Source organism: Parasphingorhabdus sp., assembly GCF_048267785.1.
Lineage (GTDB): Bacteria > Pseudomonadota > Alphaproteobacteria > Sphingomonadales > Sphingomonadaceae > Parasphingorhabdus.
This window is the reverse complement of sequence record NZ_JBLWWU010000021.1, coordinates 1-55,038: the sequence shown is the minus strand read 5'-3', so window position 1 is coordinate 55,038 and position 55,038 is coordinate 1. Positions and strand designations below refer to the sequence as shown.

Below are 55,038 nucleotides of genomic sequence, written 5' to 3'. Positions count from 1 at the left end.
CCTTGGGTTCGCCAACCGGTCGGCTGACGAGCGTGAATTTGCGGTTCGTGGTCATAGTTTATCCTTCATTCGCGATTTTATGTGATTTCTTGATTTTCTTGGCCAGCGACCATTTGTGGACCTCGGTTGGCCCGTCGTAGACGCGGAATGCGCGCACTTCGCGGAACACCTGTTCGACGACAGTATCCTTGCTGAGGCCGGTGCCGCCCATGACCTGCACACAATTGTCGGCGATACGGAACAAGGCTTCGGAAACAGCGACCTTCGCCATCGAGCTTTCGGTGGTTCCCAAATCGCCTGTATCGAGTACCCGAGCGCACCAGTCGATCATCAGCTCGGCCTGTTTCAGGTCAATCTGGTTCTGCGCCAGCATGAATCCAACGCCCTCGTGGTCGATCAGCGGTTTGCCGAATGCCTGCCGTTTGCACGCATAGTCGGTCGCGATTTCCTGCGCCCGGTCACAACTGCCAAGCCAGCGCATGCAATGGGTCAGACGGGCTGGTGCCAGCCGCACCTGCGCATATTTGAATCCTTCCCCACTCTCGCCGAGCATCTGGTCGGCGGGAACCCGGAGATTATCGATTTGCACAACCGAATGGCTGCCCGGCATCGAGCTGTCGATCGTGTCCAGCACACGTTCGATCTTGATCGCCGGATCCGGCAGGTCGACCAGAAACATGGTCGCACCCTCGGCGGACTTGGCCATGATGATCCCGACCTTCGCACCCTTGGCACCGGTGATGAACGTCTTGCGACCATTGATCACCCAGTGATTACCATCCTGTTCTGCGGTCGTCTGCATCATCATCGGATCGGAACCCGCGCCATTTTCACTGGCCGGTTCAGTCATGAAAAAGGCTGAGCGTTCCCGTCCGGATACGAGCGGCTCCAGGAATCGCTCCTTCTGCTCTGGCGACGCGCATTTGCCGAGCAGATACATATTGCCTTCATCGGGTGCGAACGTGTTCACCGCGAGCGGCCCCAAAGGCGACAATCCGGACTTGCGCAAAACCAGCGCCGTTTCCAGATGCGTCAAATGGCTGCCATCCTCACGGATATGTGGTGTCAGAACGCCGGCCTCTTTGGCCAATGCCCGCATTTCCTGCACCAGACCGTCGGTCGGACCATGGTCCTCGCAACGCTCGTCTTTTTCAAAAGCAAAAATCTTGTCGCGAACGAATTTCTCAACCCGTTCAGCCATGTCATGCGCCTCGGCGCTAATATCTTTGGTCATCGAATCTCCTATCTTTGGAGAATCGTTACGGCAGATACGCCCGGCGCACCATAGACTTGTGTATAAGCTGTTTTCGGATCGCCTTGGACCTGCCGCGCGCCCGCCGTACCGCGCAGTTGCACGACATTCTCGTAGACCTGCCGCAAACCCGACGCACCGATCGGTTCGCCACAGGCAAGGCAACCACCATCGGTATTGATCGGCAATGCACCGGTGATGTCGCTACGCCCTTCGAGCAGCCATTGCTCCTGTTCGCCCGGTTTGCAGAAACCGTTTTCCGCCATATGCATGATTTCCGCACCGGACTCCGTATCCTGCAATTGCGCGATATCGATATCTTCGGGTCCCATTCCGGCTTGTTCAAAGGCAGCCTTGGACGCGATCTCGGTTGCCGTGCCACCCCGCTCGTTATCGATCGAAGCGGCAAACACTTCGAAAGATCCGGCGGGCCGCGTACGCATCACCGAAGTTTTCAGCCGGATGATGGGAACCCCCAGTTCCCTTGCTTTCTTCTCGCTAGCCAGAATGAGCGCCACAGCCCCTTCGGCCGGCGAACAGAACATATATTTCGTGAGCGGATCACAGATCATCGGCGCGTTCATGATCGTTTCCAGATCCACTTCACTCCGTCGCCAGGCGTGATCGGTTTTCACCCCGTTGCGGAACGCTTTTTCGGCGACCCGCCCCAGCGTTTCACGGCTGATATTATGTTCGTGCAGATAGCGCATGATCTTGGCGCCGAAAAACTGAACGGTCAGCATATAGCCGGCTTCGCCATACCAGTTTGGCAGTCCGTAAGCGGACGGATCGGCATTGAAAGCACCGCGCGGATGTTTGTCAAAACCGACCGCCATGCCCATTTCATATTCGCCCGACTTGATCGCACTCACCGCAGCGTTGAGAGCAGATCCGCCAGTCGCGCAGCCATTGGAGACATTGATGAACTGGATGCCGGTCAGGCCGAGCTGGGACACCATATTGTCCGCGCTGCCCGAAGCCGCAGAACCACCAAAAGCAAATTCGACATCTTTCCATTCGATCCCGCTGTCAGCCAGTGCCTGCCTAACGGCAAAAATACCCTGATCCATGCCGTCACGCCCTTCGGTCCGGCCAAAAGGGTGAATGCCTGCCCCTACGATGCAAACGTCTGACATGATTATTCTCCCTCAACAGGTTTGAAGGCATGGATGAGCAATTGCTCTTCCGGCGGTGCATCAGGATCCAGCGGGATCACTGTAAACTCTACTTCCATGCCAATTTTAACATCTTCCGGCTCAATACCGGTCAAGCGCGATTCCACCATCGTCTGGCCCGGCAGGCTGACATAGGCGACCACATAGGGTTTGAATTTTTCCGGATCGGTTGGCCCTATATAGGGGGGTTTGGGCGGAAAACGCTGGACCGTATAAGTCCAGACCGTACCACGCGTGGCCAGAGGAATTGATTCTATATCATCGTTCGGATTCAGGGGGAGCGGAAAGAATATATGTCCTGTCTCCTTGTTTCGCGCGCCCACTAGCGCGCCCATGTCCGCAGTGAACAGATTATCGGCAATCGGCTGAGCATTCACGAAACATTCTCCCTTTTCTGCGAATACTATAAGGGGGAAAGCGGGCCGCTCATAACTGCCAAAACGGCTAGGACAGACCCGTTCAGTAGCCCGGATGTACGGCAAGCATCCCGCCATCAACCAGCAGATCGCTACCCGTGACGAAGCTGCTGTCATCACCGGCAAGATATACGGCAGCGCCAGCCAGATCACTGCCCTGCCCGATCCGGTTCATCGGCGACATGGTGGCAGCCATTGCGACCATATCGGGCACCGCCTCGGCAGCCTTGTCGATGATAGCGGTATGGGTCGCGCCGGGAATCAGGTTATTGCATCGGATATTCAGATCATTTTGCGCGCAGTGGACGGCTACAGATTTGGACAGCATCCGCACTGCGCTTTTCGACGCGGTATAGGTTACGTCCCCCGGAAGCGCCGCATAAGCACTTGTCGATGCGATATTGATGATCGAACCGGCAGAACCGCCAGGGTTTTCTTTCATCGCGGCGATGGCCCTTTGACATCCGAGCATCACACCAGTGAGATTGATTTCGAGCAAATGATGCCATTCGTCCAGTTCGATTGCCTCGATATTTTTCCCGATGACAATCCCTGCGTTGTTGACCAAAATATCGAGACGCCCGAATTCACTCCGAACTCGATCTATCACCCGATCCCAATCTTCGGACCGGGACACGTCCTGACTCATGAATTGCGCCCCCGCCTCGGTGGCAGTAGACTGGCCAAGCGACTGCTGTACATCGGTGGAAAGAACCTTGGCACCTTCCTCTACAAAACGCTGCACAGTCGCAGCACCAATACCCGATGCACCACCCGTCACGATTGCAACCTTTCCCGTCAACTGACCCGACATATTCATCTCCCTATCAAATTCGGCAGAAGTCTACCCCGCCGTAGCAATCTAGTTCAGGTGCAAACAAAAGCGAAAGGACGCTTGATGCTCACCCCGGACCATATGAAAAAAATCGTTGACCAGTATCTGGCCGCAATCAACACTGGCGATATGCAATCGGCAACGAATATTTATGCCGATAATGCCGCGGTCGAAGACCCGGTCGGTACCGAACCGAAGCGGGGGGATGATATCCTGCAATTTTATACCGCTGCCTTTTCCAACGGCGCAAAGGTCGAACTGACCGGACCGGTCCGCATTTCTGCCAAAGCCGCGGCCTTCCCGTTTCGCGCCGAAATCAAGCAGCCGGCAAACAAACTTCTGATCGTCGATGTCATCGATATTTTCGAATTTGACGATGCGGGAAAAGTCGTCAAGATGACCGCGCATTTTGGACCATCCAATATTACGGTGCGCGACATTTAAGCCGCGCCACACGGAATCAATAGCCAGAATTTCTTGCCCAACGGTCGCAGTGGAATCCGGCATCGCCAAACATCTGCTGGGCAACGTGGACTCGCTTGAAATACAGCCCTACATCATATTCATCGGTTACCCCGATCCCGCCGTGCATCTGGATCGCTTCCTTTGTCGCAAGCTGCGCAACCTGACCCGTCTTGGCTTTCGCCAGGGAACAGGTCATGTCGGCATTGTCAAAATCCTCATCAAGATCCTTGAGTGATTTCAGCACCGCCGATTTCATCATTTCAATTTCGGTTGCCAGATGGGCCGCCCGGTGCTGCAATCCCTGAAAAGAACCAATTTTCTGCCCGAACTGTTCACGTTCCTTGAGATAGTCGGTGGTTATCCCGAACACCTGCTGGGCAGAACCGGACATTTCAGCGCTCAGAACGGCGCGGCCCGCGGACAAGACGCCTTCCAGCGCGGCGTAACCGCGATCAAGCTCACCCAATATATCATCGCCGGTCACTTCCAGACCCTCTACCGAAATATTGGCGGCGTTGCGACTGTCGACCATCGGCGTGTGCACACGCGTGATTTCCGGAGCATTGGCATCGACCAGAAACAGGGTGATGCCCGCCGTATCGCCTTCGTCGCCTGATGTCCGGGCCGCGATGATCAGCTTGTCGGCGACATGCCCATCGGCAACAAAAGTCTTTGTACCGGAAAGTATGAAACCGTTGCCGGCTGGCTGGGCTGAAAAAGCGATATGGTCCGGCTTGTGCCGTGGCCCTTCGTCGACCGCCAGCGCAAAAAGCATATCCCCCCCGCTGATCGCCGCAAGATTTTCGTCTTTCTGCTTTTCCGTTCCATATTGCTGAATCGCGGTAGCGCCAAGAACGGAGGTAGAAAAAAAAGGTGACGCAGTAAGGTTACGCCCCATTTCCTCGGCCAGCACTCCGGCACCCACATAGCCGAAACCACTACCACCATGCGCCTCATCCACGATAATTCCGGCCCATCCCATTTGCGCCATTTCCGTCCATAGCTCGCGGCAAAACCCATCGGCGGGCTTGTTGTCACGCACGTTGCGAAAAGCGGATACAGGGGCCTTTTCTGCAAGGAAGCCTTTTGCCGCATCCTGCAGCATTTCCTGTTCTTCGTTAAGTATCAGCGGCATGAAATATTCGTCCTATTGGCTAGGCAAGTCCAAGACGCGCTTGGAAATGATGTTGAACTGAACTTCAGTGGTACCGCCGAGGATCGAATAAGCCCTGTTATAAAGCCAGTTATTGGCGAGACTGCCATATTCGATCCCATCGGCTCCAATCGTTGCGGCAGAGGTTCCCTCGATGTCCATACGCAATTCGGTGCCACATTTGGTAAGTTCCGAGGCCACATATTTCAGCATCGATGATTTGGCTCCCAGCCCATTGCCGGCATTGGCCTCGTCGGTTAGTCGCGCGACCGTGAGATCATAGGCCCAATTGTCGAGCTCGGCCTGCGCGATCCGCTGACGAAGGGCAGGATCATCAAGGCGTCCGGTTACGTCCAGTCCAATTTTTTCCGCAGCATATTTGCCGAGACTTGCCGGACCGGTTGTTCCCCGCAGCGGTGACATGGTGCCGAGCATGCCGCGTTCGTGCACCAGCAGATTTTTAGCGACATCCCAACCATGATTGACCTTTCCGACCACGGAGGGATTGTCAGTCCCGTAATTCTTCGGAACTTTCACATTATCAAAAAACGTTTCGCAAAATGGCGAATGCCCGGAGATCAGGACAATTGGCTTCACGCTAATGCCTTCACTTGCCATATCGATCAGGATGAACGTGATCCCCCGATGTTTCGGTGCCTCGAAATCGGTCCGCACCAGACAGAAAATCCAGTCCGATATGTCGGCGTTGGACGTCCATATTTTCTGGCCATTGATCAACCAATGATCGCCCTTGTCCTCACATTTCGCCTTGAGCGAGGCAAGGTCCGATCCGGCCCCGGGCTCGGAATAGCCCTGACACCAGCGAATCTCGCCCCTGGCAATCGCGGTCAAATGCTGTGCTTTTTGCTCATGCGTACCATAAGCAAGCAAAGCAGGGCCAAGCATCGATATGCCAAAATTGCTCAGCGGTTTCCGTGCGTTGATGGCTTGCCGCTCTTCGTCGAGAATTTTGGCCTCTTCAACAGAAAGGCCCGCGCCGCCATATTCCGTGGGCCAGGTTGGTACGGTATAGCCTTTGGCCAGCGCACGCTCGAACCAGACTTTCTGTGCCTCGGACTGGAATTCCCATTGGCGACCACCCCAGCACTGATTTTCGGGGGTAATATCACCATCGCGCATTTCTTCTGGGCAATTTTCATCCAGCCAAGTCCGCACTTCTGCACGGAATTTTTCCAGCTCGCTCATGACCTAACCTCTCGTAACAACAGCGTCATATGCCAGCCTAAATGATGCGGGCACTGTGCATTTAACTAGCGATAGCATCTGCGGCATCAATCCAGGCGTAACAGCTGCTTGCCGAAATTCTGGCCAGCGAACAGGCGATTCAATGTTGCAGGAATATTATCAAAGCCGGTTTGGATATCTTCCTTGAAGGTAATCCTGCCCTCTTTGATCCACTGTCGCATCCGTTTCCGCGCTTCCGGGAATTCGCTCGCATAGTCGTTCACGATGAAGCCCGACATGCTGGCCCGCTTGAAAATAAGGTTGAAGTAATTTTCTGGCCCGGCTGGCATGTCGCCCTTCTCATAGCGCGAAATTCCCCCGCAAATCGTAACACGGGCGTGCATCGCCAGATGCGCGAGTGCATCATTGAGGATTTTGCCCCCGACATTGTCGTAAAAGACATTGATCGACTGGCTACAGTGTTCTTTCAACTTCGCACGCACGTCATCATTCTTATAATCGATGGCGACGTCATAGCCGACGTCCTCAGTCAGCCATGTGCATTTTTCATCACCGCCAGCGATGCCAATCGTCCGACAGCCAGCAATTTTCGCAATCTGCCCGACCATCGAACCGGTCGCGCCCGCCGCGCCGGACACGACAACTGTATCGCCTGGCTGGGGCCGGCCATGTTTCAAAAGACCAAAATAGGCGGTCAGGCCGGTGGTACCGAGCGCCCCAAGATTGGCAGCCAACAATTCGTCATCGGGAACGTTGGTCAACTCGCTGCCGCGAACATGGGCATAATCCTGCCAGCGCAACATGCCCATGACTTTATCTCCTGTCGCAAAGTCAGGATGCCGCGATTCGACTACGGTTCCGATTCCGGATGCACGCATAACTTCACCGATTTCGGTCGGTGCGACATAACCGCCGATATTCTCCATCCAACCTTTTTGTGCCGGATCGAAACCCAATATCTCGTTTTTCACCAACACGTGACCTTCAGCACATTCAGGCACTTCGGTGATAACTTTCTTAAAATCATCATCCACCAGCCCACGCCCTTTGGGGCGGCCATTGATCAGCCATTGCCTGTTATCGGTCATTTTTTCTCTCCGTTGGAAGACTTGGGAGCTTGTTAGACGGATTCTTTCGCCCGGACGAACTGCCACCTTTGATAGCTAAGGGATTGAAAATATCGATTGCAGCCAGCTTGCCCGCGGGTTTCTCGGCCATGCTCCGTGCTTTTCTATCACAGCCTGGCCAGCAAATATGATAGACAAGGCGTCGAATATTCGTGGCTCACTCCCTATAACAATAGTGGCGGGCCGGTCCTCTCCCGCTATGAAGTTTTCAGAGAAAGCGTCCCCACCCGAGGGCCGCAATTACAAAGGAGCAAAGCCTTGGCCAATACTGACATGGCAGACAAAGACGTCCTTATAGATATTTTCACCCGCGCCGACCTTATCATGCAGTCGGACATCAAGTTTCGCCAGATGATCGGAGCCGGTCAGCTGCAAATTGTCTATTATCCCGTACGCGGCCAGGAAGTGGTTTCTGCGGCCATGATGGCAGCAGTAAACAAAGAGGATTATCTGGTTACGATTTATCGCGGACTGCATGATCAACTTGCCAAGGGCATTCCCTCCAAAGACCTGTGGGCAGAATTTGCCGGTAAAATGGCCGGCACCTGCAAGGGTAAAGGCGGGCCGATGCATATCACCCATCCCGAAACCGGGGTGATGGTTACGACAGGCATCGTCGGTTCGGGCATTCCAATTGCCAATGGGCTAGCGCTGGCCAGCCAGCTCGACAAGGATGGCAAGGTCACGGTCTGCTGCTTCGGCGACGGAGCGACCAATATCGGAGCCTTCCACGAAGGGCTCAACATGGCCCAGATCTGGAAACTGCCGGTCATTTTCCTGTGCCAGAACAATCTATATTCCGAGCACACCCCGATGTCTTTTGCTACCAGTTCGGATTCCATCAAACAGCGCGGAGAAGGCCTCGGCCTGCGCTCGGTACAGGTCAACGGCAATGATGCCAGCGCAATGTATGCGGCGGCGAAAGAGGCGGTCGAATATGCACGAGCAGGCCATGGCCCCACCCTGATTGAAGCAATGACCTTCCGATTCCACGGCCATTTGCTGGGCGACACCAGCCATTATATTCCGAAAGAGGAAATGGAGCAGGCCAAAAAGGATGATCCGATGCCGATCCTGCGCCAGCAACTGCTCGATATGCAGGTTGGAGAAGCGGATATCGCTGCGATTGAAGCCAAAAATGCAGCAATCATAGAAGAGGCCGCACAGTTCGCGCTTGATGCCCCTTATCCTCCCGGTGAGGAATATCGCATCGATGTTCTGGACGTGGAGATAGCAGCATGACCGATACAGCGCAGAAACCAAAAGAAATCATGTTCGCCCAAGCCTGCAACATGGCGATGGCCAAAGCGATGGCCGACGATCCCAAAGTCATCCTTATGGGTGAAGATATTGCCGACGAGCAAGGCGGGGGCGTGTTCAAAGTAACCTTGGGCCTGTCCGAAAAATTCGGTACCGACCGCGTGCGTTCGACCCCGATTTCCGAGCAGGCGATTGTCGGCGCCGCGGTTGGTTCTGCAATGGTTGGCTACAAACCAGTTGCAGAAATCATGCTGATGAATTTCATCACCGTTGCCATGGACCAGATTGTCAATCACGCGGCCAAGCTGCGCTTCATGTCCGGCGGACAAACCTCCGTACCGTTGACCATTCGCACGACCACAGGTGCGGGCACCGGTCTCGGCGGCCAGCATAGTGATATGCTTGAGGCGTGGCTCGCCCACGTGCCCGGGCTAAAGGTCGTGGCTGCTTCCAATCCTGCCGATGCCTATGGATTGCTCTATTCCTCGATCATGGATCCGAACCCGGTAATCTTCATCGAGAATACGCCTGGTTATTTCGTCAAGGGCCCTGCCCCTGAGCCGGATCACGTGGTACCACTGGGCAAGGCATCCATTCCTCGCGAAGGCACGGATATTACGCTGATCGGCTACGGCAGCAGCATCAGCAGATGCCACGGCGCCGCAGACAATCTTGCCAAGGATGGTATCTCCTGCGAAATCGTCGATCTTCGGACGATCGCCCCGTTTGACGAAGAAACGGTACTAAAAAGCGTCGCCAAGACCAAAGCAGCGGTCGTGGTCCACGAAGCGGTTAAAAATTTCGGAGTGGGCGCAGAAATTTCTTCGCGTATCCACGAAGAACTGTTCTCAGAACTTAAGGCCCCGGTCGGCCGCGTCGGATCCGGCTATGCGCCGGTTCCTTTCTCACCCGCGATCGAGAACGCCTGGCTGTTCAATCAGGACGATGTCGAACGTGAAGTACACAAGATTTTAGGGTAAAACTACTATGGCAACAGAAATTCGCATACCCAAATTGGGATTCAGCATGGAATCGGGCATTCTGGCGGAATGGCTGGTCGAAGATGGCGCGGACGTTACCGCAGGTCAGGAAATCTACGCGCTCGAAAACGAAAAATCGACGCAGGAAGTCGAATCGCCGGCAAGTGGAAAGCTGAAGATCATCATCCAGGCCGATGGAGAGGAATATCCGGTAGGCGAATTGATCGGAATAATTGAATAAGCAAAACGATAGAACTCTACCCCCTCCCCTATCATTATTATCAGGAATGTTTGGTTGACTGCAAAACCAAACATCGCGACATATGGCGCACTAATTAGAATAAGCGTCGCAAGGAGTAGAGTGGGATGACCGCAAATTTTATCGCCGAGATTCCCGAAATTGGTCGGAAAAAATTTCGGGAAAATGTAGGCAGCGTCACCATTACCAATCCGGCTGAGATACGGCCTGCCGCCGAAGCTATGCACAAAATCGCGCAATCCTACGGATTTCGAATTGCGGTTTCGGCGGATATTTCTTCCAAGGCGCATCTCGTAGATGCCGAGGGAAATCTGATCAACAAGGATGTGTTCGGCTGGATAGCCGAAGGCGAACGCTGGTGGGAAGACACCCGTCTCGCACTCAGTTCTCCCCTGCCCAGAGCCTGCCGCTACGAGAGCGAGCCGATCTGGTGCAACGCCGATGGATTCCACGGACACTGGCCAAATGAATATCTCGACAAGATTGATCTGAAGGATTTTTACGCGCAGTCCATGACGTCTAAATCCCACATCCTGATTCCGGTACATCTGCCATTCGGGCAGATAGCGGCGGTCAGCTTCTCGACGCTTGAACATGGCATATCCGATCTAACCGAAGCCTATCGGCTCTATTCCGATTTTTTTGGGATTGTCACCAGTCGTTTCGTTACCGGCTATGTTCTCGCCATGCGCGAAAAGCACCGTATGCCGGCCAATTGCATCCTGTCCAAACGCGAAGCGGAATGCCTGCACTGGGCCGCAATCGGCAAGACCGACAAGGAGATCAGCATGATCCTGTCGCTCAGCCATGCAACAATCCGCTATCACGTCAATCGGGCAGGACAAAAGCTGAATAGCGTCAATCGCGGACAGACGATCTTCAAGGCCGGTCAATTGGGCTATCTGGGCGCGACGGACTAACGGCGATCCTGCAACGGCAAGTATATTATTTCCGCAAGATCGCAAAAACCGCGCTCATCGTCATCAAGATCTGATCACCGCAGATAATCCGCCCACTGCAATAAGCGGTTCGCTTACTGATCCTGTCGATATTCGCATAGGCTTCGACCCAGTCACCGAGCCGTGCGGCGGAAAGATAATTGGTATTCAGGTTCATTGTCGCGACCGGCAGGCGCGGTCGTTCGGATTCATGAACCTGGAGACTCAGCGCTACGTCAGCAAGTGTCCCGAGCACACCGCCATGCGCCACATCAATATGATTGATCTGGCCCTTATGAATCCGCGCCCCGACGACGATACCTTCTTCATCGGATCGGACATAATAAGGGCCAGCCATGTCGAGGAACGGGTTGGAAAATTTCGCCCGTTCAAAACCTGCCGGAATGTCTTCCAACGTCAGGCAACCGCCTTTTTGGGGCTTTTCGGTGCCTCTTCGGAATCCAGCCACAAGTTGAGCGTCTCATGAAAATGCCGGAGCTTTGATTCCTGATATTGCGCAAACAGCGCGACGCCATTTGGCTGGCTTTTTATCCCTTTTTGCATTGCCTTGTGATTGAGATAATCCTGGTTGAATATCTTGTTCAGATAACTGCCGAACTCCGTCGCCTGAGTATAATCGTCATCCAGATCAAGGAACGTACATTTTGCTGGCTCAGGCCGTTCCGCGCCTTCGGGCAACGCGACCATGAACATCACCTCATGCAGGGATTGCTCCGGATTATCACCATCAGGCCGGAACCGGTAGAAGATCGGATTAAAATCTGCCCAAGGGCTGATATTCGGGAAAACGCTGTAGAAAATGGCATCAACAAGATCAGCATCGCTGATTTGGTCGACCACATCCCCCCAAACAGGCCGCATTTCCTCGCGCCGAGCCTGCGCCGCCTCGTCCCGCAATGCATGTGCAGAAACATCGGTATAGACCATCGGCATATTTTCATCATCGGGGGCAATCTTACCACCAATCCAGTTGCACATATGGGGATCGGCCGACGTCACATCGCCTTCGATATATCTGGCTTCCATATCGAAAATTCCGCTCTTGCCATTTGGCAAGGTAACTTTGACGCGATTCTCCTCCAGCCGTTCAAATTTATGATGGCTGATCGGATGCACAAAGCTTTGGAACGCTTTCTGATCGGGAAAAGCCGTCGGATCGGGATTGGCAAGATCGGTATGCGGGCTTGGTTGGCCGTGTGCAGACATGGCGCGGGACAAGTTATGCCAGACATCATATTTGCTATTCGCATCGGCGAATGCCGGCATCAACTCCGGATGGGTGCCGACCACGTGATAGGATTCCATAAAGGCTTCCTGAGCAATTTTCCAATTGCAGGGCAACCGTTTGATCATATGCGCCGCCTTGAAACGCCGTTCGAATGGAACCTGGAAATGGCGGTCGATATCCCCGAGGAAATCCTCCAGAGGTTCGCAATCAGGGTCCGGGTTGATGAACACGAAACCGCCCCATTCGCCGACGCTGATTTCCTTCAAACTATGGGTTTCTTCGCTCACCGATGGGAAATCCCACTGGCACGGCACTTCTTTCAATTTCCCATCCAGTTCCCAGGACCAGCCATGGAACGGGCAGCGCAGTGCTTTCTGTCCTTTTTTATGATGGTCGCAAATGGCGCGCCCCCGGTGCATACAGCTGTTCGGGAACGCCTTGATCTCATCTTCGGAAACCCGGACGACCAGAAAGGAAAGCTCTGCAATATCGTAGACATAGGTGTCACCGACATTTTTTATATCATCCTTGTGGCAAGCCATTTGCCAGACGCGTTTCCAAAGTCGTTCGACTTCCCGGTCATGCTCTTCCTTGGTCCAGTAGCGGCTGACCTCAACCGTCGTGACGCCTGGCTCCATCGGTGATTCTTCAAGATAGACAGCAGGGGGCGCGACTTTGTCGCCTTCCAGTAATTCGGTGTAGGAAATACCGTTCGACCGATTATGTCCGGTTAACGTCTCGACCATCATCTTCTCCTGAAAACTAAATGCTTCTTCTCGAATCAAAATAGCGCAATGGAACGCCTTCACCACTAGTGATTCTGGCAGCATCGCCTGTTGTTTTTGAGAGGTTAGTCCTCGACGATTACCTGTGTATCTTTGCATAAGATAGAGACGGAAGCGAATCCGCCCCAAAGGAGATTTTTCAAGTGAAGCTTTATTCCAGCCTTGGTCCCAATCCTCGCTTTGTGCGCATGTTCATCCTCGAAAAGGGTCTGGATATAGAACGCATTCATATCGATATCTTGACGGCAGAGAACCGACAGCCGGAATTTTCCGACAAAAACATACTCGGAACCACTCCGGTGCTCGAACTGGACGATGGTTTCATGTTGAGCGAGATCATGGCGATCGCGGAATATCTGGAAGAAACCCATCCCGATCCGGCATTGATCGGATCAACCTCCCGGCAACGTGCGGAAGTCCGGATGTGGACCCGGCGGATTGATCTGGAAATCGCGGTTCCGATGACCCTTGGCTTTCGCGGCGGGGCCGGTCGGCCGATGTTCGAGCCTCGGATAGATGTCGTCGGTCCGGAAGGTGCGGCTGATTTGTCGCGCATGTCGGACAATCGCTGGAAATGGCTGGATGGCCAGCTCGCCGGCAAAGATTATATATGCCAGAACAAATTCACCATGGCCGATCTCATCGCCTATTGTTATATCCAGTTTGGCTATACGGTGGGCTGGTCACTGCCTGAAGACACGGACAATCTCGCAAAATTTGTCGACCGGATTGGACAGCGTCCCTCCTCCAAAGTCTGGCAGGACAGCGAATGAGCGAGAAACCAGCCTCTCTCGCCAAGCTCGGCACGATTATGCAGATCAGCTATGTGCCGGATGATTATGATGCGGCGCTCGATTACTGGACGCAGAAAATGGGCGCCGGCCCGTTTTTCCACACGGAGAAAGTCGAGGTGGAAAATGTCAAATATCGCGGCGAGCCGTCCGATATCCAGTTTTCGATGGCAATCGGCTATTGGGGCGATGTTCAGGTTGAACTGATCCGTCCGGATAATGATGCACCGTCGATGTTCAAGGACTGGCGGGAAAAAGGCCTGCAAGGCGTTCAACACCTGTGCGTGATCGTTGAGGATCTCGCTCATGCCCGCGCGCTGACCAACGAAGCCGGCGGCGAAGTGATTCAGGAAGTCAGCCTGCCCGGCGGTGTCGGTGGCGCCTTTTACGCCGATTATGGCGGCGGCCCCGGCACGATCATCGAATATCTGCAAATCCCACAGCCCGGCCGTGATGGCTTTGCTGCCATGCGCCAGATGCATCTCGACTGGGATGGAAAGACAAACCCCGTGATAGGAAAAGACTAGATGAGCGAAGCGCCCGAACGCCGCCCCGACCAGAAGCCGATCAAATGTGTGTTAGTTGCCGCCGGCAAATATCATGACATTGACTATGCCCGGCTCGAAGTGATGAAACTGCTCGCCGAGGATGACCGCATCCGGGTTCGGGTGTTCGAGGATTATGAAAATCTCGAAGCGATCAAGAACGCAGATTTTCTGGTCAGCTATACCTGCGACCTGCAGCCCAGCGAGGCAGCCCAAAAGAATATTCAGGATTTCGTCAATGGCGGTGGCCGCTATTTTGCCCTGCATGGCACGAACTCGGTCCTGCGTTTTCTGGAAAACGGCCTGGTTGATGCACCGGATGAAATGCCGGTCTTTGCCGACACGCTCGGCACGCGATTCCTGTCCCATCCGCCGATCATTCCGTTCACGGTCGACAATGCCCAGCCCGATCATCCGCTGGTCAAGGGTATCCCGAGCTTTGAAACCGTCGACGAGCAATATCTGGTCGAGACCCGCGCCGAACTCGATGTCCTTCTCGACACGGAATATAATGGTACGGATGATATCAGCGGTTTCGTCCATAGTGACATTCCGAAGAGCCGTCATCCGGTCTTCTATATCCGCCGGATGGGTAAAGGCGCGGTACTGTATCTGACCATGGGTCACTGCCGCGGCCATTATGATATGGAGCCGGTGCTCGACTGGTGGCCGGAAGTGGACCGGTCCGGCTGGCAGCAGCCGATCATCTATGACCTGCTGCGGCGCGGCATCGGCTGGAGCTGCGAACCGGCCATAGCAAAATTCTAACCCCGATTTCACGAAACACAAAGGAGACTACAATGGATTTAGGACTCAAGGGCAAAAAAGTCATTCTCACCGGCGGAAGCCGCGGACTCGGGCGCGCGGCGCTGGAACATTTTGCTGCAGAAGGCGCTGATGTCGCCTTCTTCTCGCGCAATGCCGATCAGGTCGCGACCGCGAAAAAGGAACTCGAAGCCCATGGCGGCAAGGTGATCGCCGATGCCCTCGATATGACCGATCTCGACGGCTATGCAAAATGGCTTGAAAAAGCCGCTGGCGATCTCGGTGGCTGCGACATTTTCATCCACAATGTCAGCTCTTCTGGTGCCGGTGCGACCGGTGACTGGGAAGTCACCTTCAACACCGACATCCTCGGCGCGGTCAAGGCAATGGAAGTTCTTGAACCCCATCTGGAAAAATCCGATGACGGCAGCGTGATCTTCATGTCATCGACGGCAGCGTTCGAAACCTTTGTTGCACCACAGGCATTCAACGCGATGAAAGCCGCGCTGATCACCTTCGGCAGCCAGCTCAGCCAGTCACTCGGCCCCAAGGGTATCCGCGTCAACATGGTCTCCCCCGGTCCGATCAAATTCCCGGGCGGCAACTGGTCCCAGATCGAAAAGGGCATGCCGGAATTTTACGAAGCCACCAAAGCCGGTTTTGCACTGGGTGATTTCGGCACCGCCGATGATGTCGCCCGCGGCGTCGTCTTTCTCGCCAGCCCGGCATCCAGCTACACCACCGGCGCGCATCTGGTCATCGATGGTGGCTTTACCAAACGCGTGCAATTCTAAACTGAAAAGCTTCCCCCTCCATCGGGAGGGGGAAGCTTGATCTGCCCTTTGGAAGGATTCTGATCACGACCGGGGGCATAAGCCCCATTTGCGGTCACTCCCGCTGACAGGGCTACCTAACATAAAGCCATCATTGTGATGGTTCACCCGATGATTTTATGATGCAAGCGATCCAAAGCGCATTATAGCTCGCCCCATGTCTTCCCCACCATCAAAGATCACCCGAACCCCGGCGCTTTGGGCAGCCATGCCTTATCTCGCCCTGTTTGGGGGGATGGTGTCCCTGTCGGTTGGGACCTCCTTTGCAAAACAGTTATTTCCGCTGATTGGCGCGGAGGGAACGTCGGCTCTGCGGGTCAGCCTGTCGGCCCTGATATTGGTCTGCGTCTGGCGACCCTGGCGCTTCAGGCTGAACCGGACCGATGCTGGCCGTGTGCTCTTATACGGGCTCGTACTGGGGCTTATGAATCTTACATTCTACCTGTCGCTGCGCACCATTCCGCTTGGACCGGCTATCGCGATTGAATTTGCCGGACCGTTGGCTCTGGCGTTAATTCATGCGCGGCGCTGGATCCATTTTCTCTGGGTTGGCTGTGCCGTGACAGGCCTGGGACTTTTGCTCCCGCTCCGCGGCGGCATACACGCGCTGGATCCCGTGGGTGTGGCTTTCGCGGCCGCAGCGGGTCTGTTCTGGGCATTGTATATTATTTTCGGCAAAGGCCTGTCGCACATGCATGCAGGGCAGTCAGTGGCGCTGGGCATGAGCACCGCCGCTATTGTCATCCTGCCCTTCGGCATCATCAGCGCCGGCACAGCCCTGCTGTTGCCATCCGTCCTGTTTTTGGCTCTGGGTGTGGCTCTGCTATCCAGCGCCTTGCCTTATTCACTGGAGATGATTGCCCTGCGTCACATCCCGGAGCGGACCTTTGGCGTCATGCTGTCTGCGGAACCGGCCATAGGGGCGATCGCAGGCATGTTCATTCTCCATGAGCAACTCGGCGGCCTCCAATGGCTTGCTATCGGCTGTATAGTCATAGCCTCTGTAGGCGCGCTCCTGACCACAGAATCAGACAATCCCATCTCCACGCCCGGTGCCCCCGCATAGATGGCTGATTAATTGGCGATCCACTGCAGCCAATATTGCGGTCGGCTCACATATAAGCGAGGGCAAAATCCAGAGCCGCGCAAACAGCAGTCACTTGCACATTGTTACACTCGCGGGGCGTCACGCGCGCGCTATCCGGATAGACTTCCGTCGTCGTCCTGAACCGGGCGTTTGTAATGGCACCACACATGGCATATTTGGCTTGCGGATATTCGATCACGCCGTGCGCGACTACGGGTGAGCCTATAATCATATTATTCTCATCCGGCGGAGCGATATGGGTTACCCGTTCGACCGCAGCAATGATCGACTGCTGGAAAGCAGGTTGCGGATTCTCGCTATCGTCAACCAGATAGAAGCCATCAGGGATCGCACCCGGCACATAGCTATTGCCGTCTCGCGCGGCCAGGGCAGGACGAAACTCGGTCTCGTCGCTATCGGTTGTTTCATGCAGATCGATATGCAGAAGGAACGGTCGGTTCTGCGCGGCAACCAATGCCATCAATGCGGCGCACTCAGCCACTTCGCTATCTGGTTTGAAATTGCGATTGGGATCCAGTGCGTTGTAATTCCATCGATTCACGCGTTCATAGGCCCAGGGGCTCACGCAAGGTGCTACCAGAAGATTAAATTTTCCAGCATAATTGGCTGCGTGCTTTTCCAGAAATTCAAGCGCGCCCATTATTCCGCTCGTTTCATATCCATGGACGCCGCCGGTTACGAGCGCTGTGGGCAGAGCCGGGTCGTGAGGCGCGTTCCGCAGAGCGAAGAGTGAATAGATATCGTCAGCGTAGTCGAGTTGACCATATGTGACGATATCAAATTGGTCAGCCATTGCCTCGATCCGCGGCACCACGTCCTCGGCATACCGGCGTTGAACGGACTGTCTGGCTCGCCATTGTTTCCGTTCATACTCGCCCCAAGCTTGGCCCGGTATTCCGATCGGATAAAAGGGATTGCTATTCATTTGGGTCTCGCTGGCCAGAGGCATGAATCATGGTTGGGAAATCATGCTGCCAATTCTAAACGAATTTCGAGCGAGTGCCAGAGCTGGAGTCCGCTTTCAGAACAATATAGACGCCGAAAACAAGCGGATCATCTCCCCATCACTTCCCCTTGCTCGTAAAAGCCCCGATCCGCTCATGCATATCGGGGCCATGGCCTTCCGATTCCATCACTTCCCATTGCAGCCCGGCGTCAAGCGGACCGCCGTCGGTTGCCTCCAGCAGCCGCTTGTTCGCGGCATGGGAAAATCCGGAATTGGCAACAATCTTCTTCGCCAGTGCCTCAATCTCCGCGTCAAATCGCGTGAGTGGCACAGCATACTCCGCCAGTCCGATGCGCACCGCTTCCTCGGCATTGATCATGTCGGCGGTAAACATCAGCCGTTTGGCGGTGGCAATGCCAACTCGTCGCGGCAGACGCTGGCTCATGCCCCAGACCGGGGTCAGCGCCCATTTCGCATGGGTGTCGCCGAATCGCGCGCTATCCGCCGCGAGAATGAAATCCGCCGCCAGAGCCACCTCGAGCGCGCCGGTATAGCAATGACCGTGTACGGCAGCGATCACCGGCTTGGGCAGTTTTTCCAGCATCCGCAATGTTTCCGAATGCCAGCCGCGCGATGGCACCGCCTCGCCTTCGGCAATATCGCCCAGATCATGACCCGCCGAAAAACATTTCCCTGCGCCGCGCAGGACAACACAGCCGATGCTGTCGTCCTTGCGCAAATCGGAAACATGATCCCGCAATTCCCTAAACATCGCAACCGTCAAGGAATTGAGCTTGTCCGGGCGGTTCAGCGTTAACAGCGCCCAGCCATCCCGGTCTTCCCGCAGCACCAATTCTGTCATAACCATTCGCCCTCGTCCAAATACCGTTCGTGCTGAGCTTGTCGAAGCACCTCTCGATGAGCAGTGCCCTTCGACAGGCTCAGGGCGAACGGTTAAGTCTCAACTATAAAATGCTATCGATCAGTTAACCGCCCGGTCCTTGCCTTCCCAATAAGGCGCGCGCAGGTCCTTGCGCAAGATCTTGCCCGAAGGATTACGCGGCAGAGCGTCGATGAAATCAATCGACTTCGGACATTTATAGCCGGCAATACGTTGACGGGCGTCGGCAATCAGTTCCGCTTCGGTCAGTTCCTGACCGGCCTTGACAACCACGCAGGCCTTCACCGCCTCGCCCCATTTTTCGTCCGGTACCCCGATCACGGCGACATCGGCAACCTTGGGATTGGCATAAAGCGCGTTCTCGACTTCCGCCGGATAGACATTTTCTCCGCCGGAAATGATCATGTCCTTGAGCCGGTCCTGGATATAGAGATAGCCGTCCTCGTCGAGCGAACCGGCATCTCCGGTGCGCAGCCAGCCGTCGGCGTCAATCGTTTCGGCAGTGGCTTCGGGGCGGTTCCAATAGCCTTTCATATTCTTGGCCGACCGGGTCGCGATTTCGCCGATCGTGTATGGTGGCAGGGTTTCCCCGGTTTCCGGATCGATGATCTTGATCTCGACGCCGGGCAGAGGCGTACCGACCGAGCGCATCTTCTCGTTGCCGTTCACGTCATGGTCTTCGGGGTTGAGCGTGGTGATCGTCCCCGATGTTTCGGTCATGCCGTACATCTGGACAAAACCGCAGCCAAGCACGTCCATCGCCTGCTTCATCAGCTCGAGCGGGATCGGCGACGCGCCATAAGTGATATATTTGAGATTGGAAAAATCGACATCCCTGGCGCGTGGATGATTGAGCAATATCTGGATCGCCGCCGGAACCATGAAGATTTTGGAAATATTATATTGTTCGATCAGATCGAGCGCCTGGGTCGGATCATATTCGGGCAGAACGATAGCGCTGCCGCCAGTGTACATCACGCCCAGCCCGGTACCGGTACCGCTGATATGAAAACAGGGCATGGCGAGAAGTGTAATTTCGCCCGGGATCGGTTTTTGCCAGTCCATCAACTCGTCTTCAGTGACGCCGGAACTGCGCGAAGAAAAGATCGATCCGCTGGTCATGATTGCCCCCTTGGGGTGCCCCGTGGTGCCTGATGTGTAGAGTTGCAACGCGTCATCGTCTTCGGCGCAAGCGATCATCGGGTCCTTGGCATCAAATTCATCCCGCCAGGACGGATAGCCGGGGAATTCGCCTTCCGCTTTCTCGCTACCCAATATCAATTCCACATGATCGAGATCCGCTCCAATCTCACCAGCCAGATCATCGAAACCGGGACCGACAAACAGGATTTTCGCCTGACTATCGTTCAGGATATAGGCAACCTCGGGCGGAGCCAGTCGCCAGTTGACCGGCACCATGACCGCGCCGAGCTTGGCCGCACCGACCAATATTTCGAAATAGAGATGACTATTCTTGCCCATATAGGCGATCCGGTCGCCCTTGCTGACACCCTTTGAAGCCAGCGCCTGCGCCGCCCGATTGCTGCCCTCATCCAGACGGGCGTAGGTCATCTCGTCATCTTCATAGATGAATACCACGGCATCCGGCTGTTCCTGCGCCTGAAACCGCACCACATCCGCGATGGAAATTACTTCATCTTCCGTCATATTATCATCCTCTTTGCGCGATTCTGCGATCAGCCATGACCGGAATACATAGTGACGGGAACGAGTCATACAGCCTAGCATATTGACTAGCCCCGCGAGCTTAAATCGGGTCGCATGGTATCGCACTACTGTTCTAGGGTCGATCCATGCAAAAGCTAGCATTGCACCAGATCACAATGATGGACGGCGGAACGGAAGGTCTGGTCCGCTTCGCCGCCGGGGCCGGGCTTGACCGGGTCTGCCTCTTCACGGCTACACCGGTGGATGGCCATGGCCGGGATATGTTCCCCACTATTCGTCCGGCAGAGGTTTCATTCTTCACAACATTGCTGAACGACCTTGATGTGCAGGTCATTAATGCCGAATATTTTCCGGTGATGGCGGAATGTGACGTTTCGGTCTATCTCCCTGCCGTCGCTCTCGCCGCAGAATTGCAGGCCAGGCGCATCGTCACCCATATCCACGAAACCGACCCCCAGCGTGCTCGGGATCAGTTGGAAAAATTATGCGCCATGGCACGCGACCACGGTCTGGAAGTTGGTCTGGAATTCACCGGTTTTGCCGCTGGCTGCAACAGCCTGACGCGCGCAGTTGCACTGCATGATCGCATGGACCAGTCCAATCTGACCATCGCGATCGATGCGCTCCATCTGTTCCGAACCGGCGGTACACTCGATCAACTGCAGGCCGTGGCCCCCGATATTATTGGCTATGCACAATTATGCGATGGCCCGGACTGCCGCCGCTCAGACGATTATCTCGACGAAGCGATGAACCGGATGATCCCTGGCGAAGGGGTCTTTCCGCTGAAAAAACTGGTCGCCCTGCTCGGTCCGCATGTCGATATCGACATAGAAGTTCCTGACTTCGCCGGTTCTGCGGTACAAGATGCAAAATCATGGGCACATCGCGCTATCGCCGCCAGCCGCAATCTGTTCGATTAAGACGCCGGAACCACAGGCACTTCAGGTTGCGGTAGGTCCGACAGATCGAGCCAATCATTGCCCGTCTGACCATAAAAACTGTCGAGCACAGCAAAGGGAACCCGGAAGGGCCGGCCCCAACCGCTGTTCCACATCGCCACAACACCCGTCCGTGCTACCGGATCAAATATCATCGTCGAACGGAACCCATCCACCGCACCGCTATGGCCGACCAGTTGCCGGCCGGCATAGGTGAAGCTCCGCCAGCCCAGTCCGTAGGACGGCTCGGCAAGCGCGCGGGCAAGGTCACCGCCATAGACGCGTCCGGTTCTGACCAACGGCGTATGGGCCAGTGCCAGTGTGGGGACCGACAGGATGTCTTCATTCTCGCCCATTTGCGCGCGCAGCCAGCGTGTCATGTCAAGAATATCGCTGCTGACGCCAGCGGCGGCGGGAATGCGCCAGTAGGATTCCACCGGGATCCGCACCTCGGCACCGTGATGCGGTCGCGCCCAGCTTGGCGAGCCCGTGAGTCCCGCCATACCGAATTGAGCACTTTTCATGCCGAGCGGTTCAAATAACTGCTTTTGCACTGCATCGGAATAGGTCGTTCCGGCTGTCATTTCCAATATCTCACTCACCGCATCAAAAGCGATATTCTGATAACTGTGACAGGTGCCCGGCACGCATTGCAGTGGTGCTGTCGCAAGCTGCGCGCGGAGCTGTACGGGATTTTCGCCATCCTCCAGCTTGCGATCATAAGCATTCTTGGTCAGACCGGTCTGGTGCGACAGAAGCTGCGCCAGCGTTATCCGTGACTCTGCCCCGCCGGGAAGTCTGAGCGACGACGGCCAGCTGTTAAGCGGTGCGTTGAGATCAAGCCTGCCTTCTTCCGACAATTTTGCGGCAAGCGAACCTGCCACACCTTTTGATATTGAAGCCCAGCGAAATATCGTTTGCGGGATCACCCGCTCTCCGGTGCTTTTATCCGTTACGCCGTAGGTGCCGACAAAGCGGAGATCACCATTCTCGACAATGGCAACCGCCAAGCCCGCCATTTCCGGTCGCGCCGCAAACGCCGCAAATTGACGGTCGAGTCCGTGATAATCAATTTTCCCCTTCCAGTCGTCGGGGCGGGTTGGCAGCCTCTTTTCAACTTCCGCTGCCTTCAGGGGCGGTAGCGGAAACCCGCTTTGCTGTTCGACAAGCCCGCGATAGCCATACCAGCCGACGAGCAACAATGCCGCCAGCCCGAACAGCAAAGTCAGATATTTTTTCACCGGCAATATTCTATAAGGCTATTTCATAAGCAGCAGTGGTTTTCGCCGCCACTTCATCTGCGCTAACCCCGGGAGCCAGTTCAATCAGCTTGAACGGACTGTCATGATCGTCCCGCTTGAAAACGGCGAGATCGGTAATAATCATGTCGACAACATTGGTACCGGTCAGCGGCAAGGTACATGCTGGAATGAACTTGGGACTGCCGTCCTTCGCGCAATGATCCATGACGACGATGATTTTCTTCACACCCGCAACCAGATCCATCGCACCGCCCATGCCCTTGATCATCTTGCCAGGGATCATCCAGTTCGCGATATCCCCGTTTTCCGCGACTTCCATTGCGCCCAATACAGTCAGATCAATATGGCCGCCACGGATCATCGCAAAGCTGTCTGCGCTACCGAAATAGCTCGATGAGGGAAGTTCGCTGATCGTCTGCTTGCCGGCGTTGATCAGGTCGGGGTCTATTTCATCCTCATAGGGAAATGGTCCGATACCGAGCATCCCGTTCTCGCTTTGCAGGGTAACTTCAACCCCGTCCGGAATATGGTTGGCGACCAGTGTCGGAATGCCAATCCCGAGATTCACATAATAGCCGTCTTGTAGTTCCTGAGCAGCCCGAGCGGCCATTTCATCACGAGTCCAGGGCATATTTATCCTTCTTTCTCAACCGGTATTACATTTGCTGCTTCGTTCGCTTCCACGAGAGGAGGCGGTGTCACAAACCAGCCGTTATCGAACATTTTCTCCAGCGTGACCGCCCCATCGGGATCCCGCAAATAATCATAGAGCTCGTCAAAATCTGCGCGGTCATCCCCCGCGATCGCGACAATGCAATAATTGCGCGCAGCATCCCAGCGCCGGACCTGTTTTCGATCCTCCCCGCCACGATCCAGGAAAAGGAAATCATCCGATTCGGATTGTGAAAAACCGGCTTCATTCAAAATCGCCGAAATTTTCTCGGATGCTGCAACCGGTTGATCGGATAACCAAATCACGCTGATTTCAGCCGCATGCAGGCTGTTCAGCACTTCGATCAGACCATTTTGCCGGTACAGCGTCTCCGCTTTTGTCCAGTCGCCGCCGTTTGTGTCGTCGAGATCAATGGCCACAGCCAATGGCTTACCCTCGCACGCGATGGTTTTCGGCTTGAAAATGTTAACCCGCGGAATCAAAACTACCGATTCGACGCCCTCTCCCGCTTCCAGCCTCGCCGATTGCTTCAGAGCATGGGCCGCAAATCCGGCATAGGGAGAAGCATTGGAACCCGGCGGCCGATAGAATTGGGAAATATAATCCGCCGCGTCCCCGCCAAGATCGGCCTCGGTTATCTCGAAAGCGCCCCCCTTTCCGGAGAACGCCTTGTCCGCCGCAGGAAAGCTGGCAGTCGCGTCAATATCGGAGCCGACTGTGACCTTGCCCAAGGGCATCGCAAGATCAATTGCGCCGGACGCAACCATTTCGCGCTTCGCCGCGGCGCGATCAATCTGTTGCTTGCCCATCGTTCCCAGAGCCGCGAGCGGCAGCAATGCCGCGACGCAACCGGACAGCATCGGCAAAATGGCCAGACCGGCCAAAGACAGGCGCAGCCGGACCATTAGGCGTCTTCACGCTCCCGGGTCATGCGGAATTCGATTTTCTTGTTATAAGGCGCGCCGTTGATCAGCCGTTTGACATATATGCCCGGCAAGTGGATGCAATCTGGATCCAGTTCGCCGACTTCGACAATTTCCTCGACCTCGGCGACACAAATCTTGCCGGCGGTCGCCATCGGCGCGTTGAAATTACGAGCGGTTTTGCGGAACATCAGATTGCCCGCCTTATCCGCCTTCCAGCCCTTGATCAGGCAGAGATCTGCATAAATACCGCGCTCGAGAATATAGGTTTGGCCATCGAAATCCTTGTGCTCTTTGCCTTCGGCAACCTGCGTTCCGACACCGGTCTTGGTATAGAATCCCGGGATACCCGCTCCACCGGCACGACACCGTTCCGCCAAGGTCCCCTGCGGACAAAATTCTACCTCCAGTTCGCCGGAAAGAAACTGCCGTTCAAATTCCTTATTCTCGCCAACATAGGAAGAGATCATTTTCTTTACCTGACGCGACCGGAGCAACTTGCCCAGACCTTCATTGTCGATGCCCGCGTTGTTCGAAGCAATCGTCAGCCCCTTGACCCCATCCTTCTGGATCGCATCGATCAACCGTTCCGGAATCCCGCAGAGTCCAAAACCACCCACACAAAGATGCATGTCATCAAACAAAAGGCCGTCGAGAGCGGCATCGGCATCGACATAGATTTTTTTCATTTTCGCGCTTTCCTGACTGATTGTCCGGCGTCTAGCGCAGGTCGCGCCCGAGCGTCCACAATAGAATTTGTTTGGAGAAGCGAATCGGTTATGCGCGATGTCATGCTCCGCTTTCTGGCTTGTATTTCGCTCTTCTTTTTCCTCGTGCCCGTCACCTATGTGCGCGGCCCCATGCCCGTGCCAAATGAAAGCCAGTATATCTCGCTCCAACCGGTATTGATTGACGCGAAGAACCCCGTCCGCACCAGGGTCGGTCGCCTCGAATTTCTCGGTGGCTGGACAATCACCAGCGACAATGCCGCATTCGGAGGCATATCATCCATGGTTGCTTTGGCCGACAACCGTTTTCTGATGCTCAGCGACAACGGAAGCCTGTTCGGATTTACATTGGATGAGGACAAGAATCTGGCGATTCGTCCGTTCATTGCGCCACTCCCAGACGGTCCGGCCAAACCAAATGCATTTGCGCGACAGAATTGGGATTCCGAATCCTTCCTGCACGATCCAGAAACCGGCCAGTTTTGGGTGGGTTACGAGCATCAGCACAGTATCTGGCGCTACGGTCCATCCCTCGCGCGCAAAGAAGCCGCGCATTATCCTGCAGCCGCAAAAAATTGGCCGGAAAATGGGGGTGCAGAGGCGATGCTACATCTGCCCGATGGGCGTTTTCTGGTTTTCTCGGAGGCGGCAGAATATTCGGAAGGTGGCTATCAGGCACTCATTTTTGCCGCCGACCCGGCCGAACCGTCCAGCAAACCTGTCCGTTTTGGCTATCAGCCACCGAAGGGCTATCATTTGACGGATGCGGCACTGCTTGATGACAAGTCGGCATTGCTTTTACACCGGCGTTTCACGCCTTTTGGCGGCCTTTCAGCAATAGTCTCAATCGCCCAGTTACGGGATTTCCAGCCGGAAAAGATCGCGACATCGGTACCGATCGCAACCCTGAAGTCACCGCTAAAGGTCGATAATATGGAAGCATTGGCCGTCACGCACGACGCGGACCAGACAATAGTCTGGATTGCGTCGGATGACAATTTCATCGCGCTGCAAGAATCCCTGCTATTCAAATTCCGGCTGCTGAAGGGAAAAGTCTCTCGGAAAGAACCGAATCTGGAACGAAAAAACGAAAAAGCCGGAGCAAGCCCCGGCTTTTCAACGTTCGAATCAGATTAACCGCTTAGGCGGTAGCAACCTGCTTTTTCGCAATTTCTTTTTTCAGGCGCTTCACGCGTTGGCTCAACTTGTCGTCGGATGTTTTCAACAACCAGTTGTCCAGACCACCAACATGTTCCACAGACCGCAGGCCGTGGGTCGAAACACGCAGTTTCACGCCCTTGCCGAGCGTATCAGACAAAAGAGTGACATTTTGCAGATTGGGCAAAAATGTTTTCTTGGTCCGGTTTTTGGCGTGCGACACATTATTGCCTACCAGCCGAGTCTTACCTGTCAGTTCGCAAATCCGCGACATCGTAAAAGTCCAATTTCTTGTTATTGAGTGATTCCCAGCGGGAAAGTGGGACCGGATAACCACAAACCGGCAGGGCGTCAAGCACTACGGCGCTTTTCCTTGTCCGATGCCCGATCTGGCCTTTTAACATCAATCCCGCTAGGCGCAGCCGATGGCTCTGGCAAATTATACATCGTATATGGAGGCGGCTCTGGCCTTGGCCAACCAAGCATTGGCGATTGGCGAAGTGCCGGTCGGCGCGGTTGTCATACGAAACGGAGACATTATCGGACGCGGCCATAATCGCACCCGTATCGACCAGGATCCGACCGCCCATGCCGAAATCGTTGCGATTCGCGAAGCAACACGGTTTCTTGACAATGACCGGCTCGACGATTGCGATCTGTGGGTCACGCTGGAGCCCTGCACCATGTGCGCCGGCGCGATTGCCCATGCCCGCATTCGTCGGCTCTATTATAGCGCTGGTGATCCCAAGGGCGGAGCGGTGGATAATGGCGTCCGCTTTTTTGAATCCCCCACCTGCCACCACAAGCCCGAGGTATATGCCGGGCTGGAAGAAAAACTATCGGCGAAACTGCTCACGGACTTTTTCCGGGGGCGCCGCGGCTAACGGCTAATGCACAAAACGCGCCACAACGTCACGGTAACTGCGACTGACCTTGACCTGCGCGCCTGATCCCAGAACCAGGAAACATTCACCATTGGTATGCGGTTTCACTTCGCGAACCTGGCTCAGATTGACAATGGTAGAGCGATGCACCCGTTGAAAATGACGCGGATCCAGACGTTTTTCCAGATCCTTCATCGTCTCTCGCAGGATCAGACTATTATCTGCCGTATAGATACACATATAATCGCCAGCCGCGTCAATCCGTTCGATCGTGTCGACATCAACGCGGAAAATCTGCCCCCGGTCCTTCACATTGATCAACTTCTCATAGCGATTCGCCGACGCGGGTTCTTCGGAATCATCAATATTAGCCATGGCGTCGGGCGCAACTTCGCTGAGCACATTTTTGAGCTTTTCGAGTTCTGCACCGCCACGTTTTTCCAGGACGCGCTTGCGCACCCGGTCTATCGCATCGGCCAGCCGGTCTTCCTCGACCGGCTTAACCAGATAATCGATCGCCTCGGCCTCGAAGGCACGCACGGCATGTTCGGAATAGGCGGTCACAAAAATGAACAATGGCGGTTCGATCTCCATGATTCCCTGGACCACCGAAAAACCGTCAAATCCCGGCATCTGGATATCGAGAAATACCAGATCGGGCTTCAACGTCTTGATTTTGCGAATCGCTTCGCGACCATTGCGACAAGTGTCGACAATCTCGATATCGTCAAATTTTTCCAGCCGGATCTGAAGGCCCTGAATCGCAAGTTTTTCGTCGTCGACTAATATCGTTTTGATCGTCATGTTTTTAAATCCTTATGCTGAAATGATGCCATCGCCGGTGTAATCGCCGGCTCCCGCTGATGGTCATCGCTGGATGCATGCTCCCCAAAAATTGTCTCGTTTCTCACTTGTTCGTCTGTTGTCGAATCATCCGCCGCTTCCCGCTCGATCTGTTCTCTTGTCTCAAATGGCAAAGCGATGAATACCGAAAAGCCCTCACCAGGCGACGAACGCGTTTCGAATATAGCCGCTTCTCCGTAAGCCTGGTTTAATCGCTCCTGAATATTTCCGAGACCGACGCCGGTCGAATCAGATTTACCGGTCGTCGCACCCATTTTTCCGGGTCCGGTATCCGACACGGTTATTTTCAGCTTGTCCCCCTCGAGATGCGCGGAAACCGAGATATCCGCACCTTCCTCCTGTGGCGTAACCGCATATTTGATCGCATTTTCAACCAGCGGCTGGAGCAACAGTGATGGTAAAAGCGCGTCACGCACCGCAGGGTCAATATCGAAATGGGGCCGCAGTCGTTCCTCGAATCGCATTTTTTCGATATCGAGATAGAGATGCAGAGTTTCCACCTCCTGCGCCAAAGTCACCCGGCTGTGGACCTCGTTCACCAATGTATGGCGCAGGAACGAGGACAGGCGTGACAGCATGGCATTGGCTGGCTCGGTCTGCCGGAGCAGCACGAGTGTGGAAATGCTGTTCAGCGTATTGAACAGAAAATGAGGATTGAGCTGGTAGCGCAGCATCGCGAGTTGCGCGCGGGTGGCCTGTGCCTCAAGCTGCAGCAACTGATCATTTTGCTCCTCGACCCGGAGAAAGAAATTAATCGCATAATAAAGTGCCGACCAGGCGCCAAGCAGCATGATGCCCAGAAACAGCGACCCCAGGAACAGTGTGACGAAGGCGGTTTCCGACGTCGGGTTCTGGATGAGGAAAACCCAGGCGTCGATAAAAGCATATAGCGCCGCGGCAACGGTCAATATCGCTGCGGTACTGCTCCATGTCACAATCGGGCGCCGATGAATCAGATTCTTGTAAACCACCGACAAAAGGAGGGAGATGGAGTAGCCGGTGATGGTCGAAATAATGACCGGCACCAGAAAACCCAGCGGCAATCCATTTGATATCCCCCCGACTGCCCTCAATATGAGCGCACCGGCCCAGCCTGCGGATTGCAGGTTCCAGAATGCCCGGTTTTTGTTGCCAAAAAACGGCTGGGGGCGAATTTCCATGACGGCCATTACCTTATCTATAGCGGGGCATTGCCGGTTGGGGAAGAATCGCCTATCATTTGCGCAAATAAGGCACCAAACGGCACTTTTCCGACGGAAAATGCAAAGTGATTGGCATTGCCGGATAGGGAAAAATGGTTAGAGGTCAAGAAAAGGCATAGGAGAGTATGATGGGCGGTCCCAACGAAGTCCGGGCTAAATTTCCCTCGATGGAAGAGGGCACCCAGGAAGACTGGCAGATTATTGGCGGCCATTTCGGTTCTTTTGCCAGCAAGGTCGCCGACCGTGTGCTTGATCATTTGAGGCTGCTTGATGGCGACTTTGGCGGTTTTCCGATCGATCGTATGCAGCATAGCCTGCAAACCGCCACCCGTGCGCACCGCGACGGCCGGGACGAGGAATATGTCGTGATGGCGTTGCTGCACGATATCGGCGATACGCTCGGCACCTATAACCATCCCGATATCGCAGCGGCGATCCTGAAGCCTTTTGTCAGCGAGAAGAACCACTGGATCACGGAAAAGCACGGAATTTTCCAAGGCTATTATTTTTTCCACTATCTGGGCCAAGACCGCGACATGCGCGAACAATATCGTGGCCATGAACATTTTGAAGATTGTGCTGAATTCTGCGCAAAATATGATCAGACCGCGTTTGATGCCCATTATGACACGGCGCCGCTGGAATTTTTCGAACCCATGGTTCGCCGGATCATGGCACGCCCGATAAACAGCATCTACGCGACTGAATAACGTCCGTCATATCGGGTTTTCAGGCTGCTGAAGACTCGCCAATTTCCTTCAGATGGCGAACAACGATGTCTTCGCGGCAGCCGCCATCTGGATCGGATTTCAATTCTGATTCATCAATCCAGCACAAATCATCCATTTCGAGAATTCGGTCATCATGCGCCCGCATGCTGATCCGACCGATTGGTTGACGATCACGCGAATCGCAGAGGACCGGGTTGGACGGAACGCCGGTCTGCCAGCGTTCTCCCCACTGCCGCAATGCGATCATTGTCGGCAACAGATCCTGACCTTTGTCGGTCAGGCGATATTCGACTTTCCGCTTATCATGATCACAGGGACGACGAGTCATGATCCCGGCTTCGACCATACGGGTCAACCGGTTGGCCAATATGTTCCGTGCGATACCAATTTCCGATAGAAAATCTTCAAAATGTCCAATGCCATTAAGCGCTGCGCGCAATATCATGAAGCACCAGCGTTCGCCAATTACTTCCAGTGCCATCGGCAGGCTACATTCCCCGCCCGTCAGACTCGATAGATCTTCTCTGATTTTATCCATGGCCCCATTCCTAAACCAGTTTGGCGACGAGTGCGAAAAAAATATAAGTTTTTAGTTGCAACTTAAAACCCATTAATATAAGTAGTGATTCGCAACTTATATTGCAACAACAATTTTCTCCCCTCGCCCATCAGCAGATGGAGCAAATAACGCCGGACTTGAAAGGAAACATCATGCTTCTCTCCCAAAACCCGCTTCGCGCCTCTATGATCTTCTGCGTGGCTGCAATGGCATCCCTCACCCTGTTTACCGCAACGACTGCCGAAGCCCGCGGTACGGCTATCGCCTATACTGCAGAATTGCAGGCACCGGTCGAAGCAGCGCAGGAAATTATAAAAGGGGCAGTTATCCGCTGCTCTGGCACCAAATGTATTGGTGGACAAAGCACCTCTTCACCCCGAACGATCTGCGCCAAAGTCGCCGATAAATTCGGCCCGGTTGCCAGCTTTGCCTATAAGGACGAAGCGTTTGACGCCGAAGCACTGGCAAAGTGCAACGACTGATTTGAATATCCCATCTGACCGGTTCTCACTCCCGAAGACAGCCAGTGTACTGGTACCCGCCGGTCAGGCATAGCGTCGAAGCCATTGCTCCGTTCCGTTCCCCGGACAGAAGAGCAGGCTTCGGCGCTCTTTTTTGTTGCCCCAGCCCCGAAAGCGCACCATCTTGATATCATGCTCAGGCAATATGAACTGGTGGAACGGGTACGATCCTACGATCCCGATGCAGATGAAGATCTGATCAACCGCGCCTATGTTTTCTCGGTACAGCGGCACGGCAGTCAGAAACGCGCCAGCGGCGACCCCTATTTCAGTCACCCGATAGAAGTCGCCGGTCTGATGACCGATCTTAAACTGGACCAGCAGACGATTGTTACCGCCCTGCTCCACGACACCGTGGAAGATACGCTCACCACAAAGGAAGAAATTGCCAAATTATTCGGTGAGGAAATCGCCCGTCTGGTTGACGGTGTAACCAAGCTCTCCAAAATCGAAGCCCAGACCGATAATGAAAGAGCCGCCGAGAATCTACGAAAATTCCTGCTCGCCATGTCCGATGACATCCGCGTCCTGCTGGTCAAGCTTGCCGACCGTTTGCACAATATGCGGACGCTGCATTTCATCAAGAGTCCGGAAAAGCGGCTTCGGATCGCGCATGAAACCATGGATATTTATGCGCCCCTGGCGGAACGGATCGGCATGTATGAATATATGCGCGAGATGCAATTGCTGGCCTTCAGCCACATGGAACCCGAGGCTTATGAAACCATCACCAAACGGTTGCAGGCGATCAAAGAAGGGGATGAGGGTCAGGTCGAAAAAATCGCTAAATCGATCCAGAAGGCTCTCGAAAATGGCGGACTGATGGCGGAAGTCAGTGGCCGGGAGAAACATCCCTATTCGATCTGGCGCAAGATGCAGGAGCGGCATGTCAGTTTTGAACAGCTAACCGATATCATGGCCTTCAGGGTGGTCACCGACAATGGCGCCGAATGCTATCGTGCGCTCGGCATTCTGCACGAAAAATGGAAAATGGTCCCCGGCAGGTTCAAGGACTATATCTCGACACCCAAGCGCAACGGTTACCAGTCGATCCACACGACGCTGATGCACGGCAATAATATGCGGGTGGAAATCCAGATTCGTTCCCGGCGTATGCACGAGGACAATGAATATGGGCTCGCCGCGCATTGGGCCTATAAGCAAGGCGATCGGCCCGACGGCCAGGCTGGCTGGATACGCGATCTGATTGAGATTCTCGACCAGGCGGAAGACGCCGAGGAATTGCTCGAGCACGCCCGGCTGGCAATGTATCAGGACCGGATTTTTGCTTTCACGCCAAAAGGCACGCTACTGCAACTGCCGAAAGGCGCAACAACGGTCGACTTCGCCTATGCCGTACATACCGATCTTGGCAATCAAGCGGTCGGCGCCAAGGTCAACGGTCGGCACGTGCCATTGCGCACCCAGTTGCAGAACGGTGATGTCGTCGAAATCCTGAAGTCGGAGGGACAGGAACCGCAGCCGGGCTGGTTGTCGTTTGTCATAACCGGAAAGGCGCGCTCAGCGATCCGTCGCAACGTCCGGTTCAAGAAACGTGACGAAATGATTGCGATCGGCACCGAGCTTTACGAAGAAATTATCGAACGATTGCCTGGCAAGATCGGCCCCCGTGCTGTCAAGGCGGCACTGAAACGGCTGGAAATGGAGGACACGGACGACCTGATGATGGCCATCGGCACGCGCCAGCTCAGTGACCGCGAAGTGATGGAAGCAATCGTGCCCGGCAGCGTCAACGACAATGATGACGAGCGGCAGTGGCCGGAACAGGATCGCGCGATCTCAATCAAGGGCCTCACGCCGGGTGTTGCCTTCAACCTTGCCGAATGTTGCCACCCTGTCCCCGGAGACAGGATTGTCGGATTGCGCCGCAGCGGGGAAAATGTCGAAGTCCATACGATTGATTGTCAAAGCCTGGCCGACGGTGTCGATGCGGACTGGGTCGACCTCAGCTGGGACAATGAAAGTGACGGCGCGGCGGCGCGGCTATGCGTCGTCGTGCACAATAAGCCAGGGACGCTTGCTGAAATGGCGGGAATTTTCGCTTTTCACAATGCCAATATCCTGAACCTGCGCCTGTCGCACCGCGACGGCCCGTTTCATACATTTGATGTCGATCTGGAAGTGCACAATGTCCATCATCTGATGCGGATATTGTCGGCGCTACGCGCATCGGAAGCAGTCGCGCAAGCCGAACGCTCCTGATGTAGCGATCGACCAATTTTACGTACGGAGACTTATTGTGCTGGCGGCGGTCCGCCAGGAACGCCCTGTGCCTGCATCTGCTGCCGCAACTCTTCCATTTGCTCGGCAGAGATAAAGTCAAGCAGAGTCACGTCGAAGATAAGCAAGCTGTTTGCCGGAAGCATGTCGCTCGGTGATGATTCGCCATAGGCGAGCTCGGACGGGATCCATATCCGATATTCTCCGCCTTTTTGCATCAATTGCAACGCTTCAGAGAAACCGGGTACAACGCCGCCAACTGGCATCGGTGCCTGTTCGTTGGCATCAAACACCGTGCCGTCGCGCAATTTGCCTTCATATTTGACCAGCGCCGTGTCGGTGGCTGTCGGTGACGGCCCTTCGCCAGGCTTGAGGACTTTATATTGCAGGCCGGATGCGGTGGTCTCGACTCCATCCTTGTCGCCATTGGCGGCAAGGAACTGTTCGTTGGTAGCGCCATCTACAACGGCACTTTGTGTGCCGGAATAGGCCAGCCCGAAGGCGACGGCCACGATCAGCGCCACACCCAACCAGATTTTGGTCAGGGAGCCTTTTTTAATGGGATGAATCGGAACCGTCGTGACAGACATGAGCAGGCTACCTTGTAGTTGTGGTGCCGAAGCGCTTAAATCAGACCGTCGCGTTCCATCCGCTTGCGGTCCATCTTGCGAGCGCGGCGCACAGCAGCAGCCTTTTCGCGAGCGCGCTTCTCGGATGGCTTTTCATAATGCCGACGAAGCTTCATTTCGCGATAAACGCCTTCACGCTGCAATTTTTTCTTGAGCGCCCGAAGGGCCTGATCAACATTATTATCGCGAACCATGATTTGCATAAGACTGAGTAACTCCGTTCAAAACTGTAACAAAGCCGGAAAAATCAGGTCCGGCTGCATATTCAAAAAGCCATAAATAAGGGTTTGCAGCAGAATCACTCTGCTTCAATCTCGGGCCGCTTACCAATTTCTCTTTTGCGAGGCAAGCTTTTCCACGCCTTATTGCGCGAATGACTAGCGCTGTGCATTCGTATTTTCGGCGTTGTGCTATAAGATGTGGGTATAAGAACAAATCAGACGATTCGAGGAGAGATAAAGTGGCCACCGCAATCAATATCCAGTCCAGTTGCAGCGAAGAAGAGTGGAAAGCCCGCCAGCGGCTGGCCGCCTGCTACCGGATTTTTGCCTATCTCGGCTGGGACGAAATGATTTTCAACCATATCACGCTCAAAGTGCCCGGCGAGGATGATGCCTTTCTCATCAACCCCTATGGCCTTCATTTCAGCGAGGTGACGGCATCGACCTTGGTCAAGATCGACATCGACGGCAATACGCTGGATGGCTCGGCCTATCCGGTCAACAAGGCCGGCTTTACCCAGCACAGCCTGTTTCACCGCGAACTGCCCGACGTCCATGCGATCATCCACACCCACACCACTGCAACGATGGCGGTATCCTCGGTCGAAGGCGGCCTGCAGCCGATCAATTTCTACGCCGCCGCAATCGTCCCGCGCCTCGCCTATCACAAGTTCGAAGGTATCACGGTACATGAGGACGAAGGCCCGCGCTTTCTTGCCAGCCTTGGCCAGAAACGGATGATGATGCTGGAGAATCACGGACCGGTGGTCATGGGCCGGACGTTGGAAGAGGCATTCCTCAACCACTGGGTGTTGCAGCGCGCCTGCGAAATCCAGATGCAGACCTTGTCGATGGGCAAGCCGGTGATGATCGGCGAAGAGGTGATCCGGAAACATCTTGAGAATCTCTCCCAGGCCTCGATTGATCCGATGAAACAAGGTGTTCCGGAATTCGACGCGATGGTGCGGCTGGTGGATCGCGAAGATACAAGCTGGCGCGAGTAAAAGACTGCTTTCGTCATGCTGAACTTGTTTCAGCGTCTCTTATTGCATAAGCCACTCGCAGGAGATCCTGAAACAAGTTCAGGATGACGAGCAAGACGCTATGACCAAATTCACCGTCAATGACCGCCCGGTGCAGTACCGGATGGACCCGGATACCCCCCTACTCTGGGCGCTGCGCGATGCGTCCAACCTGACCGGCACCAAATATGGCTGCGGCACCGGCGATTGTGGTGCCTGTATGGTCGAGGTCGACGGCGAGGCGATCCGCTCCTGTCTCGTCACCATCGGCGAGATGGAAGGCCGTTTTGTCACTACAATTGAGGCGCTGTCGCGCGATCGCAGCCATCCGGTACAACAGGCATGGGCGGCGGAGAACGTTCCGCAATGCGGTTTCTGCCAGTCCGGCATGATCATGGCGGCGGCGGTATTGCTGAAGAAAAATTCCAACCCGTCAAAAGCCGCGATTGACGAGGCAATCACCAATATCTGCCGTTGCGGAACCTATCCGCGCATCCGCGAGGCGATCCAGCGCGCCGGACGCGTCGCGCGCGGGGAAGCGGTGCTCAGCGCTGCGCCGCCTCCGGGAATCGATCCCGAAGATGCGGCCAAGGCGGTCCCGGCGCTAACGCCCGGGAAGTGAGTTGTTCACCCGCGAAGGCGGGTGTCCATCCAGGACCCTCAAAACACGCACCCGCGGGAATTTTGAAGCATTTTCCGAGCGTAAAGAACTGAACCACTTCACAATTGCGCGCTGGCTACGCTTTCCGGGATGGGCCCCGGCCTGCGCCAGGGCACAGGTCTGCTAGAACCCAAATTTCACGGTCAGCCGCGCGTTGAGCGGTTCACCGGTTGAAATATTGTCATTATTATGGACCGACGGATAATAGGTCTCGTCGAACAGATTTTCCACGTTGAGCTGGACCTGCACCTTCTCGCTTACGTCGTAGTAAAGAGCAGCGTCGACCCGAGTGAAAGCCGGTATGCGGACGCTATTGTCGTTGGTCGCGAACTGGCTCGATTGATGGGTCACACCGATACCGGCCGCAAATTGCGTGGTGAAATCATATTTGGTCCACAGCGAGATCATATGTTCCGGCACCTGGAAAAGGCGCAGTTCCTGACCGGCAACGGTAGTCGCATTGCGTTGCTGGCCATCGAGATAGCTATAGCCTGCATTGATTTGCAACCGCTCGGTCAGCTTGCCGACCAGCTGGAACTCGACGCCTTCGGTCCGCGACCCGGACAAGGTGCTATTGCCCTGATTGTCGAGCAGGATAGACTGGTCGTCCCGGTCCAGACGGAACAGCGCTGCGGTCAGACTAAGCCCCGATGTCAGGTCATATTTTACACCGATTTCGTAATTCTCGAATGTTTCCGGTGCGAGATTGGCAGTGCTCGGGGTGAGCGTCAAAAACTGGTCACCCGAACGTGGCAGAAAGCTTTTGGCATAGCTCGCATAAATGGAGATGTTTTCCTGCGGCTTGTAGATCGCGCCGAATCGCGGCGAGAATTTCTCGTCCGTCCGGCTGAGCAGCAAGCTGTTCTGGATATCATTTACATCAAGATCGAAACGATCGAAACGCACGCCGCCGATTATATCGAAATGGTCACCGATACTGATCTGGTTCTGTACGTAAAGCGACAGGAATTTAAGATCGGAAACGGTGCTGCGGCTGAATGCCGGAAAGGTGAATGCCGGAACCACGATGGGGTCGGTCAGCGGAACCACTATCTGGTCATCGCTGCTGGCGGCAAAGAATATATCACGGCGGGCATTGGCCGATTTTTGCTGGCCGATTTCATAACCGAGCAACAGGCTGTGGCCCAAAGAGCCAGTATCGCCCGTCCACAACAAGTTACCCTGGGTGATAAAATTCTCGCGGTCAGTCGTATCGACATAGCCGTCGAGGGTGACCGAATTGGCAACCGGCGTCAGCCGGATGTCGTTGCTTACCGCATCGACCGGATAGACGTTGCGGTAGAGCTTGTCATAATCGCCATATTGGGTGGTCGAACTGAAGCTCAGTTCATCACTGAAATCATGCTCCACACGCAACTTGACGATATGGGCCTGCAGCGTCGTGCGGTTGGTTCCGGGCTGGCCGAACAATGTATCGCGATATCCGGCAAGCGGTCCGCAAGGGTCGGCAAACGAGCAGGCTTCCCCAGCAGCGCGCAGCTCCGCCGGATTGCCGCGGTCTACCGCACGGTCATCATCAACATATTCATAGGACAGCAAAATCCGGTTCTTGTCGTCCAGTTCAGCACCGAATGTCGGGTTGATTGCGAAACGGCGGCCATCGTAAAAATCGCGATGGTTGTTGAATTCTTCATAAAGGCCATTGAGCCGGAAGGCAGCAGAATCGCCGACGGGCAGGTTCAGGTCACCGGCAAAATAAAATGCGCTAAAGCTGTCGACACTGGCGGTCGCTTCGCCGAACTGACGATCGGAGATCGGTGATTTCGTCACCCTGTTGATGATACCGCCACCGCCGCCCCGGCCAAAGATCATCGCATTGGGGCCTTTGTGAATTTCAACCCGCTCGATATTATAGAGCGGCCGGAAATATTGGACATCATCGCGGATACCATCGACGAAGAAATCGGCGGTGGTATTCTGCCCCCTGATGGTGATCTGGTCGCGATTGCCTTCGCCCTGCCCGATCGATGCGCCGGGCGTGTAGCGAAGAATATCCCCAATATCCTGCAGTGCCTGGTCATCCAGCTGTTCGCGGGTCAGAACTGATACTGTCTGAGGAGTGTCTATGAGCGGCACGTCGGTTTTCAAACCAGCGCTGCTGATCGCGACATAGCCCTGCTTTTCACCAGTTACGATAATTTCCTGATCATCAGAAAAGCCTTCCTCCCACATCTCCTGACCAGATGCGTGCGCCGGACTTGCCGCGACCGCGGTCAGGCTGACAGACGTTAAAAGGCGTAACAAACGGCATGAATCAATATTCACAGGACCCCCTTATATGAGAACCATTCTCAATGGCCCACCCGCTAATGAGATTAGTTCTCATATGCAACAAAGAATCGGTGAATTTTTGACATTTTCTTTGAAACAACTGTCGAACTTGTGTTTATGAAGCGGCTTTGACCCAATGGGAGAGAAACATGAAAGCGACGATCTGGCACAATCCGAAATGCGGGACATCCCGCAAGACATTGGCGATATTGGAAGAGACACCCGGCGTTGATCTGACCGTGGTCGAATATTTGAAAAACCCGCCGACCCGTGCCAAGCTGGAACAGCTTTACAGCGATGCTGGCATGACCCCGCAGGAAGGCTTACGGGTACGAGGTTCGCCTGCTGAGGAGCTAGGGCTGACGAAGGACGATGCCACAGCCGACGAGATTCTGGATGCCATGGCGCGTGAACCGATCCTGATCAACCGGCCGCTGGTTGAAACCGAAAAAGGGGTCAGGCTGTGTCGTCCGCAGGAGGTCGTTCAGGAGATTCTCTGAAACGGCATGCTTTCTGCGGATGTGAATAAACAAACCGGGAAAGATGATGTCAGTAGTCGCAATATACAGCATGAAAGGCGGAGTCGGCAAAAGCTGTACGGCGGTGAATCTGGCATGGAATAGCGCGGTCGGCAGCGCGCGGCGGACTTTGCTCTGGGACCTTGATCCGCAAGGTGCCGCTTCCTTCATTCTGAAGGGGGACAGTAAGGAGAAAGACCGCGCGCACGCGATGATCGCCGGCAATGTTAAACCGGGCAAGCTGATCAAGCATACGGAAATAGAGAATCTCGATCTTCTCGCCGCAGACGTTTCGCTGCGCAGTCTCGACCGGCTGTTTTTCCAGATCAGCAAAAAGCGGCATCTTGGAAAATTACTCAAGGAAATGGGTAAGAATTATGACCGGATCATCCTCGATTGCCCGCCCGGTTTGACTGAGACCAGCGAGCAAGTCCTGCGCAATGCCGGCATCGTAATTGTTCCAACCATCCCCTCGCCGCTTTCGGAACGCGCGCTTCGTGACGTTCAGACATTCCTCAACAGTGCCGGAAAAAAACACGCCCCGTTGCTGCCGGTCTACACGATGGTCGATCGGCGGCGATCAATCCACAATCAGGGTCTGGCCGCCAAACCGAAATGGCCTGTCATCCCGATGTCGAGCGCGGTCGAACATATGACCAAATTGCGAAAACCGGTCGGTAGCTTCGCACCACGCAGTCCCGCCGCGCAGGCCTATGCCAGAATATGGCGCGGGATTGAAAAACGTTTGGCAAAAAAATAGGCGCGTGTGGAGGGCCTATGCAGATTTTCTGCTATATTCCAGCTGCTCGTTATCAAATGTGTCGAACAATATCCTTGCATCATCAGCAACCATCGGCCGGCCATAATAATAGCCCTGGATTTTGGTGCAGCCCAATTTCCTGATCATCTGCACTTCTTCCTCTGTCTCCGCACCCTCCGCGGTTGTAGACATGCCAAGGCTGTCCGCCATCGCCACGACCGCACGAATGATCGCCAGACTTTCAGGCGCCTTTTTGGCGGCCCCCTGAACAAAGCTCCGGTCAACCTTGATCGTTGTGAAGCGCGTTTTGCGCAAATAGCCAAGCGAGGAATAGCCGGTCCCGAAATCGTCAAGTGACAGGTTTATCCCCAGCGCAATGATCTGGTCCAGCATTTCTGCGGCACCGGTACCCTCGCGCATGAAAATACTCTCGGTTACTTCAATCTCCAGACGATGCGGCGGCAGCCCACTGTCCTCAAGCGCTGATACGACGGTCGAAAGGAAATTCTTTTCGGTCAGCTGGTCGGCCGAAACATTAACCGCAACCTTTACGGTCGAGGGCCAGCTCATCGCTTCGTGGCATGCGGTGCGCAAAACCCATTCGCCAATCGGCACGATCAGACGGGCATCTTCTGCCAACGGCACGAATTTCGCCGGCGATACGATACCAAATTGGGGACTCGTCCAGCGCAGAAGCGCCTCGAAACCGACAACCGCGCCCAGATCTGCGCTGACCACCGGTTGGTAGTTTAGCGACAGTTCGCCATTGTCCAGCGCTTTGCGCAGGGCAATTTCCATGACCCGTCGCTCTTCGGCCTGAACATGCAATTTGGGCTCATATTGATTATAGGCGCCGCCGCCCTCATCCTTGGAACGATAGAGCGCAAGATCTGCGCTACGCATCAGCATTTCGACGGTGCGCCCATCTCGTGGACCGATTGCCGTCCCGACGCTGGCGCCGATGTAGAGGGTGTGCTGGTCTATTTCATATGTCTGAGACAGTCTGTCGATGATCTTCCGGGCCAGAGTTTCCACATATTCCATGTTGCTCGCGTCTTTTATCACGATCGCGAATTCATCACCGCCGAGACGACAGCAAAGCTCGTTATCGGTCATCATCGATCGCAAACGATCGGACACGCGCACCAGCAAACGATCACCGACCGGATGCCCCAGCGTATCATTGACCGCCTTGAAGCGATCAAGGTCGATCATCATAAAGCCACAGCGGCCACTCCATTTTTCCGCCGCGTCCAGTGCTTTGCCGAGAGCCTCGGTCAATTGCAGGCGGTTCGGCAGACGGGTCAACGTGTCAAATCTGGCCATATGCGAGATTTTGTCTGCGGATTCGCGTTGCTGGGTTATATCCGATCCGACGCCGCGAAATCCGTGAAACGTGCCGTTATCATCGAGTTTTGGCGAAGCAGACAATTCCCACCAGCGGTTCTCACCATTGATCTGGACCGGAACCAGCATGTTGCTGAAGCTGTCCCGACACTTCAGCTTGTCCGCCAGTTCGTGCAAAGCGTTTGAAAACTTTCCGCTTTCCCAGGATTCTCCAGCGACCATCTGCAGGAAGGGCTTGCCTTCGATCGCCTCCGCAGGCTGACCAATGGCATGCGCGAATCGCGGTGAGACATGGGTTATCCGCCGTGACGTATCCGTCTGCCAGAGCCAGTCGGCACCGGTATCCTCAAATTCCTTGAGCAAAAGGCTGACCACTTCACTTTTCTCATTGAGATTGGCTTGCGAGACCTTTCGCTCAATGAAAGACCGTCCGGTCATCAAGCAGGCAGAGATTAACAGAACCCCGACGGCCCCGGATGCAAACGCCAACTCGGGACTGCCATTGTAGAGCCAGCCCAGGGTCATGAATATGCTGGCTGCGGAAATGAACAAGATGCTGCACAACGGGATCGCCGAGAACATAATGGCTGATCCCACCATCAGACAGATGATTGTAGCCCAAAGCGGAACGATGGTGATGAAGTCGGTGCTGAATGCGAAAAGCAAAAATCCGATACCCCAGATCGAGCCCCCGGCAAGGGAAAGCAGATGGACCATTCTCGTCTCACCGCGATCCACGGATTTCCGCTGCCAGGTCGACTGCTTGCGGAACAGTATATAGGAATAGATATATAAAGCGCACAATGCCGTCAGCCAGAGACCGAGATAGACACCGTTGACCAGACCGATACCCCATTGCACGGTCAGCAGACCGCACACGATCGCCGAAAAAACTTTCAGGAAGCTATGCTGGTGCATGCCGTTGAATTGCAATGCACGAATTCGGCCCCACTCGGCTCCCTGGGGATCCGTGAGGCCAAGTAAAACGCGCAGCGGGATGTCTCGCGGCAGACCGGATTGAGATTTAATATTTTGCACATTTTGTCGTTACGCCGAAAACCTTAGCGAAACGTAAGGATGAAACCAAAATTTTCCTGCAATTCCGGATTGATGGAAACCAGTCCGGCTCAGGCGGCAACCGCATAAGGCTGAATATCACCGGACAAGTATAAATTCCTGGCCTTAGCGCGACTCAATTTGCCGGAACTGGTACGTGGCAAAGTCCGCGGCGGCACCAATTCGATCACACAATTCATTCCGGTGATCGCCCTAACCTTCTCCTTGATCTCGTTCCGCAGCCGCAAACGCTCGATTTCATCCGACGTCCGGCACTGTACAAGCACCGCAGGCGTCTCTTCTCCGCCTGGCGTGGTGATCGCAAAGGCGGCGATGTCACCCGCCTTGAATCCGGGCAATTGTTCAACCGCCCATTCGATATCCTGTGGCCAGTGGTTTTTGCCATTGATGATGATCATGTCTTTGGCGCGGCCGACAATATAGAGATAGCCATTCGACAGATAGCCCATGTCCCCGGTATCGAGCCAGCCGTCCACCAGACAGGCATCGGTTGCCTCCTGATCGCGATAATAGCACTCCATCACCGCAGGACTTTTCATCCAGACCTTGCCGACGGTTTTCTCCGGTAATATCGCACCATTTTCTTCGCGGATCTCGAGCAGGGTATCCCGCACTGGCTTGCCGCAGTTGACGATCGCCCGGAAGCGTTTCGGCCGGCGACCATCACTCTGTTTCTCGCCGGAAAGCTCGGTTTCTTCCACCAGCTCCACTTCCATCCCTTCGCCCGATGGCATCAATGTTACGGCAAGTGTCGCTTCGGCGAGACCATAGCTCGGCAAAAAGGCCTTTGCATCAAATCCCGCCGGCGCGAATGCGTCTGTGAAGCGTTGCATCACGTCTGGCCGGATCATATCCGCCCCATTGCCCGCAAGCCGCCAGCGCGACAGATCAAATCGATCCGTCACATTGGACTGACTACCAATGCGCCGGGCGCAAATTTCATAACCGAACGTCGGCGAGAAACTGCATGATGTACCGGGGTTGCGGGTTATCAGATCCATCCACGACAGCGGCCGCCGCGCAAAATCGGCAGTTTTGAGATAGTCGGTGGAAACCTGATTTGCGACCATCGACAGGAAACAGCCAACCAGGCCCATGTCGTGATAGAAAGGCAGCCAGGAAATGCAGCGATCGGTGTCGTTGATCAGCATGCCATGCGCATGCGAGCCAAGATTGTGCAGCAATGCCTTGTGCGAGACCGCAACGCCGTGCGGAAACCGGGTCGAACCGCTGGAATATTGCAAATAGGCAATATCGCCGCTGCTGGCTGTGGGCAATGCGATATCCGGCGCTTCCCGTTCGGCAAAGCCGTCCCAGCCGAAAGCCGGAATGTCGCGTGACTGGCCAGCAGCCTCCGCCAATTCCGCAATCTCGTCCGGAAACAGCAAAAGCGCTGGAGCACAGCTGTCCAGCTGCACGCCAATCTGTTCAACATAGCTTTCCTTCCCGCCAAAAGATGTCGGCAAGGGCAGCGGCACCGGCAATGCACCAGCATAGACCGCACCAAAAAACAGCGCACAAAACTGGGGCTCTGTATCGGCAATCAGCGCCACCCGGTCGCCCGGCTTGATTCCGAATGCGATCAGCCGCTTTGCGAACGCCAACGCATCTTCACGCAGTTCGCTGAACGGATAGACTCGAACAAGCGCAGCACGGGCATCGTGAAAATTGAAACCCTTTTGTCCTTGCGCCGCATAATCCAGCGCATCTCCCAGCGTATCAAAATCCGAGAAACGCCGGGGAAGCCCATCCTGGGTCGGGGTTGCTGTCAATTCGGTCATCAAATATCCATTTCCGGAAGGTCCAGCCTTCCTAAAAACCAATCTTCTTCATTCGTTACGGGAATTCGGCCTATTTTTCGAATTCCCTTCAGACTCTTGTGACTATGTCATTGATAACCTCTGGCGTTTAAATTTCGACCCGACTGTGGCACAAAAAGGGCAAACGTCAAACCGAAAGGCCAAGCCGTTGAAAAACAGCGTTAAAACGTTAAATGGGGAGAGCTTGAAACGGCTCGCTATCCGCTATGTCGAACGATATGCGACGAGCCGGAAAAAGCTGGCGGTATATTTGCATCGGAAAATTGCCGAAAGGGAGTGGCAGGATACCGATCCGCCCGCAGTCGAGGAGCTGGTCGAGCGCATGGCCTCGCTCGGCTATATTGATGACGCCTTATACGCGCAAAACAAGGCCTCATCCCTCAACCGGCGTGGCTATGGCACCCGCCGTGTCGCCCATGCATTATACCAGGCAGGTATTGGCGAAGCTGACGCGCGCGAAGCCTTTCAGATCAGTGAATCGAACAGCTGGATCGCGGCCGACAAATTTGCCCGCAAGCGGCGGATCGGTCCCTATGCCGAAACCGAGCAGGAAGCCGATATATGCCGCAAGCAATTGCAGGCTTTCCTGCGGGCCGGCCACGATTTCGACGTAGCGTCACGTTTTGTCTTTGCCAAACCAGGCGAAGAGATAATAGCGGAAGAACAGCACTGGCAAAACGAATGAAGCGGCGGCACCAAGGTCAGGAATCGTCACTTCCCAATTATTATGATACAATTGCGGCAATAAAAGCGGGACACCGAGTCGGAAAATTGTAGACTCTTGATTTAGCTTAGTTTTGTTCGGAGACGCATCGTGGCAATCTTATTTGCGGAACAAGCCCCTACGAACGGGCATATAACGCAAGCCAGCGAAGACGATCATGCGCCCGTTGATGTGGAACCGATGCGCACCAAAGGCCATGTAAAATGGTTCGACAGCCATCGCGGTTTCGGTTTCGTCGTCCCTGATACTGACGATTCAGAGAACAATGGCTCAATATCACAATCGGATATACTGATTCACTGGAGTCTGCTCGAAAAGCTGGGCACACGGGAATTGCCAGAGATGGCGATTGTCACATGCGAATATGTTCGCGCGCCCAAAGGATTGCAGGCAACCAAAATTCTGGAGATAGACCTTTCCCCTTGCGGGGAAGCGACCGAACGAGCGACAGTATCACGGGGACATCAGCCGCTCCACATTGTCGATGATGACTCGTCCCCGTTCGCCAATGCAGAGGTAAAATGGTTCAATCGCGCCAAAGGCTACGGTTTTCTCGTCAGCAACGAATTCCCCGGTGATATTTTTCTGCACATGGAAACGCTCCGTGATGCGGGAATTGCAGAAGTGCTGCCAGGCCAACAATTGCTGGCTCGTATAAATGACGGTGACCGCGGCCATATGGCCGTACAAGTCTGCCTGCCATCCTCAATCTGAAGAAGAAATCCATCTCAATGAACAATATACCAAAAGCGATTGCGCTTTCCCTGTTGCTGCTTTCTGTTTCCAGCCTGCCGGGTTGCTATACCAGGACCAGCGAACCCACTGCGAATAATCAGCAAGACATATTGCCGCTATCCGAAGCGGGTCTGAAACAGGTTCCGCTAAGCGTTCGAACATCGAATGCCACACATGATTTTATTGTGGAAGTGGCAGAAAATGCCGCTCAGCAAGCGCGAGGCCTAATGTTCCGAACCCAGCTGGCGGCTGATAAAGGCATGATTTTTCCGTTCCCGGAAGATCGCCTCGCCAGTTTCTGGATGAAGAATACTGTCATTCCGCTCGATATTATTTTCGTTCGCCGGGACGGCACAATCGAATCGATTGCGGCCAACACGATACCCTATTCGCTGGCATCGGTTGAATCGAACGAGCCGGTGGCCGCCGTGCTCGAAATTGCTGCCGGACGGGCCGCTGAGCTTGGCATCGAGCCAGGCGACAGCGTGATCTGGGCCAGATGATCTGCGCATTGGCAAACATCCTTCACATCTGACATTTTTTCATTGCGGAGCGCATAGCTGCGGGGCTAAGCGGACGTCATGAGCATATTGGCAAAAATATTCACTTGGTGGGACGGCGCAACTATCGGCACGGCCCTGTTCAGCGCCCGTAATGGCAAACGCGTCGGCGAAGATATATTTGGCAACATCTATTATCAGTCAAAGAAGGCTGGATCGGGCCATCCCGCGGAACGGCGTTGGGTCATATATAATGGTGCCAATGATGCCAGCCGCGTGCCGCCCGAATGGCATGGCTGGCTCCATCACAGCTATGATGAAATTCCCGAAAGTTATTTGCCACCAGCCCGCATTTGGGAAAAAGAACCCAGCGGGAACCTGACCGGCACGGCACTGGCCTATCGTCCATCGGGTGCCCTGGAAAACGGCGGTCATCGTGCGCCGGCTACCGGAGATTATGAATCCTGGAATCCTGCCGAAGCGGAATGACAGGTATGGACCGCCACTCCATATTATTCCCGATTGTGGCAACGATCCTGCTCACCGGCTGCAGCTGGTTCAGCAGTGATAATGTCGAAGAAAATGCAACTGGCCAAGCGGCCGAAAAAGCCGAGGCGGCAGCGGCGAGCGATAATGATCTGGTCGCACCGGTGACCGATCAGATCGGGACACCGATGGCGGAGCGCGTTGCCACGCTCGGCTTCCTCAACAAGCGCAACGGCCTTACCCGGGATATCGAGCTGCGGCCCGGTCAATCCATCCGTATCGGACGCGCGATCGTGCGTTTGCGTGCATGCGAGAAAACGGCACCTTGGGAACTCACCCCGGAACAGGGGGCCTTTGTCCAGCTTCTGGTCAACGAACGGCCCTCCAATCGATCGGGTGAAGATCAATGGAAACGGGTTTTCTCCGGCTGGCTGTTTCGCGAATCACCGTCGCTGAATGTTGTCGAGCATCCGATTTACGATGTCTGGGTCAAGAGCTGCGCAATGAGCTTCCCGGGTGAAGAGGAGACGCCCGGAGATTCGGTCGATCCTACGGCACCGCGAGCATCTTCATCCAATCTTGCCAACAGCACATCGAGCGCGCCGAATGAAACGGTGCCAGAAGTTGCAGCACCAGTCGCTCCGTCGGTTCGCCCCGAACCGGCCACTCCCGCCGCCCGGCCTGCTCCTGCGACGAACAATGGACCGGAAGATTTGATCGGCGACCTGATCACTGAAACCGAAGACGGCGCATAGGCTCGCACTTTTTTCAACCGCTCGACATAATCTTTCTGGCTGATTTCAATCGCCCCCAATGATGCCAGATGGTCTGTCATGAACTGGCAATCGAGCAGGCAGAAACCTCCGGCTTTGAGACGTGCTACCAGCCAGGCCAATGCCACTTTTGACGCATCGCGGCTCCGGGAAAACATGCTTTCCCCACAAAACGCCCCACCAATTGCCAGGCCATATAGACCACCGGCGAGCCGCTCTTGACCGCTCACCTCGTCCATCTGCCAGCATTCCACGCTATGCGCATGACCCCGTTGGTGCAGATTATTGAACGCGTCCTCGATTTCTCCATTGATCCAGGTTTCCCTTCGATCTGATGCTTGTTCGGCACAAATTGCAATCACGTCGGCAAAGGCGGTATCGACGGTGACCCGGAAACGGTCGGCCCTGATAGTTTTGCGAAGCGAGCGGGACATCCGGAAATTATCGAGCGGAAGAATAGCGCGGGCCTTCGGTTCCACCCAGAAGGTATCCGGGTCATCGCGTGCGTCTGCCATGGGGAATATACCCGATGCATAGGCCTTTAACAGAAGGTCAAGATCAATGGTCATGAACATTAGATAGCCCGATGAGGGCCGTTCGCACAGGTGGAAATCGCAACAGATTGCCAATCGTCAGGTGGACATCAGCACTCGGGCTTCATCAGCAATTTTTTCCGCGATTGCCGCATATTCGCTGGCAAAGCCCGCGTTGGTGCGCCAGGCCGCGCCAATGCTCCGGGTTGCCGACCAGCCTTCAACATCGAGAAGGGCAACATCGCCACCACGCGAAAGCTCGGAACGCACATAAAGCGCTGGCAAGATCGCCAGCCCCAGCCCCGAGGCAACCATTTGACGGACACTATCCAGACTGGTGCCCTCATAATCGTGCAACAGATTCATGTCATGCTGCTGACACTGGTGCACGACGTCGCGATGCAGATGATGGCGGCGATCCAGACTGAGCACCGGCAGGCCCGCAAGATCCGAAAGCGTCAGATTTTCGCGTGACGCGAGCGGGTGATCAGGCGGAGCAAGCAGAATCAGCGGCTCCCGGAACAGCGGTTCGATTTGCAGATTATCACCTTCGATCGGCAACGGCCCCAAAAGCATATCGATAGAACCTTTGGTCAGTTCCATAGCCTGCAAATCGGGGATTCCCTCGCGCATGTAGAAGCGCAAGTCGGGACGCGTGCGATGCAGCCCGGCAATCACCGGTGGCATGAGATAGGGACCCAGAGTCGGCGAAACACCGAAGCGCAAAATCCCCGCCAGACTGTCGCTCGCGCGCTCTGCCAGTTGCCGGATATCCTTCACGTCGACCAGCACTTGCCGCACGCGAGTAGCAATTTCCCGGCCGACGGGAGTGAGCTCGGCACCGTGGGTTCGTCGCTCCACCAATGTCACCCCCAATCTCTGTTCGAGGGTTCTCAACTGATGACTCAATGTCGGCTGTGAAGCACTGGCGGCCTGGGCGGCTTTGCCAAAATGGCCATGATCGGCAACGGCCACGAGATATTCGAACTGACGTAAAGTCGGCATAGCGCTGTCACTCCGTCCTATAGAAGCACTCTATCGCTTCTTATGATTTCATTCGATTGGAATTATCACGAGAATTGCCTCACATCAACCATATCGTAGCCAAGCTGCGATCATAAGAGGATATATCGTGGAAGAATATAACAACAGCCCGATTCAAAAACGCGGCAAGCCGGGTGACCGGATCGCGACAGGCCATGACAATGAAGAACAAAGGCGCGCGTTAAAAATGCTGCAGCGCAGCCTCGCCGAACGCATCCGCAAACAGCAATTGGAAACACAAGGTGGTCAGACCGACCGAAACGCCTGAAAGACTTCCCTCACCCCCGACAACTGGGGCGGTAGCGCCCCCCCGCGCTGACCGCCCCGATTTTTTCAGAACGAGGATGATGTTCCGATGGTGAAAAAGGCGCGCGCGCCTCTGCAGGAATTTATCAGGCAGGAAATTTCCTGTACGCCAATGACCAATCGAATCTGTCGGCATTCACAACAAAGCGTGATAGAGGGCAGGGATGAAACGGCAATTCTATCTGCTAGCCGGACTGGCTTCGCTGGCACTGGGCGGCATTGGTATCCTGTTGCCGCTGCTGCCGACGGTGCCCTTCATGATTCTTGCCGCCTTCTGCTTCGCCAATAGTTCACCGCGGCTCGAAGCTTGGCTGGTCGAGCATCGCATCTTTGGCCCACATATCAAGAACTGGCGGAACCGCCGCGCAATCACCCGGCGCGGGAAATGGTCGGCGACGGTCGCTTTCGCGGTCAGCTGTGTGATCGCGCTTCTCTTTGTAAAACCGCCATGGAATCTCATTCCGATCGCGGCTGCGCTGATAAGCGGCAGCTGGATATGGACCCGAAACGAGCCTGATTCGGAAAAATCGCCAGAGCGTGCGCCTGCCCATAAAGAATAGTTTTAGCTGCGCGCGAATCTGATATTCTCGTCCCGACTTTAGGAGAGAAATATGTCGCGACAGCAATTGTTGGAAATGACCCGTTCCCTGATCGAACATGGCAAGGCGGACACAATGGAGTTGGTCGATGAGGTCATCTCGGTACCGGCATCCGACTATACCGATGAAGAGCGGTTTGAACGCGAGAAGAACCTGATCTTTAAACGCTTGCCGCTGATGATGGCGCCATCCTGCGAGCTTCCCGAACCCGGTTGTTACAAGGCGATGGAAATGGCCGGCATTCCGGTACTGATGACCCGCCAGAAGGACGGGACTGCACAGGCTTTCCTGAACAGTTGCACCCATCGCGGCAATCCGGTTGCGCAGGGCTCCGGCAAGGCTACGCGCTTTACCTGCGGCTATCATGGCTGGACCTTCAAGAATGATGGAGACCTGCTCGCCATCGCGTCGCCGAAAGATTTCGGCACGGTCGACAAGGCAGCTTTCTGCCTCCAGAAATTCCCGACGCTGGAGCGAGCCGGGCTAATATGGGCGACGCTCGACCCGGACAGCACGCTCGATATCGAAGCCTATCTCTGCGGCTATGACAGCCTGCTCGAACATTTCGGATTCGATAATTGGCATCTGTTTGATCAGCGGACAATTCCGGGACCGAACTGGAAGACGGCCTATGACGGCTATCTCGATTTCTACCATCTGCCCGTGCTGCACAAGGATACGTTCGGCGCAGATTTCTTCAACCGCGCCAATTATTTTGCATGGGGCCCGCATCAGCGCGTCGCCTCTCCATCGAAATTCGTCCAGAAAACCGGCAGCGACGAGAAGCTGGACCTCACCGAGATGGACGAAAAGGACTGGCCGATCGACGCCTTGTTGCAGGGCGTCTGGACCATCTTTCCGCATATTTCGATCGCAAGCTTCTATGGCGGCGGTGGACGCGGGGCGATGATATCACAACTGTTCCCAGGCAAGACCGTTGACGAAAGCTTCACCACGCAATTTTATGTGATGGAGCATGAACCGACCACTGACGAGGTCCGGCAGGGCGCGCATGACCAATTTGCGTTCCTCGAAACCGTGGTTGCGGAAGAGGATTATAAAACCGGAAAACGCCAGCACGAGGCATTGCAATCCGGCCTCATCGACAAGGTCTGGTTCGGTCGCAACGAAGGGGGCGGACAGGTATTCCATCAATGGGTGGACCGTTTGACCAAAGCCGATGATGCCGAGCTGAACCGGATATTCGCGCGACAATTGCAGGCGGCTGAATAGAGCGGTTCAAGCGCAGTGAGATTATGGGAAGGGGGGCAGGCCGAATCCAGCGCCTGCGCCCACCTTCTCAGTGCCAAACCGAATATCGCCGGATGATCGTTGAAATAGGGAATATGTCCCGTGTCATTGGGACCGGACGCATACTGCCGTCTGGAAATTCCTGATATTCAAGGGGGAGTCAGGGCTTGCTTGGGAAAAGCGGGCCTGTGTCTGATTGGACTGTGGACGCAGCCGAGCAAAGGCGCTCCAAAACGGCGGACAAAATGCCCGGCCAGACCGTCATTTCGCCGGATATTTCGCCACATAATGGTTCAGAACAGCCAGATTGAGCAGGTTTTTGAACGCACAGCCCATGCCTTCATTGCTATGCCGGACGACTTCAGCCTCCAGCGCGCCGAGACCCGGCAGCGTCAACCAGCACAAGGTTCCGGGTTCCGTTGCCAACAAGGCATCACAGGCAAAACCGGCAAGCGACATATCGGTCACTTCCACCGCAAAACTGCTGGAACAGGAAAAGCGCATCCGGGCCGGAATAGAAAGCCGGCAGCGGGGTGCGCACCGATCTTCTTCCGATGCAATCGCATAAGACACATGCTTGTCATCATCATTCGCAATTGCCGAAGGCCTGCGGGTAATTGAGTCGGGCATTTCAGTCTCCTGAAAGGGGGTTCTGCTTCGGTGAATGCCGCCTGGTCCATCTGATGTTTGCGACAGGCTTATTATTGCCCCAGATGAGTTAACCCCGCCTTTCCTGTAGAGGTAAACAGGGGGCCACCTTTCTTTAACCATCGCTGGATTTGCATGACATAATACAATCACGCTTGCCCAAATCATCACGGGACGCTAAGGCGCGAACCGGCTGCTTCACAAGGGTGATGCGGCCAGTGCAGGAGTGTAGCTCAGTTGGTAGAGCATCGGTCTCCAAAACCGAGGGCCCACGGTTCGAGTCCGTGCACTCCTGCCATTTCATCCATCAATATACTGAAGTCTGCATGCCCCAGTTTATTTCCGCCATCAGTCTGATCGTTCCTGACTATGATCAGGGGATCGAATTCTATGTTGGTGTGATGGGTTTCGAACTGATCGAAGACACACCCTTGTCGGAAGACGAGCGCTGGGTGCTGGTCGCTCCGCCAGGCAGCACCGAAACCCGTCTCTTGCTTGCCCGTGCAATCAACGAGGCTCAGGAAGAAATAATCGGGGAACAGGCCGGGGATCGGGTCTTTCTGTTTCTTGAAACCTATGATTTCGACGGTGATTTCGCGATCATGCAACGCGCCGGCATCGATTTTCTCGAGGAACCACATGAGGAAATCTACGGCAAGGTCGTCAAGTGGCGCGATCCGTTCGGCAACAAATGGGACCTCATCGAACGCTATTGAGGCCTAACGCTCGATATCGAGCGCTCCGGCGATCATCCCCCATATCTGATGCGTCAGCTTGGCCGGATCCGGGCGCGGGCGCATGCCCATGGCGTGCATGATCCCGGCGCGTATCGCACCGGTAATGGCTGCTCCGGCGATGGTGGGATCAATATGGGAGCCGATATCACCACGTTTGATGCCGGAGTTGATATTGCGGATTGCCATTTCGATCATTTCTTCATGACGGGCAGATTCCACCGCTGCGACTTGATTGGTCCGGGCCATTTTCCCGAGGATAACCGGAGCCATCGGGTCATTGTAGAGAAATTCAACCACGGCCATTAGCCGGCTTTTCTCGCGCACGCCCCATGTAATATCCGGGTCGATATACTGGTTGGCCACCTGGTTATAGCGATCATAAAATGCATGGATGATCGCGCCCAACATACCGGATTTCGAACCGAAATAATGGTAGGCAAGCCCAACGGAGACGCCAGCCTTATCGGCGACTTGACCCATTTCAAGCGCCCCGTCCCCGTCACGGAGGATCATTTCTGCAGCAGCCAATATTCTGGCGGCGCGCATTATCTTGCGGTCGGAGCGTTCCCTCGTCTTGCTTTGACCGGTCATGGTCCGTCTCCTCTGGCAATCCTTTATCGAAACGACCTATCTCATATTTGAATTGAATTCAATTCAAATATGAGATAGGTCTGCCATATAGGGAATCACGGAGCAGCCCCATGAATGTAGCGAGCAAGATTGAAACACCGGTGGCGGACCTCGACCGCTATTTACAGGGCCGGGATTTTGAAGACGCCTGGAGCCAGTTTCAGGAGGACGGCTATGTCATCTTCCCCGGGGTCCTCACTCCGGATCAGCTTGATGCGCAGCGTGCAGCGCTCCAGCCATGGATCGATGCCGATATCCGCGGTCGCAACAATTTCGAAGGGGCGCAGTCCAACCGCATTTACGGGATGCTCGACAAGGACCCGGTGTTTGCCGACCTGATATCCCATCCACTGCAACTGGCCTTTGCCGAACGGGAGCTGGGCGAAAGCTGCCTGCTCTATGCCTGCCTCGCAATCAACCTGCATCCCGGCGAAACCGTCCAGCCCTGGCATTTTGATGACAGCCATTGTGGACTGGCCAGGCCACGCGACCCGCTCAGCCTGTCGACTTTCTGGTCGATAAGCGACACGACCGAAACAAATGGCGCCACTGAAATCATTCCGGGCAGCCACAAATGGGGGGACGAACAGCCTGCCGGCGCCAACCGCGGTTCCGATTTCAAAACGGGCGTTACGGACAAAAAGACCAGCAGCAGCGATGACCACCCCGACATGATCAAGGCGACCATGCCGGCCGGTTCGCTGATGATCGCCAAGGGGACCCTGTGGCATCGCGGCGGGGGCAACAGTTCCGATGCCCATCGCCTGATCGTAACGCCGCAATATTGCAAGGGATGGTGCCGCCCGCTGGAGCAGCAATTGCTCGCGGTATCGCCTGAAAAAGTTGCACGCCTCCCGAAGCGGGTGCAGGAATTGCTGGGTTACAATATCCATCCGCCGTTCATGGGCTATGTCGACGGCATGCATCCGGGCAGAATTTTGGCACAAATCTGAACTGCGTTCCGAGGGAGACTATTTTTGAAAGCGCTGGAGAGCGACGCGCTGCTGATCGTCTATATCGACATCAAAAGCCCCTATGCCTTTGCCGCCATCCAGCCGACGCTGGCGCTGGAGAATTCTCTCGGCATCCGTTTTGACTGGCGACCGCTAACGCTCGATATCCCCAGCTATCTGGGATCGGCGCGCAAGAGCAAGGGCAAGGTCGTCGAAAGCACCCGCAGCGCCCGCCAGTGGGTGGGGATCAAATATGCCTATCGCGATGCACGCCGCTATGTCGAGCGTCAGGGACATATGCTGAAGGGTACCGAGAAAATCTGGGATTCGTCGATCGCCAATATCGGGATTTTATGGGTGATGCAGAACGACCGCGACCGGCTCGGCGACTATTTGGAAACCATCTATCCGCCTTTCTGGCGGCGGGAGCTGGATATAGAAGACGTGACTGTGGTCACTGCCTGTCTCGAGCAGGCCGGGATAGACGCGACCGGCTTTGCCGCCTTTCAGCAAGGCGAAGGCGGCGTCCAGCATGACTCGCTGCAGGCACAGCTGCACCCGGCCGGCATTTACGGTGTGCCAACCTATGTCTTTGACGGAACCATCCTGTTTGGCCGCGAACATCTGCCCTATGTCCGCTGGCACCTGACCGGACGAAAGGGTCCTGCACCCGATATCGCCTACGAGATGGGCGCGATGGAGGAACAGTCATGCTGACCGTTGCCATCGATTTCAAATCCCCCGCTTCCTGTCTGGCGCTCGAACCGACACTGGACCTGGCGCGAGAAACCGGCGTGCAGATTGACTGGCTTCCATTTTCTATACGCCCTTTCTCGATACCCGAAGAACAGCCGAACGAGACAGTTGGCGAACGTCACCGCCGCGTCCGCGCCCTTTCCCGGCGTGATACCTGGCTCCATTATGCCGCGGTTCAGGGCCGCGACATGCATTTTGCCGAAACACCCGCCGGCAGCGATGCCGCGCTGGCAGCACTGGCCAGCATCGACGGCGATCCCGTCCCGTTCATCCGCGCCGCCTTTGCCGCTTACTGGAGCGAACAGGCAGACCTCGACGATGAAACGGTCGTGGCGGCGCTGCTCTCTTCGGTGCAAAAGCCCGTCCCCGACCCGCAATCGGCAGGAGAAAAACTGCTTTCGATTCGGGTCAGAGCAGAAGAATATGGCATTTTCGAATCACCGTCATACATCATTGCCGACCAGCTGTTCGTTGGCCGGGAGCATCTTCCGTGGATACGCTCCCTGATCGAAGCGGCCAAAGTCGCGTAAAATCCCACTCTTTTCTTGCGAATCCGGGAATCTGCGGTTAAAGGGCTGGTTCTTTCCGAAATCATGCATATATCCGAACACGGTCAAACGACTGACACCCGGAGTTTATGCGGAAACCGGG

At 55.1% G+C, this 55,038-nt stretch carries 61 protein-coding genes, 1 tRNA gene and 1 pseudogene (1 of these 63 only partly in view); 33 read left to right on the top strand and 30 right to left on the bottom strand.

Annotation, left to right across the window (positions count from 1 at the left end):
• The 5 genes from ACN0VD_RS15085 to ACN0VD_RS15065 all read right to left on the bottom strand — a co-directional run.
• Nucleotides 1-55: the beginning of an NADP-dependent oxidoreductase gene (locus tag ACN0VD_RS15085; protein ID WP_417595714.1), read on the bottom strand. The gene continues 968 nt to the left of window position 1, outside the view; 55 of the gene's 1,023 nt are visible here — the first part of the coding sequence; it begins with the start codon at nt 53-55; the stop codon falls past the left edge of the window.
• Nucleotides 56-58: 3 nt separating this feature from the next.
• Entirely contained in the window at nt 59-1,234 is a 1,176-nt protein-coding gene (locus tag ACN0VD_RS15080; protein WP_417595712.1) for an acyl-CoA dehydrogenase family protein, read from the bottom strand.
• Nucleotides 1,235-1,242: 8 nt separating this feature from the next.
• A complete protein-coding gene (locus ACN0VD_RS15075) occupies nt 1,243-2,388 on the bottom strand; it encodes a thiolase family protein (protein ID WP_417595710.1) in 1,146 nt (381 codons plus the stop codon).
• Between the two features lie 2 nt (nt 2,389-2,390).
• Complete coding sequence (locus ACN0VD_RS15070; RefSeq protein ID WP_417595708.1) at nt 2,391-2,804, bottom strand: Zn-ribbon domain-containing OB-fold protein; 414 nt, start codon at nt 2,802-2,804, stop codon at nt 2,391-2,393.
• Between the two features lie 82 nt (nt 2,805-2,886).
• Complete coding sequence (locus tag ACN0VD_RS15065) at nt 2,887-3,657, bottom strand: SDR family oxidoreductase (protein ID WP_417595706.1); 771 nt, start codon at nt 3,655-3,657, stop codon at nt 2,887-2,889.
• Nucleotides 3,658-3,759: 102 nt separating this feature from the next.
• Between ACN0VD_RS15065 and ACN0VD_RS15060 the strand changes: the two genes are divergently transcribed.
• Nucleotides 3,760-4,122, top strand: a complete 363-nt coding sequence (locus ACN0VD_RS15060; protein WP_417595704.1) for a nuclear transport factor 2 family protein — start codon at nt 3,760-3,762, stop codon at nt 4,120-4,122.
• 16 nt (nt 4,123-4,138) lie between these two features.
• On the opposite strand, the gene ACN0VD_RS15055 is transcribed toward ACN0VD_RS15060, so the two are convergent.
• The 3 genes from ACN0VD_RS15055 to ACN0VD_RS15045 all read right to left on the bottom strand — a co-directional run bounded on the left by ACN0VD_RS15055 (nt 4,139) and on the right by ACN0VD_RS15045 (nt 7,590).
• The gene (locus ACN0VD_RS15055; protein ID WP_417595702.1) at nt 4,139-5,278 is read right to left on the bottom strand and encodes an acyl-CoA dehydrogenase family protein; all 1,140 of its coding nucleotides are present in this window, start codon (nt 5,276-5,278) and stop codon (nt 4,139-4,141) included.
• Between the two features lie 12 nt (nt 5,279-5,290).
• Nucleotides 5,291-6,502: an acyl-CoA dehydrogenase family protein gene (locus ACN0VD_RS15050; protein WP_417595700.1), complete on the bottom strand. Its 1,212-nt coding sequence runs from the start codon at nt 6,500-6,502 to the stop codon at nt 5,291-5,293.
• Nucleotides 6,503-6,588: 86 nt separating this feature from the next.
• A complete protein-coding gene (locus ACN0VD_RS15045) occupies nt 6,589-7,590 on the bottom strand; it encodes an NADP-dependent oxidoreductase (protein WP_417595698.1) in 1,002 nt (333 codons plus the stop codon).
• 297 nt (nt 7,591-7,887) lie between these two features.
• Here ACN0VD_RS15045 and ACN0VD_RS15040 point away from each other — a divergent pair, with 297 nt between their 5' ends.
• The 4 genes from ACN0VD_RS15040 (at nt 7,888) to ACN0VD_RS15025 (ending at nt 11,048) form a co-directional block, all read left to right on the top strand.
• Complete coding sequence (locus ACN0VD_RS15040; RefSeq protein WP_417595696.1) at nt 7,888-8,871, top strand: thiamine pyrophosphate-dependent dehydrogenase E1 component subunit alpha; 984 nt, start codon at nt 7,888-7,890, stop codon at nt 8,869-8,871.
• Nucleotides 8,868-9,869: an alpha-ketoacid dehydrogenase subunit beta gene (locus ACN0VD_RS15035; RefSeq protein WP_417595694.1), complete on the top strand. Its 1,002-nt coding sequence runs from the start codon at nt 8,868-8,870 to the stop codon at nt 9,867-9,869. Before ACN0VD_RS15040 ends, ACN0VD_RS15035 begins: the two co-directional genes overlap by 4 nt.
• Before the next feature lie 7 nt (nt 9,870-9,876).
• On the top strand, nt 9,877-10,110 hold the full coding sequence (locus ACN0VD_RS15030; RefSeq protein WP_417595692.1) for a biotin/lipoyl-containing protein: 234 nt from the start codon (nt 9,877-9,879) through the stop codon (nt 10,108-10,110).
• 125 nt (nt 10,111-10,235) lie between these two features.
• Entirely contained in the window at nt 10,236-11,048 is an 813-nt protein-coding gene (locus ACN0VD_RS15025) for a helix-turn-helix domain-containing protein (RefSeq protein WP_417595690.1), read from the top strand.
• Nucleotides 11,049-11,073: 25 nt separating this feature from the next.
• On the opposite strand, the gene ACN0VD_RS15020 is transcribed toward ACN0VD_RS15025, so the two are convergent.
• Both ACN0VD_RS15020 and ACN0VD_RS15015 read right to left on the bottom strand, forming a co-directional pair.
• On the bottom strand, nt 11,074-11,481 hold the full coding sequence (locus tag ACN0VD_RS15020; protein ID WP_417595688.1) for a PaaI family thioesterase: 408 nt from the start codon (nt 11,479-11,481) through the stop codon (nt 11,074-11,076).
• Nucleotides 11,482-11,483: 2 nt separating this feature from the next.
• Entirely contained in the window at nt 11,484-13,061 is a 1,578-nt protein-coding gene (locus ACN0VD_RS15015) for an aromatic ring-hydroxylating oxygenase subunit alpha (RefSeq protein ID WP_417595686.1), read from the bottom strand.
• Between the two features lie 182 nt (nt 13,062-13,243).
• Here ACN0VD_RS15015 and ACN0VD_RS15010 point away from each other — a divergent pair, with 182 nt between their 5' ends.
• From ACN0VD_RS15010 to ACN0VD_RS14990, 5 genes are all read left to right on the top strand, one after another.
• Nucleotides 13,244-13,873 carry a glutathione S-transferase family protein gene (locus ACN0VD_RS15010; RefSeq protein ID WP_417595684.1) on the top strand — a complete coding sequence of 210 codons (630 nt, stop codon included), beginning with the start codon at nt 13,244-13,246 and terminating at the stop codon, nt 13,871-13,873.
• On the top strand, nt 13,870-14,418 hold the full coding sequence (locus ACN0VD_RS15005; RefSeq protein WP_417595682.1) for a VOC family protein: 549 nt from the start codon (nt 13,870-13,872) through the stop codon (nt 14,416-14,418). Before ACN0VD_RS15010 ends, ACN0VD_RS15005 begins: the two co-directional genes overlap by 4 nt.
• Entirely contained in the window at nt 14,419-15,204 is a 786-nt protein-coding gene (locus tag ACN0VD_RS15000; protein WP_417595680.1) for a ThuA domain-containing protein, read from the top strand.
• Between the two features lie 32 nt (nt 15,205-15,236).
• Nucleotides 15,237-15,995 (top strand): SDR family NAD(P)-dependent oxidoreductase, encoded by a 759-nt coding sequence (locus ACN0VD_RS14995; protein WP_417595678.1) that lies wholly within the window; start codon nt 15,237-15,239, stop codon nt 15,993-15,995.
• A gap of 196 nt (nt 15,996-16,191) precedes the next feature.
• Nucleotides 16,192-17,100 (top strand): EamA family transporter, encoded by a 909-nt coding sequence (locus tag ACN0VD_RS14990; RefSeq protein ID WP_417595676.1) that lies wholly within the window; start codon nt 16,192-16,194, stop codon nt 17,098-17,100.
• Nucleotides 17,101-17,146: 46 nt separating this feature from the next.
• On the opposite strand, the gene ACN0VD_RS14985 is transcribed toward ACN0VD_RS14990, so the two are convergent.
• The 3 genes from ACN0VD_RS14985 to ACN0VD_RS14975 all read right to left on the bottom strand — a co-directional run bounded on the left by ACN0VD_RS14985 (nt 17,147) and on the right by ACN0VD_RS14975 (nt 20,657).
• Entirely contained in the window at nt 17,147-17,935 is a 789-nt protein-coding gene (locus tag ACN0VD_RS14985) for a M14 family metallocarboxypeptidase (protein ID WP_417595674.1), read from the bottom strand.
• Nucleotides 17,936-18,206: 271 nt separating this feature from the next.
• Nucleotides 18,207-18,950 (bottom strand): enoyl-CoA hydratase/isomerase family protein, encoded by a 744-nt coding sequence (locus ACN0VD_RS14980; RefSeq protein WP_417595672.1) that lies wholly within the window; start codon nt 18,948-18,950, stop codon nt 18,207-18,209.
• A 120-nt stretch (nt 18,951-19,070) separates the two neighbouring features.
• On the bottom strand, nt 19,071-20,657 hold the full coding sequence (locus ACN0VD_RS14975; protein ID WP_417595670.1) for a fatty acid--CoA ligase: 1,587 nt from the start codon (nt 20,655-20,657) through the stop codon (nt 19,071-19,073).
• 146 nt (nt 20,658-20,803) lie between these two features.
• On the opposite strand from ACN0VD_RS14975, the gene ACN0VD_RS14970 reads away from it, so the two are divergent.
• Nucleotides 20,804-21,601 carry a sugar phosphate isomerase/epimerase family protein gene (locus ACN0VD_RS14970; protein WP_417595668.1) on the top strand — a complete coding sequence of 266 codons (798 nt, stop codon included), beginning with the start codon at nt 20,804-20,806 and terminating at the stop codon, nt 21,599-21,601.
• On the opposite strand, the gene ACN0VD_RS14965 is transcribed toward ACN0VD_RS14970, so the two are convergent.
• Genes ACN0VD_RS14965 through ACN0VD_RS14950 form a run of 4 tightly spaced genes read right to left on the bottom strand, consistent with a single transcriptional unit; the run spans nt 21,598 to nt 25,166 of the window.
• Entirely contained in the window at nt 21,598-22,860 is a 1,263-nt protein-coding gene (locus ACN0VD_RS14965; protein WP_417595666.1) for a serine hydrolase domain-containing protein, read from the bottom strand. The two genes, ACN0VD_RS14970 and ACN0VD_RS14965, sit on opposite strands and share 4 nt — an antisense overlap.
• 10 nt (nt 22,861-22,870) lie before the next feature.
• Entirely contained in the window at nt 22,871-23,512 is a 642-nt protein-coding gene (locus ACN0VD_RS14960) for a CoA transferase subunit B (RefSeq protein ID WP_417595664.1), read from the bottom strand.
• Between the two features lie 2 nt (nt 23,513-23,514).
• On the bottom strand, nt 23,515-24,459 hold the full coding sequence (locus ACN0VD_RS14955) for a hypothetical protein (protein ID WP_417595662.1): 945 nt from the start codon (nt 24,457-24,459) through the stop codon (nt 23,515-23,517).
• A complete protein-coding gene (locus ACN0VD_RS14950) occupies nt 24,459-25,166 on the bottom strand; it encodes a CoA transferase subunit A (RefSeq protein WP_417595660.1) in 708 nt (235 codons plus the stop codon). The genes ACN0VD_RS14955 and ACN0VD_RS14950 overlap by 1 nt, the downstream gene beginning before the upstream one ends.
• Before the next feature lie 90 nt (nt 25,167-25,256).
• Here ACN0VD_RS14950 and ACN0VD_RS14945 point away from each other — a divergent pair, with 90 nt between their 5' ends.
• Nucleotides 25,257-26,342, top strand: a complete 1,086-nt coding sequence (locus tag ACN0VD_RS14945; protein ID WP_417595658.1) for an esterase-like activity of phytase family protein — start codon at nt 25,257-25,259, stop codon at nt 26,340-26,342.
• 4 nt (nt 26,343-26,346) lie between these two features.
• On the opposite strand, the gene rpmB is transcribed toward ACN0VD_RS14945, so the two are convergent.
• Nucleotides 26,347-26,637: a 50S ribosomal protein L28 gene (rpmB, locus tag ACN0VD_RS14940; RefSeq protein WP_417595656.1), complete on the bottom strand. Its 291-nt coding sequence runs from the start codon at nt 26,635-26,637 to the stop codon at nt 26,347-26,349.
• A gap of 151 nt (nt 26,638-26,788) precedes the next feature.
• Between rpmB and ACN0VD_RS14935 the strand changes: the two genes are divergently transcribed.
• Entirely contained in the window at nt 26,789-27,247 is a 459-nt protein-coding gene (locus ACN0VD_RS14935; protein ID WP_417595654.1) for a nucleoside deaminase, read from the top strand.
• Nucleotides 27,248-27,250: 3 nt separating this feature from the next.
• Here ACN0VD_RS14935 and ACN0VD_RS14930 read toward each other — a convergent pair whose 3' ends face one another.
• Nucleotides 27,251-28,051, bottom strand: coding sequence for a LytR/AlgR family response regulator transcription factor (locus ACN0VD_RS14930; protein ID WP_417595653.1), 801 nt, complete (start codon nt 28,049-28,051; stop codon nt 27,251-27,253).
• Nucleotides 28,048-29,280: a sensor histidine kinase gene (locus ACN0VD_RS14925; RefSeq protein ID WP_417595652.1), complete on the bottom strand. Its 1,233-nt coding sequence runs from the start codon at nt 29,278-29,280 to the stop codon at nt 28,048-28,050. Before ACN0VD_RS14925 ends, ACN0VD_RS14930 begins: the two co-directional genes overlap by 4 nt.
• Nucleotides 29,281-29,438: 158 nt before the next feature.
• Here ACN0VD_RS14925 and ACN0VD_RS14920 point away from each other — a divergent pair, with 158 nt between their 5' ends.
• Nucleotides 29,439-30,023: an HD domain-containing protein gene (locus ACN0VD_RS14920; RefSeq protein ID WP_417595650.1), complete on the top strand. Its 585-nt coding sequence runs from the start codon at nt 29,439-29,441 to the stop codon at nt 30,021-30,023.
• 19 nt (nt 30,024-30,042) lie between these two features.
• On the opposite strand, the gene ACN0VD_RS14915 is transcribed toward ACN0VD_RS14920, so the two are convergent.
• Nucleotides 30,043-30,582, bottom strand: a complete 540-nt coding sequence (locus tag ACN0VD_RS14915) for a winged helix-turn-helix transcriptional regulator (RefSeq protein ID WP_417595648.1) — start codon at nt 30,580-30,582, stop codon at nt 30,043-30,045.
• A gap of 173 nt (nt 30,583-30,755) precedes the next feature.
• Here ACN0VD_RS14915 and ACN0VD_RS14910 point away from each other — a divergent pair, with 173 nt between their 5' ends.
• On the top strand, nt 30,756-31,085 hold the full coding sequence (locus ACN0VD_RS14910; protein WP_417595646.1) for a CC_3452 family protein: 330 nt from the start codon (nt 30,756-30,758) through the stop codon (nt 31,083-31,085).
• A 171-nt stretch (nt 31,086-31,256) separates the two neighbouring features.
• Entirely contained in the window at nt 31,257-33,347 is a 2,091-nt protein-coding gene (locus ACN0VD_RS14905; RefSeq protein WP_417595734.1) for a RelA/SpoT family protein, read from the top strand.
• A 32-nt stretch (nt 33,348-33,379) separates the two neighbouring features.
• On the opposite strand, the gene ACN0VD_RS14900 is transcribed toward ACN0VD_RS14905, so the two are convergent.
• Both ACN0VD_RS14900 and rpsU read right to left on the bottom strand, forming a co-directional pair.
• Entirely contained in the window at nt 33,380-33,955 is a 576-nt protein-coding gene (locus ACN0VD_RS14900; protein WP_417595645.1) for an FKBP-type peptidyl-prolyl cis-trans isomerase, read from the bottom strand.
• A 35-nt stretch (nt 33,956-33,990) separates the two neighbouring features.
• Complete coding sequence (gene rpsU / locus ACN0VD_RS14895; protein ID WP_067197663.1) at nt 33,991-34,197, bottom strand: 30S ribosomal protein S21; 207 nt, start codon at nt 34,195-34,197, stop codon at nt 33,991-33,993.
• Nucleotides 34,198-34,454: 257 nt separating this feature from the next.
• Here rpsU and ACN0VD_RS14890 point away from each other — a divergent pair, with 257 nt between their 5' ends.
• Nucleotides 34,455-35,219, top strand: a complete 765-nt coding sequence (locus tag ACN0VD_RS14890) for a class II aldolase/adducin family protein (RefSeq protein WP_417595643.1) — start codon at nt 34,455-34,457, stop codon at nt 35,217-35,219.
• A 100-nt stretch (nt 35,220-35,319) separates the two neighbouring features.
• Nucleotides 35,320-35,859: a (2Fe-2S)-binding protein gene (locus ACN0VD_RS14885; RefSeq protein WP_417595641.1), complete on the top strand. Its 540-nt coding sequence runs from the start codon at nt 35,320-35,322 to the stop codon at nt 35,857-35,859.
• A 162-nt stretch (nt 35,860-36,021) separates the two neighbouring features.
• On the opposite strand, the gene ACN0VD_RS14880 is transcribed toward ACN0VD_RS14885, so the two are convergent.
• Complete coding sequence (locus ACN0VD_RS14880; RefSeq protein ID WP_417595639.1) at nt 36,022-38,184, bottom strand: TonB-dependent receptor; 2,163 nt, start codon at nt 38,182-38,184, stop codon at nt 36,022-36,024.
• Nucleotides 38,185-38,339: 155 nt separating this feature from the next.
• Between ACN0VD_RS14880 and arsC the strand changes: the two genes are divergently transcribed.
• Both arsC and ACN0VD_RS14870 read left to right on the top strand, forming a co-directional pair.
• Nucleotides 38,340-38,690 (top strand): arsenate reductase (glutaredoxin), encoded by a 351-nt coding sequence (gene arsC / locus ACN0VD_RS14875; RefSeq protein WP_417595637.1) that lies wholly within the window; start codon nt 38,340-38,342, stop codon nt 38,688-38,690.
• A gap of 46 nt (nt 38,691-38,736) precedes the next feature.
• Nucleotides 38,737-39,468: a ParA family protein gene (locus ACN0VD_RS14870; RefSeq protein WP_417595635.1), complete on the top strand. Its 732-nt coding sequence runs from the start codon at nt 38,737-38,739 to the stop codon at nt 39,466-39,468.
• Between the two features lie 15 nt (nt 39,469-39,483).
• Here ACN0VD_RS14870 and ACN0VD_RS14865 read toward each other — a convergent pair whose 3' ends face one another.
• Both ACN0VD_RS14865 and ACN0VD_RS14860 read right to left on the bottom strand, forming a co-directional pair.
• On the bottom strand, nt 39,484-41,853 hold the full coding sequence (locus ACN0VD_RS14865) for a putative bifunctional diguanylate cyclase/phosphodiesterase (protein WP_417595633.1): 2,370 nt from the start codon (nt 41,851-41,853) through the stop codon (nt 39,484-39,486).
• Between the two features lie 89 nt (nt 41,854-41,942).
• Nucleotides 41,943-43,673 (bottom strand): fatty acyl-AMP ligase, encoded by a 1,731-nt coding sequence (locus ACN0VD_RS14860; RefSeq protein WP_417595631.1) that lies wholly within the window; start codon nt 43,671-43,673, stop codon nt 41,943-41,945.
• A 223-nt stretch (nt 43,674-43,896) separates the two neighbouring features.
• Between ACN0VD_RS14860 and ACN0VD_RS14855 the strand changes: the two genes are divergently transcribed.
• From ACN0VD_RS14855 to ACN0VD_RS14835, 5 genes and pseudogenes are all read left to right on the top strand, one after another.
• The gene (locus ACN0VD_RS14855) at nt 43,897-44,397 is read left to right on the top strand and encodes a regulatory protein RecX (protein WP_417595629.1); all 501 of its coding nucleotides are present in this window, start codon (nt 43,897-43,899) and stop codon (nt 44,395-44,397) included.
• 129 nt (nt 44,398-44,526) lie between these two features.
• On the top strand, nt 44,527-45,150 hold the full coding sequence (locus ACN0VD_RS14850) for a cold-shock protein (RefSeq protein ID WP_417595628.1): 624 nt from the start codon (nt 44,527-44,529) through the stop codon (nt 45,148-45,150).
• 17 nt (nt 45,151-45,167) lie between these two features.
• Entirely contained in the window at nt 45,168-45,674 is a 507-nt protein-coding gene (locus ACN0VD_RS14845) for a DUF192 domain-containing protein (RefSeq protein ID WP_417595626.1), read from the top strand.
• 78 nt (nt 45,675-45,752) lie between these two features.
• Nucleotides 45,753-46,160 carry an NADH:ubiquinone oxidoreductase subunit NDUFA12 gene (locus tag ACN0VD_RS14840; RefSeq protein WP_417595624.1) on the top strand — a complete coding sequence of 136 codons (408 nt, stop codon included), beginning with the start codon at nt 45,753-45,755 and terminating at the stop codon, nt 46,158-46,160.
• Nucleotides 46,157-46,597: pseudogene (locus ACN0VD_RS14835) on the top strand (DUF2155 domain-containing protein); the annotation flags it as partial. The gene ACN0VD_RS14840 and the pseudogene ACN0VD_RS14835, both read left to right, overlap by 4 nt.
• Nucleotides 46,598-46,632: 35 nt before the next feature.
• On the opposite strand, the gene aat reads toward ACN0VD_RS14835, so the two are convergent.
• Nucleotides 46,633-47,505 (bottom strand): leucyl/phenylalanyl-tRNA--protein transferase, encoded by an 873-nt coding sequence (gene aat, locus ACN0VD_RS14830; RefSeq protein WP_417595622.1) that lies wholly within the window; start codon nt 47,503-47,505, stop codon nt 46,633-46,635.
• A 57-nt stretch (nt 47,506-47,562) separates the two neighbouring features.
• Nucleotides 47,563-48,468: a hydrogen peroxide-inducible genes activator gene (locus ACN0VD_RS14825; protein ID WP_417595620.1), complete on the bottom strand. Its 906-nt coding sequence runs from the start codon at nt 48,466-48,468 to the stop codon at nt 47,563-47,565.
• 127 nt (nt 48,469-48,595) lie between these two features.
• On the opposite strand from ACN0VD_RS14825, the gene ACN0VD_RS14820 reads away from it, so the two are divergent.
• The 3 genes from ACN0VD_RS14820 to ACN0VD_RS14810 all read left to right on the top strand — a co-directional run bounded on the left by ACN0VD_RS14820 (nt 48,596) and on the right by ACN0VD_RS14810 (nt 50,645).
• Complete coding sequence (locus tag ACN0VD_RS14820) at nt 48,596-48,775, top strand: hypothetical protein (RefSeq protein ID WP_417595618.1); 180 nt, start codon at nt 48,596-48,598, stop codon at nt 48,773-48,775.
• A gap of 202 nt (nt 48,776-48,977) precedes the next feature.
• Nucleotides 48,978-49,373 carry a YbaN family protein gene (locus tag ACN0VD_RS14815; protein ID WP_417595616.1) on the top strand — a complete coding sequence of 132 codons (396 nt, stop codon included), beginning with the start codon at nt 48,978-48,980 and terminating at the stop codon, nt 49,371-49,373.
• Nucleotides 49,374-49,424: 51 nt separating this feature from the next.
• Entirely contained in the window at nt 49,425-50,645 is a 1,221-nt protein-coding gene (locus ACN0VD_RS14810; RefSeq protein ID WP_417595614.1) for an aromatic ring-hydroxylating oxygenase subunit alpha, read from the top strand.
• Nucleotides 50,646-50,924: 279 nt separating this feature from the next.
• On the opposite strand, the gene ACN0VD_RS14805 is transcribed toward ACN0VD_RS14810, so the two are convergent.
• Nucleotides 50,925-51,293 carry a PilZ domain-containing protein gene (locus ACN0VD_RS14805; protein ID WP_417595612.1) on the bottom strand — a complete coding sequence of 123 codons (369 nt, stop codon included), beginning with the start codon at nt 51,291-51,293 and terminating at the stop codon, nt 50,925-50,927.
• A 240-nt stretch (nt 51,294-51,533) separates the two neighbouring features.
• Here ACN0VD_RS14805 and ACN0VD_RS14800 point away from each other — a divergent pair.
• Nucleotides 51,534-51,609 (top strand) — tRNA-Trp (locus ACN0VD_RS14800).
• A gap of 28 nt (nt 51,610-51,637) precedes the next feature.
• On the top strand, nt 51,638-52,027 hold the full coding sequence (locus ACN0VD_RS14795; protein WP_417595610.1) for a VOC family protein: 390 nt from the start codon (nt 51,638-51,640) through the stop codon (nt 52,025-52,027).
• A gap of 3 nt (nt 52,028-52,030) precedes the next feature.
• On the opposite strand, the gene ACN0VD_RS14790 is transcribed toward ACN0VD_RS14795, so the two are convergent.
• Nucleotides 52,031-52,639: a TetR/AcrR family transcriptional regulator gene (locus tag ACN0VD_RS14790; protein WP_417595608.1), complete on the bottom strand. Its 609-nt coding sequence runs from the start codon at nt 52,637-52,639 to the stop codon at nt 52,031-52,033.
• A 110-nt stretch (nt 52,640-52,749) separates the two neighbouring features.
• Here ACN0VD_RS14790 and ACN0VD_RS14785 point away from each other — a divergent pair, with 110 nt between their 5' ends.
• From ACN0VD_RS14785 to ACN0VD_RS14775, 3 genes are read left to right on the top strand one after another with little or no spacing between them, the layout of a single operon-like run.
• Nucleotides 52,750-53,631 (top strand): phytanoyl-CoA dioxygenase family protein, encoded by an 882-nt coding sequence (locus tag ACN0VD_RS14785; protein WP_417595606.1) that lies wholly within the window; start codon nt 52,750-52,752, stop codon nt 53,629-53,631.
• Between the two features lie 24 nt (nt 53,632-53,655).
• Nucleotides 53,656-54,348: a DsbA family protein gene (locus ACN0VD_RS14780; RefSeq protein ID WP_417595604.1), complete on the top strand. Its 693-nt coding sequence runs from the start codon at nt 53,656-53,658 to the stop codon at nt 54,346-54,348.
• Nucleotides 54,342-54,917 carry a hypothetical protein gene (locus ACN0VD_RS14775; RefSeq protein WP_417595602.1) on the top strand — a complete coding sequence of 192 codons (576 nt, stop codon included), beginning with the start codon at nt 54,342-54,344 and terminating at the stop codon, nt 54,915-54,917. The genes ACN0VD_RS14780 and ACN0VD_RS14775 overlap by 7 nt, the downstream gene beginning before the upstream one ends.
• Nucleotides 54,918-55,038 lie beyond the last annotated feature (121 nt).

Coding starts and splice junctions, on each gene's coding strand:
- ACN0VD_RS15080 (WP_417595712.1), bottom strand. CDS start 1,234: ATGACCAAAGATATTAGCGCCGAGGCGCATGACATGGCTGAACGGGTT.
- ACN0VD_RS15075 (WP_417595710.1), bottom strand. CDS start 2,388: ATGTCAGACGTTTGCATCGTAGGGGCAGGCATTCACCCTTTTGGCCGG.
- ACN0VD_RS15065 (WP_417595706.1), bottom strand. CDS start 3,657: ATGTCGGGTCAGTTGACGGGAAAGGTTGCAATCGTGACGGGTGGTGCA.
- ACN0VD_RS15060 (WP_417595704.1), top strand. CDS start 3,760: ATGAAAAAAATCGTTGACCAGTATCTGGCCGCAATCAACACTGGCGAT.
- ACN0VD_RS15055 (WP_417595702.1), bottom strand. CDS start 5,278: ATGCCGCTGATACTTAACGAAGAACAGGAAATGCTGCAGGATGCGGCA.
- ACN0VD_RS15050 (WP_417595700.1), bottom strand. CDS start 6,502: ATGAGCGAGCTGGAAAAATTCCGTGCAGAAGTGCGGACTTGGCTGGAT.
- ACN0VD_RS15045 (WP_417595698.1), bottom strand. CDS start 7,590: ATGACCGATAACAGGCAATGGCTGATCAATGGCCGCCCCAAAGGGCGT.
- ACN0VD_RS15035 (WP_417595694.1), top strand. CDS start 8,868: ATGACCGATACAGCGCAGAAACCAAAAGAAATCATGTTCGCCCAAGCC.
- ACN0VD_RS15030 (WP_417595692.1), top strand. CDS start 9,877: ATGGCAACAGAAATTCGCATACCCAAATTGGGATTCAGCATGGAATCG.
- ACN0VD_RS15025 (WP_417595690.1), top strand. CDS start 10,236: ATGACCGCAAATTTTATCGCCGAGATTCCCGAAATTGGTCGGAAAAAA.
- ACN0VD_RS15015 (WP_417595686.1), bottom strand. CDS start 13,061: ATGGTCGAGACGTTAACCGGACATAATCGGTCGAACGGTATTTCCTAC.
- ACN0VD_RS15005 (WP_417595682.1), top strand. CDS start 13,870: ATGAGCGAGAAACCAGCCTCTCTCGCCAAGCTCGGCACGATTATGCAG.
- ACN0VD_RS15000 (WP_417595680.1), top strand. CDS start 14,419: ATGAGCGAAGCGCCCGAACGCCGCCCCGACCAGAAGCCGATCAAATGT.
- ACN0VD_RS14995 (WP_417595678.1), top strand. CDS start 15,237: ATGGATTTAGGACTCAAGGGCAAAAAAGTCATTCTCACCGGCGGAAGC.
- ACN0VD_RS14990 (WP_417595676.1), top strand. CDS start 16,192: ATGTCTTCCCCACCATCAAAGATCACCCGAACCCCGGCGCTTTGGGCA.
- ACN0VD_RS14985 (WP_417595674.1), bottom strand. CDS start 17,935: ATGGCTGACCAATTTGATATCGTCACATATGGTCAACTCGACTACGCT.
- ACN0VD_RS14980 (WP_417595672.1), bottom strand. CDS start 18,950: ATGACAGAATTGGTGCTGCGGGAAGACCGGGATGGCTGGGCGCTGTTA.
- ACN0VD_RS14975 (WP_417595670.1), bottom strand. CDS start 20,657: ATGACGGAAGATGAAGTAATTTCCATCGCGGATGTGGTGCGGTTTCAG.
- ACN0VD_RS14970 (WP_417595668.1), top strand. CDS start 20,804: ATGCAAAAGCTAGCATTGCACCAGATCACAATGATGGACGGCGGAACG.
- ACN0VD_RS14960 (WP_417595664.1), bottom strand. CDS start 23,512: ATGCCCTGGACTCGTGATGAAATGGCCGCTCGGGCTGCTCAGGAACTA.
- ACN0VD_RS14955 (WP_417595662.1), bottom strand. CDS start 24,459: ATGGTCCGGCTGCGCCTGTCTTTGGCCGGTCTGGCCATTTTGCCGATG.
- ACN0VD_RS14950 (WP_417595660.1), bottom strand. CDS start 25,166: ATGAAAAAAATCTATGTCGATGCCGATGCCGCTCTCGACGGCCTTTTG.
- ACN0VD_RS14945 (WP_417595658.1), top strand. CDS start 25,257: ATGCGCGATGTCATGCTCCGCTTTCTGGCTTGTATTTCGCTCTTCTTT.
- rpmB (WP_417595656.1), bottom strand. CDS start 26,637: ATGTCGCGGATTTGCGAACTGACAGGTAAGACTCGGCTGGTAGGCAAT.
- ACN0VD_RS14935 (WP_417595654.1), top strand. CDS start 26,789: ATGGCTCTGGCAAATTATACATCGTATATGGAGGCGGCTCTGGCCTTG.
- ACN0VD_RS14930 (WP_417595653.1), bottom strand. CDS start 28,051: ATGACGATCAAAACGATATTAGTCGACGACGAAAAACTTGCGATTCAG.
- ACN0VD_RS14925 (WP_417595652.1), bottom strand. CDS start 29,280: ATGGCCGTCATGGAAATTCGCCCCCAGCCGTTTTTTGGCAACAAAAAC.
- ACN0VD_RS14920 (WP_417595650.1), top strand. CDS start 29,439: ATGATGGGCGGTCCCAACGAAGTCCGGGCTAAATTTCCCTCGATGGAA.
- ACN0VD_RS14915 (WP_417595648.1), bottom strand. CDS start 30,582: ATGGATAAAATCAGAGAAGATCTATCGAGTCTGACGGGCGGGGAATGT.
- ACN0VD_RS14910 (WP_417595646.1), top strand. CDS start 30,756: ATGCTTCTCTCCCAAAACCCGCTTCGCGCCTCTATGATCTTCTGCGTG.
- ACN0VD_RS14905 (WP_417595734.1), top strand. CDS start 31,257: ATGCTCAGGCAATATGAACTGGTGGAACGGGTACGATCCTACGATCCC.
- ACN0VD_RS14900 (WP_417595645.1), bottom strand. CDS start 33,955: ATGTCTGTCACGACGGTTCCGATTCATCCCATTAAAAAAGGCTCCCTG.
- rpsU (WP_067197663.1), bottom strand. CDS start 34,197: ATGCAAATCATGGTTCGCGATAATAATGTTGATCAGGCCCTTCGGGCG.
- ACN0VD_RS14885 (WP_417595641.1), top strand. CDS start 35,320: ATGACCAAATTCACCGTCAATGACCGCCCGGTGCAGTACCGGATGGAC.
- arsC (WP_417595637.1), top strand. CDS start 38,340: ATGAAAGCGACGATCTGGCACAATCCGAAATGCGGGACATCCCGCAAG.
- ACN0VD_RS14870 (WP_417595635.1), top strand. CDS start 38,737: ATGTCAGTAGTCGCAATATACAGCATGAAAGGCGGAGTCGGCAAAAGC.
- ACN0VD_RS14860 (WP_417595631.1), bottom strand. CDS start 43,673: ATGACCGAATTGACAGCAACCCCGACCCAGGATGGGCTTCCCCGGCGT.
- ACN0VD_RS14845 (WP_417595626.1), top strand. CDS start 45,168: ATGAACAATATACCAAAAGCGATTGCGCTTTCCCTGTTGCTGCTTTCT.
- ACN0VD_RS14840 (WP_417595624.1), top strand. CDS start 45,753: ATGAGCATATTGGCAAAAATATTCACTTGGTGGGACGGCGCAACTATC.
- aat (WP_417595622.1), bottom strand. CDS start 47,505: ATGTTCATGACCATTGATCTTGACCTTCTGTTAAAGGCCTATGCATCG.
- ACN0VD_RS14825 (WP_417595620.1), bottom strand. CDS start 48,468: ATGCCGACTTTACGTCAGTTCGAATATCTCGTGGCCGTTGCCGATCAT.
- ACN0VD_RS14815 (WP_417595616.1), top strand. CDS start 48,978: ATGAAACGGCAATTCTATCTGCTAGCCGGACTGGCTTCGCTGGCACTG.
- ACN0VD_RS14810 (WP_417595614.1), top strand. CDS start 49,425: ATGTCGCGACAGCAATTGTTGGAAATGACCCGTTCCCTGATCGAACAT.
- ACN0VD_RS14805 (WP_417595612.1), bottom strand. CDS start 51,293: ATGCCCGACTCAATTACCCGCAGGCCTTCGGCAATTGCGAATGATGAT.
- ACN0VD_RS14795 (WP_417595610.1), top strand. CDS start 51,638: ATGCCCCAGTTTATTTCCGCCATCAGTCTGATCGTTCCTGACTATGAT.
- ACN0VD_RS14790 (WP_417595608.1), bottom strand. CDS start 52,639: ATGACCGGTCAAAGCAAGACGAGGGAACGCTCCGACCGCAAGATAATG.
- ACN0VD_RS14785 (WP_417595606.1), top strand. CDS start 52,750: ATGAATGTAGCGAGCAAGATTGAAACACCGGTGGCGGACCTCGACCGC.
- ACN0VD_RS14775 (WP_417595602.1), top strand. CDS start 54,342: ATGCTGACCGTTGCCATCGATTTCAAATCCCCCGCTTCCTGTCTGGCG.